Raw genomic sequence first — 57671 nt, forward strand, 5'->3', positions numbered from 1 at the left:
TAGCTGATATTTGCCCACCTTATCCAGACACGCTAAATCCTTAGTAATTCGCTGGCTGAGCCAAGGGCCTCGCCAAAAGCCTCCCGAAGGACAGTCGATCAAAAACAGTTGCCCTTGGGTATTCACCAGCAAGTTACGCCATTTTAGATCGTTGTGAGTGAAACGATGGTGATGAAGAATGCGGGTAGCCTGAGCTAATTGGCGACTGATGTGAGCGACCCAAGCTCGATTGTGTAGGCGTACATCCTGTTGTTTGGCCAGTTGGGCTAAATCTTGGGTGTCTGGGATTTCTTGGGTGATCAGAGCGCCGCGTACAAAACTACCTAAATGGCGCTCTAGGCCATAGGCTACGACGGGTGCGGTCGGAACGCCCCAACGAATAAAATGGTGTAGGTTCTGCCACTCGCCTTTAATCCGCGGCTTACCAAAGAAACGCCTCAGCCCCTTGCCCGCGTCCCAATAGCGTTTGACGTAATAACGGACTCCTTGCCGCTCGACCCGAATAACCTCAGACATACGGTCTTTGCTTAGACAGTCTCCTTGCAGTGCAAACACCCGTTCTAAGGAGCCAAAGTCAGATTCTAGCTTTGAATAAGCCGGTTTTAGCTTCCAACCCGCCATTTATAGGGCATCTCCATAACGCTGTTTACGCGCATACAGGCGTTTGGATTCGCGGCTTAGCCAAATCAATAATTGAGCCTGCTCAGACAAAATAGTGCGCAGGGGTTGTTGAAAGTATCCCCGTAAAAAACGCAGGTAATCACGTTGAGTCAAACCGATGTCCAGCGCGGAAAAATGCAGTGCGGCTAAATCTTTATTACGCCAGCGTTTGGGCGTTTGGGGGCGGGTTTGGGCGCGGTGTAGATCAATAAGGGACAGGCGTAGGTTGTGCGCGGTGATACTCTGATCGGTGTGCATGAGAAAGTGGCAGATGTAGCAGTCGCGGTGGTTGACTCCAGAGCGGTGCATCCTTCCCGTCATTCGAGCGACTTCGGCGATTAAGGCCCATTTTAGGGCTGAATTGGGTGGGTTTTGCGGCCAACTCAGGCAAAAGTCTTCCAAGCTGATGGTAGGGGCTAACTCCTCCGTAATCAAAAAGGAGTGCTGAGTGGCAGGATTAAGACCGCGCTCACCAAAGGCCACTGCTGTCATGCTGGGAACACCGGCGGTTTTTAGCCGTTTTAAAGCACGCCATTCATTACGGGCTCCGAGCACGGGCAAGCGCAGGGAGAGCAGATTTTTTAGGATTTCTCGCCAACCGATACCACGATGGATTTTGACGAAATAACCTCGTCCACGCACCTCGGTACGCAGGGTGCGTCGGCCTTCCAGTTCGCGGAATACCTGCCCCTGTAGTTGTTCCACCTCGGCAAAGGCATCTTGATTGGCCCAGAGTTGATCAAAGGGAGGACGCAGTTCCAAGGTCATGCCTGAACCCCTAGGTTGAGGATTAAGTCCGCGGCGCGCTGCGGCATGGAGTACAGATCAGCAGTATCCGCATAGGCCAATCCTGCCTGTGACCAGCGCACCCGTGCTTCAGGATTGGACAGCATCTCGGTCAAGGCTTGGTTGAGCTGTGGTTGCTCAAAGGGGCTAGGCAGTACCAAGCCACAACCCGCCTCTTGGATATAGCGCGCATAACCGCATACATCGGTGACTAAAACGGGCAGACCGGCAACCAGTGCTTCCAGGAGTACGGTGCCGGTATTTTCGTTATAGGCTGGATGAATCAATAAATCGGCTCCCAGCAAAAAGCGCGGAATATCGCTGCGCCCTTTGAGGATTTGTACCTGCTGCTCCAAGCCGAGGGTTTTGATTTGCAGTAGAAAGGCGCGCGGATCGTCTTGACCGATGGCGATCAAACGGGTGCGCTGGCGTAAGTCCTTAGGCAGTGCGGCTAAGGCCTGCAAGCTACGGTCGAGCCCCTTGGTTTTAAACCCGGAGCCGATTTGTACCAGCAGCAAATCCTCATCGCTCAGGGCAAATTCACGGCGAAACTCGGCGCGAATCTCTGCGGCATTAGCTGGGGCTCGGCGATCCTGAGCGATGCCGGGTGGCAGCAAGTGAAAGCGCTCAGCGGGGGTGTGGTAATGCTTGATAAACAGCGGCTGCTGGATTTCGGAGATCATCAAAATCTGGCATTGGGATTCGGGGGCAAATACCGCGCGCTCGTACTCGGCAAAGTGCTTGTAACGGCCCCAGAATCGGTACAGCGGGGTGCGTAGAGTTTGGGCCTTATCCTCAAAGCAGGCGTCGGCCGCGTAATACAGATCCAGCCCCGGCATTTTGTTAAAGCCCACCACGCGATCTACGGGACGCTGTTTTAAATCCTCCAGCACCCAGGTATTAAAACGCTCATTACGGGTGTGGTTAAACCATGCCTTGATCGGAACCACATGCAGCTCAAAGCCTTCAGGGACTTCACCTTCCCAGCGCAGGGTATACACGCGAATCTGATGGCCTCGGCGTTGGCACTCCAAGGCGATGCGCATGAAGTCCCGTTGCAGTCCCCCAAAGGGAAAGTATTTGTAGAGGATAAAGGCCAGTTGCATCAGAGGGATTCCTTAGAGCCAAGTAAGGGAAGCAGGGCCTGTTCAACTTGCTCCGGCGTTAGGCTGTCCATGCAGGTGGCATGGCGATTACCTGAGCCTGCTTGGGGGCCGCTGGCGCACAGATGTACCTGATGTTTACCGTAAGCGCCCACCTTGCTGGGTAAAGTAGGGCCGTACAGGGAAACACAGGGCGTATCCAAAGCTGCGGCAAGGTGTCCTAGTCCGGTATCTACAGCAACGCAGGCTTGAGCTTGCGCCAGCGTTTGAGCCACGCCCAGCAGATTGAGGCGGGGTAATACCTGAACGGCGGCTAAGTCAGCGGCAATACGCTCGGCCCGTTCGCGCTCCAAATCATTGCCCCAAGGCAGGCAAACGGATTGGCCTTGAGCATTCAGGCGTTCTGCAAGGCTGCGCCAGTAGGCTTCGGGCCAGTGTTTGCTGGGCCAAGTCGTGCCGTGCAAAAAGACGATGTAGGGCGCTGAAAGGCTGGTGCCGGCAAAGCGGCTTTTATCCAAGCCATAATCCCCTAAACCTTCCGGTAGCTCGTAGCCCAGTGCCTGAGCAAATAACTGGCGCACGCGCTCCACCGCATGTTGCGGGCGGGCAACGGCATAGGTACGGTCATAAAAGTAGCTGGCCAGCGGCTCGCGGGCGGATTTTTTGTCAAAGCCGGCAATCGGGGCCGAGACATAGCGGGTCAGCCAAGCGCTTTTCAGCAATCCTTGGGCGTCAATCACTAAGTCATAGGAGGCTGCTCGCAGGCGGGCCTTAAAACCTTTCCATTCCTCAGAGCGCAAGGTTTTCAGCGGTTGTTTGCGCCAGCGCCGAATAGCTACCGGAATCACCTGATCCACCGCTGGGTGCCAACTCGGAATTTCAGCAAAGCCTTCCTCCACCACCCAGTTGAAACGGATACCGGGAATGGCGCGTTGTGCGTCAGTCAGAGCGGGAAAGCTGTGGATCAGGTCGCCCATGGAGGAGGTTTTAATCAAAAGCACACGCACTTAATGCACCTCAGTTCCTTGGGTCAATAGGGCGTTCAGCGCCTGTTCTACCTGCTCAGGAGGCAGTTGGCGTAGGCAATCGTAGTGTCCAAAACGGCAGGTGCGCTCAAAGCAGGGGCTACAGTCGAGGCCCAAGCGCACAATGGCAACTTGCTCTGCTAAGGGTGGGGTAAAGCCGGGAGAGGTAGAGCCATACACTGCCACCAAGGGACGACCTAAAGCGGCGGCTACGTGCATTAAGCCTGAGTCATTAGTCACCACCGCTTGGGCACAGGACAGCAGGTCGATGGCCTCGGCTAATCCGGTGGTTCCCGCCAAATTGTGTAGGGATTGGCCTTGCTGTTCGGTGAGCGCGGCTTTAATGGCTTCACCTACCGGATGATCTTTTTGCGAACCGAAGATCCATACCTGCCAGCCCATTTCGATACGGGTGGCGGCAATCTGTGCGTAATATTCAGCGGGCCAGCGCTTGGCTTCACCAAATTCTGCACCGGGGCACAAGGCTAATACGGGGCGTTGAGTATCCAATGCAAAACGCTCTAAAGCCTGCTGCCGCAAGTTAGAGTCAATCTGTAACTGAGGACGCGGATAAGGCTGAGGTAAAGGCGTATTCGGCGCATAAGCCAAAGCCATAAAGCGCTCAATCATCAGGGGATAGCGGGCCTTGTCTAAAACCCGTACATCATTTAGCAATCCATAGCGCCATTCGCCGCGCCAGCCGGTACGTTTAGGGATATTGGCCCAAAAAGGAACCAGAGCTGATTTGAGGGAGTTGGGCAGCACTATGGCCTGTTGATATTGCCCGCACAGGCTGTGACCAATGCGGCGACGGCTGGCTAAATCCAACACGCCATGACCAAGGGGAAAGCTAAGCGCCTGCCGTACTTCGGGCATGCGCTCTAAAATCGGGCGGCTCCAGTCGGGGGCCAGAACATCAATGGCGCAGTCGGGATGCTGTTCACGCAGGCGCATAAACAAAGTTTGCGCCATCACCATGTCGCCTACCCAACTGGGGCCGATAATCAATATATTCATAGAAAAACAGCTTCACGCCATCAGCCTCAAACGGCAAGCACGGAGTGGTAATCAAAACTCCTGCTTGCCGAAGGGCGTTAAGCTTATTTAACGAGGGTGCGCCATTCGGTGTGGCTGGCGATTTTGCCGCTAACCAGATCGAAGTAGGCTTTTTGCAGACGCTCAGTCACCGGCCCACGGCGACCGGCACCGATTTGACGACCGTCTACTTCACGGATTGGGGTGACTTCAGCGGCGGTGCCAGTGAAGAAAGCTTCATCAGCGATATAGACTTCATCGCGGGTGATGCGCTTCTCAATGATCTTAATGCCGAGCTCATCCGCCAGCGTCAGTACGGTATTACGGGTAATACCGTTCAGGCAGGAGGTGACTTCGGGGGTGTAGATCACATTGCCTTTGATGATGAAGATGTTTTCGCCCGAACCTTCGGCCACATAGCCTTCGGGGTCAAGCATCAAAGCCTCATCCGCACCGCCGGAAATGGCTTCTTGCAGCGCCAGCATGGAGTTGATGTAGGCGCCGTTGGACTTAGCGCGGGTCATGCTGATGTTGACGTGGTGACGGGTGAAGGAGCTGGTACGCACCTTGATGCCCATCTCCAGCGCTTCATCGCCCATGTACGCGCCCCAGTGCCAAGCGGCCACAATCACGTGGACTTTCAGGCCGCTGGCACGCAGGCCCATGCCTTCACTTCCGTAAAACACCATCGGACGGATGTAGGCGCTTTCCAGATTGTTTTCACGCACCGCAGCGCGGGTGGCTTCGTTAATTTCCTCTTTGGTGTACGGCATCTTCATATTCATGATATGTGCCGAATCAAACAGACGATCGGTGTGGGCGTGCAGGCGGAAAATAGCGGTACCTGCCGGGGTTTGGTAGGCGCGCACTCCTTCAAATACGCCCATGCCGTAGTGCAGGGTGTGGGTCAGAACATGGGTGGTCGCATCGCGCCACTGAACCAGTTCACCGTCGTACCAGATGACACCATCACGGTCGGCCATCGACATCTTGCCAGCTCCTCAGATTTTCTTCGCCAGTTTAGGTATGTGTGCAAGGGCAGGCTGCTTTAGGACAGCCCCAACGAGTGCCAGATACGCAGAACGCTTTGGCGCTCGTGATGAAATTGATCTCCTGCTACCACACCGGGTTGCCGTTGTAAGGACAGCCGGTGCGCCGCTGCGCGATAGGCCTTATAGGCGTTCTGGAGCGCCTGAACGCTTGCCACAGGCAAGAGCTTTGTGTGCTCCAAACCATCGAGAATGCGGATATTATCCGTGTAGCGCAGCAGCTCGGGATACTGATGCGACCACGCTAGTGTGGCGTATTGCACCATAAATTCGATATCCACGATACCACCCGCATCATGCTTGAGGTGGAAGCGATGATCGGGCTGAAAGGCTTCAGGGGTGGTTCCGCCGTGGGTAGCACTGGTTCCCAATGCCGTGCGCATTTTGGCCCGCATCTCGCTGACCTCATGGGCCAATTGGCTAAGATCTCGCGCTCGTCCTAACACCTGATTGCGAATGAGCTGGAAGGCGGTTGAGAGTTCGCGGCAACCGGCCACTGGGCGGGCGCGTACTAAGGCTTGGTGTTCCCACGTCCACGCCTCTTGGCTTTGGTACTGGGCATAGTGGGATAGGGTGCTGACTAACAACCCCGCTGCCCCAGAAGGCCGTAGGCGCATATCCACCTCATACAGCGGGCCGGAAGCCGTTTGGGTCGTCAGTAAGTGGATGATGCGCTGTCCCAAACGGATAAAAAACTGCGCGCCGTCGATGGGTTTCAGGCCGTCGGTTTCCTGATTCGGATCGCCGTTGTGGATAAACACCAAATCCAAATCCGAACCGTGACCGAGTTCAATGCCCCCTAATTTGCCGTAGCCTACGATGATAAAATCAGGATTGCAGAGGGTTCCGTCGCGGCGTTTGGGCTGTCCATGTCGGGCGGTGGTGTGCTTCCACGCCAGCGCTAGGACTTGCTCCAAAATGGCCTCGGCCAGCCACGTCAGGTAGTCGCTAACCTTCATCAAGGGCAGAGTTCCCGCCACCTCTGAAGCGGCTACCCGGAGGCTATGGGCCAGCTTGAAATGGCGCAGGGCTTCCATTTGTTGCTCCAAATCCTCTTCGGGAATACGCATCAGGCGCTCATTGAGCTCGGCGGCTAACTCAGGAGCCGCCGGTGGTGCGTACAGGCGCTCAGCATTCAGCAATTCATCCAGCAGCAGCGGAAAACGGGTGACTTGCTCGGCAATCCAAGCACTGGCTCCGCACAGGCTCAGCAGGCGCTCTAAGGCTCCGGGATTCTCAGTCAGCAGTACCAGATAGGCCGAGCGGCGGGCGATGGCTTCCACCAGCGGTAGCACACGGCTGAGTACCAAATCGGGATCGGGTTGTAGCGCGATGCGGCAGACCAGACGCGGGATAAAAGCGTCTAATCGCTCGCGCCCCAAGTTTTGCATACTGCGCCTTTGGCTGCCTTGATGTAGCGCCTTGAGGCGTTGGGCGGCGGCTTCAGGCTGACTGAACCCCAAGAGGTGAAGTTGCTGCTGAGCATCCTTCTCTAACCACTCTTCCCCCCAAGTCAAACATTGACTGGCTGGACGAGGAGCGGGCTCTGTTAACGCCTGCGTTTCGGTGTCTTCCTTAGGGCAGGCAATCACTTGCTGAAAATGGGCGTTAATCCGATCTCGCCAATGCTTCAGTTGCTGCATTAGGCTGGGCCAGTCGGCAAAACCCAGCATCAAAGCCACTCGGGCTTGATCGGTCGGATTGTCCGGTAACACTTGGGTTTGTTGGTCGGCGATGGCTTGTAGTGCGTGTTCCAGATAACGCAGAAAGTAATAGCCTTCGCGTAGCTCGGTGACGGTTTCACTGGGCAGATAGCCTCGGGTTTCCAAGGTCGCCAATACACCAAGCAGCGGACGTTGTTGCAAGCTACTGTCGCGTCCGCCGTGGATCAGTTGGAACATTTGGGCAATAAATTCCACTTCCCGAATGCCACCGGCTCCCAGCTTAATGTTCTCGGCCATGCCCTTGCGCTTCACTTCTTGAGCGATGAGCTGCTTCATGGCGCGTAAGGATTCAATGGCCGAAAAATCCAAGTAACGCCGGTACACAAAAGGCCGCAATAACTCCATCAACTGCTGCCCCGCCTGCTGATCGCCCGCTACAACACGGGCTTTGATCATGGCGTAACGTTCCCAGTCACGGCCTTGTTCTTGGTAGTACTGCTCCAGCGCAGCAAAGCTAAATACCAAAGCCCCTGAGCTGCCGTAAGGCCGCAAACGCATATCCACCCGAAATACAAAACCGTCCACTGTGATGGCATCCAGCGCTTTAATTAGCTTTTGGCCTAAACGGACGAAAAAGGTTTGGTTATCCAGCTCTTTAGCGCCATCGGTAGCGCCGGTTTCGGGATAGGCAAAAATCAGGTCAATATCGGAAGATAGGTTCAGTTCATAGGCTCCCAGCTTGCCCATGCCCAGTACTACCAAATGTTGCGCTTGCCCCTGAATGTTGCGCGGTATCCCATATTGGGCACAGAAGCGGGTATATAACCACTGATAGGTCAGATCAATGCAGTTATCGGCTAAATCCGATAGATCGCGACAGGTTTCGGTTAAATCTGCTTGGTAAGTTAGATCGCGCCAAATGATGCGCACTTGGTGCATCTGGCGAAATTGCCGTAATGCTTGGGCCAATTGGGTTTCATCGTTACAGCCTTCTAAGGTCGTAGCTAAGGATTGGCGCAGACTGCCGGTGGATAGGGGTTGATGCAACAGGTTGGCGGCGATCAGTTTTGGCAGCAAGTGCGGCTGGCGCAGCAGTTGTTCGAACATAAAATCGCTGGCAGCTACCAGCCGTTCTAGGTTGCTGCGTTGATCCTTGATCCAAGTACGGATGCAAAGATTCGTACTGTCGTATTCCTGAGCTAGGCTTTCTGTATGGGCTATGAGCGCCTCGGTGCGTTGGGCAAGGTGGGTTAAAGACTTTGGTAGAACAACCTGTGTAGATCGCATGCGCTCTTCCTCTAGCAAAGTCTCTGAGGCTTTGGGCTCAGAGGTGGAACAAAAATCCCTGCAATAGCTAAGGCTTTGTAGTGTGACTACTAAATTTTTATTAAAGGGGGCTGAATCCTTTTGAGTTTTGTAGTAAAACTACAAGCGCCGGCCCACCAGCCAATAAAAATGCCAAGAACATACACGCCGACCCAAAAAGTCGGTAGTGAAAAACAGGTAACCGATTGTGGAAGCCTTTTCTGCACTGGAGCAAAGCATGCAAGACCTTGATCCTGTCGAAACTCAAGAGTGGCTGGATGCCCTTGAATCTGTCCTCGACCGTGAAGGTGAAGATCGCGCTCATTATCTGCTGACCCGCATGGGCGAGTTAGCCAGCCGTACAGGAACACAACTTCCTTACGCTATTACCACGCCCTACCGCAATACCATTCCTGTTACCCACGAAGCACGCATGCCTGGCGATTTGTTCATGGAACGCCGCATTCGCTCCTTGGTACGTTGGAATGCGCTGGCGATGGTGATGCGGGCCAACAAAAAAGACCCTGATTTGGGTGGCCACATTTCCTCCTTTGCCTCCAGTGCCACCCTGTATGACGTCGGTTTTAACTACTTCTTCAAAGCCCCGACCGAAGAACACGGCGGCGACCTGATTTACTTCCAAGGCCACACCGCCCCCGGCGTGTATGCTCGTGCGTTCTTGGAAGGCCGTATCAGTGAAGACCAACTGAACAACTTCCGCCAAGAAGTGGATGGTGAAGGCCTGTCCTCCTACCCACACCCTTGGCTGATGCCGGACTTCTGGCAGTTCCCCACCGTATCTATGGGTCTGGGCCCGATCCAAGCGATCTACCAAGCCCGCTTCATGAAGTATCTGGAGCATCGTGGCTTTATCCCTGCCGGTAAGCAAAAAGTCTGGTGCTTCCTAGGCGACGGTGAGACCGACGAGCCCGAAGCCTTAGGTGCCATCGCACTGGCCGGTCGTGAGAAGCTGGACAACCTGATCTTCGTGATCAACTGTAACCTGCAACGTCTGGACGGCCCGGTACGCGGCAACGGCAAGATCATCCAAGAACTGGAAGGCGTGTTCCGTGGCGCTGACTGGAACGTGATCAAAGTGGTTTGGGGCCGCATGTGGGACCCACTGTTTGCCCAAGACAAAGAAGGCGCACTGCAACGCCGTATGGACCAAGTCGTCGACGGCGAGTACCAAAACTACAAGGCCAACAACGGCAAGTTTGTGCGCGAGCACTTCTTCGGGGCCGATCCGCGTCTGCTGAAGATGGTGGAAAACCTCTCCGATGAGGAGGTATGGAAGCTCAACCGTGGCGGCCACGACCCATTCAAGGTCTATGCAGCCTACCACGAAGCTGTCAACCACAGCGGACAACCCACCGTGGTTCTGGCCAAAACCATTAAGGGTTACGGCACCGGCTCCGGTGAAGCGAAGAACATCACCCACAACGTCAAGAAAGTGGATGCGGAAAGCCTGAAAGTCTTCCGTGACCGTTTTGACATTCCGGTGAAAGACGAAGATCTGGAAAAGCTGCCCTTCTATCGTCCGGACGCTGACAGTCCAGAGATGAAGTACCTGCGTAAGAGCCGTGAAGCTCTGGGTGGCTTTGTTCCTCAGCGCCGCGCGCGCAGCATCAGCATTCCGACTCCGCCGCTGGAAACCCTGAAGTCCATCCTCGACGGTACCGGCGATCGCGAAATCTCCAGCACCATGGCCTTCGTGCGTATCCTGTCGCAATTGGTTAAAGACAAGGATCTGGGCAGCCGTATCGTCCCCATCATCCCGGACGAAGCCCGTACCTTCGGTATGGAAGGCATGTTCCGTCAGCTGGGTATCTACTCCTCCGTAGGTCAGCTGTACGAGCCTGTGGATAAAGACCAAGTGATGTTCTACCGCGAGGATAAGAAAGGCCAAATCCTCGAAGAAGGCATCAACGAAGCCGGCGCGATGTCGAGCTGGATTGCCGCGGGTACTGCCTACAGTATCCACAACCAGCCCATGCTGCCCTTCTACGTCTTCTACTCCATGTTCGGCTTCCAGCGCATCGGCGATCTGGCGTGGGCCGCAGGCGACAGCCGTGCCCGTGGCTTCTTGATCGGCGGTACTTCAGGCCGTACCACCCTGAACGGTGAAGGCTTACAGCACGAAGACGGTCACAGCCACATTCTGGCCTCCACCGTTCCGAACTGCCGCACTTATGATCCCACCTTCGCGTACGAGCTGGCGGTGATCATCCGTGAGGGCATCCGTCAAATGACCGAAGAGCAGAAGGACATCTTCTACTACATCACGGTCATGAACGAAGCCTATGCCCACCCGGCCATGCCTGAAGGCGTGGAAGAGGGCATCATCAAAGGCATGTACCTGCTGGAAGAAGACAAGCGCGACGCCGCGCATCACGTTCAGCTGATGGGCTCTGGCACCATCCTGCGTGAAGTCATCGAAGGCGCGAAAATCCTGCGTGAAGACTACGGTATCGCCTCTGATGTCTGGAGCGTCACCAGCTTCAACGAACTGCGCCGCGAAGGTCTGGCCGTTGAGCGTTGGAACCGCCTGCATCCGTCCGAGAAGCCCAAGCAGACTTACGTTGAGCAGTGCTTAGGTGGACGTAAAGGCCCTGTGGTTGCCTCTACTGACTACATGAAGCTGTTTGCGGATCAGATTCGTCAGTGGGTTCCGAGCCACGAGTACAAGGTACTGGGCACCGACGGCTTTGGCCGCAGCGACAGCCGCAAAAAACTGCGTCACTTCTTCGAGGTCGATCGTTACTGGGTGGTTTTGGCCGCTCTGGAAGCGCTGGTCGATCGGGGCGAATTAGAAGCACGCGTTCTGGGTGAAGCCATTGCACGCTTTGGCATCAACCCTGAAAAACTCAACCCACTGGACTGCTAAGGAGACGCACCATGAGTGAAGTGATTCGCGTACCCGATATTGGCACCGGTGCTGGTACCGTTATTGAACTGTTCGTTAAGGTAGGCGACCGTGTGGAAGCCGACCAAAGCCTGCTGACCCTAGAATCCGACAAGGCCAGCATGGAAATCCCTGCGCCCTTTGCCGGCGTGGTGAAAAGCATCAAGGTCAACCTGAACGACAAGATTAAAGAAGGCGACGAAATTCTGGAGCTGGAAGCCGAGGGCGCCAGCGCCGCGGCTCCTGCTGCACCGGCCCCTGTGGCCGAGCCCGCCAAAGCCGCTGAGCCCGCCCCTGTGGCAGCTCCGGCCGCCGCCACCGTGGAAAGCCTGCAGGAAGTTCGTGTTCCGGACATCGGCTCTGCGGGCAAAGCCAAGGTCATCGAGGTTTTGGTCAAAGCGGGTGACAGTGTCAGCCCTGAGCAATCCTTGATTGTTCTGGAGTCCGACAAAGCCAGTATGGAAATTCCCTCACCCGTCGCGGGTGTGGTGGAAAGCGTCAGCGTTCAATTGAATGCTGAAGTAGCCACCGGTGATCTGATTCTGAATCTGAAGGTGACTTCAGCGGCTTCTGCTCCAGCAGCTGCACCTAAAGCCGCTGCACCGGCAGCAGCTCCGGCTCCTGTCGCTGAAAAAGCTCCGGCCGCTGCTGCTCCAGCGCCTGTAACGGCGGCTCCGGCTAAGGATGCCAGCAAAGTACACGCCGGCCCCGCTGTGCGCCTGCTGGCTCGTGAGTTTGGCGTAGATCTGGCCGTGGTTCCGGCCACTGGCCCCAAAGGTCGTATCCTGAAGGAAGACGTACAGCTGTACGTCAAAACCATCCTGCAACAAGGCAAATCGGCCGGTGGTGCAGCGGTTACTGGCGGTGCTGGCATTCCGCCAATTCCTGCGGTGGACTTCAGCAAGTTCGGTGCGATTGAAGAAGTGCCGATGACGCGCCTGATGCAGGTAGGTGCAGCCAACCTGCACCGCAGCTGGCTGAACGTGCCCCACGTGACTCAATTTGAGTCCGCCGACATCACCGAGATGGAAGCCTTCCGTATTGCACAGAAAGCCGTCGCAGAAAAAGCTGGTGTCAAACTGACCCTGCTGCCGATTCTGCTGAAAATCTGTGCCCACATGCTGAAGGAAATGCCCGACTTCAACAGCTCCTTGGCCCCCAGTGGCGCGGCGCTGATTCGTAAGAAGTATGTGCACATCGGTTTTGCCGTGGATACACCCGATGGCCTGCTGGTTCCCGTCATCCGTGACGTCGACCAAAAGAGCCTGCTGCAACTGGCCGCCGAGGCCGCTGAGCTGGCCGCTAAAGCGCGCAGCAAAAAGCTGTCTCCCGATGCCATGCAAGGTGCTTGCTTCACCATTTCCAGCCTCGGTCACATTGGCGGCACCGGCTTTACGCCGATCGTCAACGCGCCGGAAGTGGCAATCCTCGGTGTTTCCAAAGCCACCATGCAACCGGTTTGGGACGGTAAGGCCTTCCAGCCTCGCCTGATGCTGCCGTTGTCGCTGTCCTACGACCACCGCGTCATCAATGGAGCTTCAGCGGCTCAATTTACCCGCCGTCTGGGTGAGCTGCTGGCCGATATCCGTACTCTGCTGCTGTAATTTCTAATAGCTTCTCGCTCCTACGAACGAGCCCCTTTATAAATAATTAAAGAGGGCTCGTTTTTTATTGGAATGTTTGATAAAAGCTAAAGGATAGCTTTGGTTCGGGTGCGGTAAGTTTTTTGAGTGTCTCGGATAATTAACAATAAAAATAAGTGTGTTTGAACCTGTTTGTGGTTGCTTAGGCTTGTCGAATAAGTCTGGGTTTTACTCCAACATCAAACGCCATTCGAGCGGTTATAATGTGAATATCCAATGGTCGATACCCCGCTATAGAGCATTAAAAACCCAGAACCTTTGTGATGGGTCACCGTTAATTCCAAGGACTGCTCCGCTTGGGTTTTTAAGTTTCGTGCGTGAACACACCTTGGCTTGGAGATCCTGTTTTTTAGCATCCACAAGGGAGCCCCGCGAGCTTGAGCGAAATATCACAGCATTGAGCCTAGCTGAGGGTATAGCCTATGCTCAGCATATAGACTTAACTGAGCCAATTCGGCAGCTATTATACAAAGATATAGCGCATCAAATGATGCAAAAAGGCTACTATCCGGTCAGTGATCACCGGCGAGTGTCCCAAAGGTTATGGAAGCTTCTGGACGTGGGCAAATGGAAGGATTGGACTCCTCTTTATTGCAGGGTCATTTGGTGATTTCTGGAGGAATGTCGGAGCCAATGGTACGAGACCCAATGCAACAGATTGGTCGAGCACGCGCCCAACAACGCCTCATAGCCCAGTTGGCCAGTCGGCCCTATGGCCAATCTTCTTTACAGGAAGCCGCTTGTCTTATTGTTCGAGCTGCTGTAGACACCTGCGGTGTCAGCCGGGCCAGTCTATGGTTGATCCAGAATGGCCTATTTCTGCCTTTGGCGCGCTCCTCCCGTACCGAGGAGATGTCGAGCCCTCCCTTAGATGCACACCAATGCCCACAATACTGGGAGGCGCTTAACCTAGAGCGTGTCCTTGATGTGCGTGACGCTTGGAATGATCCTAGAACCTGTGAGCGGCTGGAGGATTTTCAAAGCCGTCAGGTGATGTCTGTATTGGAGGTTGGAATCCGCAATGCAGGAGCCTTGGTCGGTGTCTTACGTTTAGAGCAGATGGATCATCAGCGCGCATGGCATTTGGATGAAACCGCCTTCGCCAAAGAGTTAGCAGACCATTTTGCCCAATTGATGGCTAATCAGCGCTGTTTGGATGCCAACCATTCGCGGCATTTATTTCAGCGGGCGATTGATCAGACATCCAGTGCCTGCTTGTTGATAGACAGAAGCGGGCGTATTGAATACGCCAATCCCAGCTTTACCACCATTACCCAATTTACCGCAGAAGAGGTTCAAGGCCGCCACCTAGCTGACCTACCTGCTTTGGAAAACCTAGGGCGCATTTTGCGTGATGCGATGGGCTCTTTAGCCTGTAACAGCAGTTGGCAGGGCGAGTTTTGCAGCCGGCGTAAAGACCAAACGCCTTATTGGGGTCATTTGTCCGTTTCCAAGATTTTTGATGAGCAGCAGCATCTCACCCATTACATCATCATTTATGAAGATATTACGGAAGCTCGTTTAGCGCGCCAACAGATTGAGCGCTTGGCCTATACCGACAGCCTAACGGGATTACCCAACCGAATCTGCTTTATTCAGCAGTTAGAAGCACGCTTAACCCATAAGCACGATGAGCATTTGGCGTTGCTGTTGGTAGATGTGGATAACTTCAAACGTATTAACGACAGCTTTGGCCATAACATAGGCGACAAGCTGTTGGTACGTCTTGCTCAACGTTTGCATAGCGCTTTGGGGTTACACGGTTTTGTGGCGCGTTTTGCCAGTAATGAATTTGCAATACTGATGTATGAGACCGATTTTGAAAGCGGTTTGGCTTTAGCCCAGCAATTGGTCTGTAGCTTGGATGATCCTATTTGCATCGACGATCAGCAAATCAATATCAGCGGTTCGGTGGGGTTAGCCTGTGCTCCAATCCACGGCCATGACCCTCAAGCTTTGCTAAAACATGCTGGATTGGCTTTGCGTAAAGCTAAGACCAACGGCAAGAATCAAGTCCAAGCTTTTAGTGAAACCCTAAATGCTGAAGCTGAATTTCGGTTGTTTTTAGAAAATAATCTGCGTTTAGCTTTAAGTCAGAACGAGTTGGCCGTGTACTACCAGCCGAAAGTGTGTCTACGCACAGGACGTTTGGTGGGGATGGAAGCCTTACTGCGTTGGAATCATCCCGAGCGTGGCATGATTCGCCCCGATCAATTTATCCCGGTAGCCGAAGAAACCGGGCTGATTGTCCCCATCGGTAATTGGGCCGCCCGCCAAGCCTGCCGTATGGGTGCGCATTTATATCATCTGGGAATGGGTGAGCTGCACATGGCAATCAACCTATCTCCGCGTCAATTTGCTGACCCTGATCTGGTGGATAAGCTGCGTGCCATATTGCAGGAGGAACAGCTTCCGCCCCATTTGTTGGAGTTGGAGCTGACCGAAAGCTTGTTACTGGATGCCACCGACATGACCCATCGAAAGCTGAATGAATTCAAGGCTATGGGCATCACCCTAGCGATGGATGATTTTGGCACGGGCTATTCCTCCTTAAGTTACCTGAAAAAATTCCCGATTGATGTGATCAAAATTGATCGCAGCTTTGTTAAAGATATTCCCGATAATCAAGACGATATGGAAATCACCTCCGCTGTGGTTGCGATGGCCCACAACCTGCGGCTTAAAGTGGTAGCCGAGGGCGTGGAGACAGGACAACAATTGCAGTTTTTAAGACGACAGCGCTGTGATATTGGGCAGGGTTATTTGTTTGACCGCCCCATTCCGGGGCCAGAGCTGGTGGCTCAGTTGCAACGCTATCAGCAATAGTAAGCGACTGAAATAGCAGGCCTTTTCCAGTGTGCTGGGAATACTTAGGAGGAGTTTTTGATGCGTTCCATCTTAGAAACAATGCCTCTCCCTACGCCCGATCAATGCTTACCGGGACGCACGACTCCCATGCCCGTACCAAAACAGCACTTTGTGACCCAAAATCCTTTGGTTCCCCCTTTTCCAGAACCTTTACAGCAGGCGGTGTTTGGAATGGGGTGTTTTTGGGGTGTAGAGCGCTGCTTTTGGCAGTTACCAGGCGTTTGGACAACAGCAGCAGGCTATGCAGGCGGACACACGCCCAATCCCACGTATGAGGAAGTTTGTTCGGGACTAACCGGCCATGCTGAAGTGGTGCGGGTAGTGTTCGACCCTAGACAGATTGAATACCTTGATTTGCTTAAGGTGTTCTGGGCTCGGCATGATCCCACACAGGGGATGCGTCAGGGGAATGATGTGGGGACTCAATACCGCTCGGTGATTTATTGCATGAATGCAGAGCAACGAGCCTTAGCCGAGGAAAGCCGGACGCATTTCCAACCCTTATTAGTGCGGGCAGGTTTTGCGAACATCACCACAGAGATTGCGGACGCTCCGCCGTTTTACTACGCCGAAGCCTATCACCAGCAGTATTTGGCCAAAAATCCAGAAGGATACTGTGGTTTGCGAGGTACAGGAGTTTGCCTGCCTGTATAGAACACTAAGGCTGTCTTAGGACAGCCTTAGCTTAAAGCGATTAGCGACCGTAGACCGGCAGACGGGTGCAGATGGCTTGAACCTTCTCGCGTACCGCATCCACTACCGATTCGTCACCCATGTTTTGCAGAATATCGCAGATCCAGCCCGCCAGTTCGCGGCATTCCACTTCAGTAAAGCCCCGGGTAGTGACCGCAGGGGTTCCGATCCGCAGGCCAGAGGTTACAAAAGGTGAACGTGGATCATTGGGAACGGTATTTTTGTTGACTGTGATGAAAGCACGACCTAAAGCCGCGTCTGCGTCTTTGCCGGTGATATCTTGCTTGATCAGGGATAACAAAAACAGATGGTTCTCTGTACCGCCAGATACCACGTCAAAGCCGCGATCAATAAACACCTGAGCCATGGCTTTGGCGTTTTTCACCACTTGCTGCTGGTAGGTTTTGAACTCAGGAGTCAGGGCTTCTTTAAAACACACGGCTTTGGCCGCGATGACGTGCATCAAGGGGCCGCCTTGACCGCCGGGGAATACTGCCGAGTTGAGTTTTTTCTCAATTTCCTCGTTGGCTTTGGCCAGAATTAGGCCACCGCGTGGGCCACGCAGGGTTTTGTGGGTGGTGGTGGTCACTACATCGGCGAAAGGCACGGGGTTGGGGTATACGCCCGCCGCTACCAGACCGGCCACGTGAGCCATATCCACAAACAGGTAAGCGCCTACTTTATCGGCGATGGCACGAAAACGGGGAAAGTCCAAAACCTGAGAGTAAGCTGAGAAACCAGCAATGATCATCTTAGGCTGATGCTCAACGGCCAGACGTTCTACTTCGTCGTAATCAATCAGGCCAGTTTCAGTATTCAGACCGTACTGCACGGCTTTGTAGATTTTGCCGGAGAAGTTCACCGAAGCGCCGTGGGTCAGGTGGCCACCGTGGGCTAAGCTCATGCCCAGTACGGTATCGCCCGGTTGTACCAGCGCTTGGAATACCGCACTGTTGGCTTGGGAACCGGCATGGGGCTGCACGTTGGCATAGTCTGCGCCGAACAATTCTTTAGCACGGGCGATGGCCAGTTGCTCGACGATGTCCACGTATTCGCAGCCACCGTAGTAACGCTTGCTTGGGTAGCCTTCGGCGTATTTGTTGGTCAGTACACTGCCCTGTGCTTCCATTACGGCGGGGCTGGTGTAGTTTTCAGAGGCGATCAGCTCAATGTGATCTTCTTGACGCTGGGCCTCCTGTTGCATGGCAGCAAATAGATCGGCGTCGTAGCGGGCAAGGGTCAAGTCACGGCTGAACATGGGCAAGTCACCTGAAAACGGTCGGTAGAAGCGGATAATTCTACCCTATCCAGTCTAATCCGGCATATGAGCACTGCTCATACGGCGCTAAAGTCTTTTTCAGGGAGGCATTTTAGACTGACCAAAGCCAGCTCTTAGAGCACTGGCTTTGGTGGGAGGAATTGCCCTGAGCTTTTGATGAACTACTCAAGGAGTTGAGTAATACACCTCAGGGCTAGAAATTCTTGTTATTCCAGCGGAGTCCAGTATTTGGATCAATCGCTGTCACTCGCTTGGGCCTGAATTTTCGGGCGTACTACGCCATCATGTGAGCCCGAGGAGGGGAAGCGATAGGAACCATAGCGCACAATCAGGTTAGCGATGGCCAGCAATAGAATCGCGCCGCACACCATAACAATGCCCATGCTGGGCTTGTGGTTGTGCTGGATATCGCCAATCAGCATCCGAGTTAGGGCGGTAATGGAGACGTAAATCAGGAAGCGAACCGGCATACGGTTGGTTTTGAAGTAGATGCCCACCATAGCACCCAACTCCAAATAGATGAAAAACAGCAGGATGTCGTCAATGGTGGAGTGCCCTCGTTCGATCATCAGATCGAAGGACTCGACGGCGGCCCAAATAATGCAACCACCAATCACAAAGAGGGACAGGTAGTGGAAGGTTTCCACAAACAGGTTGCCAAAGGCATCCGCGTGTTTGTGAAGACGTACCCGCAGCCGTTCTGCTACGTGGTTTTGGGGCGTGGCATGCTCTTCAGAAGCGGGGCGTGCCAGATAATAGGTCGTTTTATTCAGGGCTTGCCCGATTTTTTCGGCTATGTAGAGCAGCCAAAATCGTAAACGTTCAGCCCAACGAGCCATAAAGTTGTACATGGTGCTTTGAATCTCCGTAGTGGGGGGCAGCGAGTGCTTTAGGCTTAGTGGATGTCCTAAAGCGGGGCCGATTTAATGATGTTCGGGGTCTGTATCAAATAGGTGGCTAGAACAGCATTAAAGTCGATTTAGCTTTAAGCAAATCTAGTGCCGCTCGCGCTGTTTAGCATGAGGAGAAGCCCCTTAAAGCAGGGGCTTCGAAGCCTCAATTAGGCCAGCTTTTTGTAGCGCACGCGGTGGGGTTGTGCCGCGGCTTCACCCAGACGCTTCTTACGGTCGGCTTCGTAGTCGGTGTAGTTGCCTTCAAAGAAGTACACCTGACCGTCGTCCTCGTAGGACAGAATGTGGGTGGCAATCCGATCCAAGAACCAGCGATCGTGGGAAATCACGATGGCCGATCCGGGGAAGTCCAACAGTGCCTCTTCCAGCGCGCGCAGGGTTTCCACGTCCAAGTCGTTGGACGGTTCATCGAGCAGCAGCACGTTGCCGCCTTGTTTCAGGGTTAGGGCCAAATGCAGACGGCCACGCTCACCACCGGACAGGTCTTTAACGAACTTCTGCTGATCCGCACCCTTAAAGTTAAAGCGGCCCACATAGCCCCGCGAAGGCACTTCGTAGTTACCAACCTTGATCAGATCCAAACCGTCGGATACTTGCTCCCAGACGGTTTTGTTGCCGTCAAGGCTGTCGCGGCTTTGATCCACGCTGGCGATTTGTACGGTATCACCCAGTTCAATGCTGCCGGCATCCGGTTGCTCTTTGCCGAGGATCATGCGGAACAGGGTGGATTTACCCGCGCCGTTCCCGCCGATCACCCCGACAATCGCGCCCTTGGGCAGGCTGAAGGACAGGTTGTCGATCAGTTGGCGGTCGCCGTAGCCTTTGCAGACGCCGTTGAACTCGATGACCTTGTCGCCCAAACGCGGGCCAGCGGGAATGTAAATTTCGTTGGTTTCGCTGCGCTTTTGGAATTCCTGCGATTGCATTTCCTCAAAGCGTTGCAGGCGAGCCTTGGACTTGGCTTGGCGGCCTTTCGCCCCTTGGCGTACCCATTCCAATTCGGCCTTCATGGCTTTGGCGTGGGCGGCTTCTTGTTTGGCTTCTTGGGCTAAACGGTCGGCTTTGGAGGCCAGCCATTGGGAGTAGTTGCCCTCGAAGGGGATGCCTTGTCCACGGTCGAGCTCCAGAATCCAGCCCGCGACGTTGTCGAGGAAGTAACGATCGTGGGTAATGGCTACCACGGTGCCGGGGAAGTCGTGGAGGAAGCGTTCCAGCCACGCCACGGAGTCGGCATCCAAGTGGTTGGTGGGTTCGTCGAGCAGCAGCATGTCGGGCGCGGACAGCAGCAGGCGGCACAGAGCCACGCGGCGTTTTTCACCACCCGACAGGTGCTCGATTTTGGCATCCCACTGGGGCAGACGCAGCGCATCAGCCGCGACTTCCAGTTGGCGCTCCAGATTGTGGCCATCGGCGGCTTGCAAAATGGCTTCTAAGCGCGCTTGCTCGGCGGCCAGTGCATCGAAGTCAGCATCCGGCTCGGCATAGGCGGCGTACACAGCATCCAGCTTGGCTTGAGCCTCTTTGATTTCGCCGACCGCTTCTTCGACGATGTCGCGCACGGTTTTGCTGGGATCAAGCTGCGGCTCTTGGGGCAAGTAGCCGACCTTGATGCCGGGCATGGGGCGGGCTTCACCGTCGAACTCGGTGTCCACACCCGCCATGATGCGCAGCAGGGTAGATTTACCCGCACCGTTCAAACCCAGCACGCCAATTTTTGCGCCGGGGAAGAAGGACAGGGAGATGTTTTTCAAAATTTCACGCTTCGGCGGCACAACTTTGCTCAGCCGATGCATGGTATAGACGTATTGAGCCATGGAAACCGATGTCCGTGACGAGGAAAGGGGAAGCACTCCTAGGAGTACGGGAACGCGGCAAAACTACCCGAATGCGCGAAGCAGGGCAAACAAAAGGGACTCTGTGGGCTTTGGATTGTCCGCGAGGAGTTTGTGCAGGAGGCCCAGCATTTCTAAACGCGCTGGCTTGCCCCGGATTTAGCCGAATGACTGCCTTCTGGCACAATAAAACCCTCTGATTCCCCTAGGTTGCCGAAGGATCGCCATGCTGACTCTTTTTCATGCCGCAGATTTAGAAGACCTCAGCGAATTAGCTTTAGAGGTGCTCAAAAAGCCTCGTGCTAATCCCTTAGCGCCAGAGGCTTTTGTGGTGCCCAGCCAAGGCATGGGGCGCTGGCTGACCTTACAGTTAGCACGGCGACAAGGCATTGCCATGCAGTTGAACATGGAGCTGCCATCCTCCTTTATTTGGTCGTTAGCCCGCACCGTATTGGGTAGTTTGCCGGAGCAGTCCGCCTTCAACCCGATTAACCTCAGTTGGCGGCTGTATGCCTGGTTAAAGGATGAGCACAATCTGAGGCAAGTCCCTCGACTGGAAAACTATCTGAGTCAGTGTGATGAACAGCGCCGATTGGGGTTAGCCGCCAAAATTGCCGACGTATTCGACCAGTACCTGTTGTACCGCGATGATTGGTTAGCCGCTTGGGAGCAGGGAAAGTTACTGAGTTTAGGGCCGGATGAGGATTGGCAAGCCTTTTTATGGCGCGAGCTGACCCGAGACGGCCACCCTCATCGAGCACGGGTATTGGAGACGGTGCTCAAGCGCTTGTTTGATCCTGAGCCTATTGCTGGGATCCCAGAACGTTTGATTTTGTTCGGCATCAGCAGTCTGCCGGTACATCATTTGCGGGTGCTGGAAGGCTTGGCACAACACACGCAGATTTTTTGCTTTGCCATCAATCCCACCCGCGAATCCTGGGGCGATATTCGGGATTTACGCGAACAAGCCCGATTCGACCATCAAGCGCCGCTGTCCCCCGATGAGTGGTATCTGGACTTGGGCAATCCGCTGCTGGCCAGTTTGGGCAAGCAAGGGCGGGATTTTTTCGATGGTTTGTTCAGCTTGATTGCCGATAGCCAAGGGCAAGAAACGGGCGTTTACCCTGAGGATGATGAGCTGGACGACAGCAGTCTGCTCAAAGCCTTGCAAAACGACATTATCCGCCTGCGCACCCGACCTGAGGATGAGCGCATTGCCTTCCAAGCTCAGGATCGTTCTTTAGAGGTACACATTGCCCACTCGGCCTTGCGTGAAGTGGAAATTCTGCACGATCAACTGCTGGCCCGTTTTGCCGCTGATCCCGAGCTAACCCCCGATCAAGTAGTGGTACTCACCCCGGATATTGAGGTGTATGCGCCCTTTATTGACGCGGTGTTTGCGCCGCGTGCCGAGGTGCCGCGCATCCCTTACAGCTTGGCGGATCGAGGCCTGCGCACCGAAATCCCCCTGATTGAGCATTTTTTGCAGCTTCTAAGTTTGCCCGATAGCCGCTTTAGTGCCGAAGAGTTACTCACTTGGCTGCATCAACCGGCTTTAGCGCGGCGGGTAGGCATTGAGGAAAAAGATCTGCCACTGGTGCGTTTTTGGTTGCAGCAGGCTGGCGTGCGTTGGGGACGCGATGCTCGACAACGCGCTCAGTTAAAACTGCCGGAAACCCCCGATTTTACTTGGCAACAGGGGTTGGATCGGCTGCTGCTGGGCTTTGCTGCCCCGCCTCAGTTGGCACAGGACGCACCGCCCTTGCTCTACGATCATTGGCCCTTAGATGCGGTAGAGGGCTCGCGGGGGGAGCTCCTGGGGCGTTTAGCGGATTTGGTACATCAACTGGGGCAGTTGGCGGAGCAACTGGCTCATCCCCGTCCGCTGACAGCATGGGCTGACACCTTGCTGGAGCTTTTAGAGTTACTCTTTGATGAGCAGGAGGCGGGTGATACCCTGATGCTACTGACCCGCGCCTGTGCTGATCTGCGCGAGCAAGCCCGAATCAGCCAGATGGATTTACCCATTCCCTTGGAGCTGGTGCGGCAACGTCTGACCAGCGCCTTAGAAAGCACGGCCAGCACCACCGGCTTTTTAACCGGCATGGTGACCTTCTGCACTATGGTGCCCATGCGCAGCCTGCCCTTTAAAGTCATTTGTTTGTTGGGGCTCAACGATGGGGCCTTTCCGCGTCGAACTCCAGCAGCGGGCTTTGATCTGATTGCCCGCCACCCTCGGCGTGGGGATCGCACCCGGCGCTTGGACGACCGTTATTTGCTGCTAGAAGCCCTAATGTCGGCGCGTCAGGGGTTGTACCTAAGCTATGTGGGCTTAAGTCCGCGTGACAACAAAGCCTTGCCGCCTTCGGTGTTGATCAGTGAATTGTTAGAAGTAGTAGACCAAACGGCTTATTTGGACTCAGTCGAATCCAGTGAGCCTAAAGTCAGCCAAGTGATTGTCCATCAGCACCCCTTACAACCCTTTGCTCCTTGCAGTTTTCAGCAAGGAGCTCACAGCGGCTTTGCGCGGCCTTGGTTTAAGGCGGCTCAACAACTGGCTGAGTCTGCTCAATCGGCCATGCCCTTTGTCGCTACTGAGTTGTCCTTAAACGACACGGAGCTCAGTTTAGATCCTGAACGCTTTATTCAGTGTCTACAGCATCCGGCCCGTTTCTTTTTGCAACAACGCTTGGGCATTCAGCGCCCCGATTTACAACAAGCCATTGAGCCTAACGAACCCTTTGAGCTGGATCGCGGGGCAAGCAAGCAAGTGCAGCATCTGGCCCTAAGCGCTTGTGAATATCAGTGGAGTGTTGAGGATGAGCTGCATTTGGCCCGCTCAGCCGGTTGGCTGCCTACCGGTGCCTTGGGTACGGCACATTGGGGGAGTGTACGGGCTCCGGTACAAGCCTTTGCGCCGCGTCTGTTGCAAGAGCGCCCCCAAGAAGCACCTTGGGCCATGTGGATTGATGAGTCTTTAGATCAGAAGTTGCGCCTTTGTGGTTGGCTTAACGGAGTCACTTCCAAGGGACTATTTGCTTGGAAACTCACTGAGGCCAGCAATTGGGATAAAACTGCATTTTGGCTGCGGCATTTATTACTCAACTTAAATCCCAACGAAAGTAAGAATACCAGCCGCTTGCTAACTCCCGAACAAGATTGGGTATTACCGCCATTGCACCCTGATCAGGCGCGGGCTTTGCTCAACCCTTGGTTAGAAGCCTGCCTTCAAGCGCACCAACAGCCATTGCCCTTATTTGCTCGTAGCAGCTACGCCTTTGCAGGTGCTTTGCAACAGAGAAGCAGCAAAAAAGATCCCCTAGAAGTAGCCCGAGATCGTGCCTATCAAGCATGGCAGGGCAACGATTACCAAGGTGGTGAGGGGCAAGAGTTTTGGAATGCCTTAGCTTTTCGGGATCGAGAGGCTTTAGATACAGCCTTTGAATCCCTCGCACAACGCTTACTGATACCCTTGCTAGAACATCTAGCAGACACTGAATAACGGAGCTTCTATGCTAAGTACGCAACAACTATTGGATGATTTTGCCGCCTATACCCTAGGCGATAAGGCTATGGATGATACACACCAAGCCTTCCTCCAGCTTTGCCTAACCACAGTTCAAGCGGACGGCCCTGAGTTTGTGAAGCACTTTCAAGCCCTGTTTGAACACACCCACCAGCATTTTGCTGAAGAAGAAGCACGGATGCTAACCTCAGTCTATCCCGCTTATGCAGAGCATCGAGCGGATCACCAGCGTATTTTGGGCGATATGAACCGCTTTTGTCAGCGTTTATCTCTAGGACGCACGGCAATGGCCAAGGCGTGGCTGAAGGAGAGTTTGCCCGCGTGGTTTGATGTGCATGCTAAGACTATGGACAGTGCCTTAGCTGCACACCTGAAAAACCACTGAGCGAGTATCACGGCAGGCTAGGACGTCCCGCCCGCCAAGCCGCCAGCAGTGCAGGATCTTTCTGATAGACATCCGCCCGGTATTGGATTTGCCCCTTGCTATCCACATCCGCAGTCCAGTAACCAATCAAAATCGGGACGGGTTGATCCAGCCGGTACTGACTGGTTTTACCCGTACCCAGTATTTGTTTGACCGGATCGCGTTCGGGGTCGGTTAGCAATACATCCACCAACTTGAGCGCCTGCTCTACCCGCACACAGCCAGAGCTTAACGCACGGGTATCGCGAGAAAATAGGTGACGGCTGGGCGTATCGTGTAGGTAAACCGCAAAGGGATTGGGAAAGCGAATGGCTACCTGCCCTAAAGGATTGTTCGGGCCCGCCTGTTGGCGTAGCCGAATACCTTTAGGATTATTCCAGTCCACACTGCTGGGGCTGATCGGCTGGCCTTCCAAGTTCAACACCTGAATCCCGTGCTGCTGAAGGTAACTGGGATTGCGCCGAATTCGAGGCAGCTTATCCTCTTTCAAAATGGTAGGAGGAACCGTCCAAGTCGGGTTAAGGGTTAAACGATTGACCGTAGAGCGTAGCAAAGGCGTGGCGCGATCCGGTTGACCTACTTGGGTGCGGGTAGACCAAACCGGCTGCTGATTGCGGTAGTAGATGAGACGGGCTCCAGTGACATCCACCAGCAGCATATCTGGCTCGGTGTCATAGGCCACCCAGCGTAGGCGCTCTAAGTTAATCCGCAGTTGATCCAAACGAGCACTGTGGTCGATGTTCAAGGTCGTGCGGGTTTGCTCGCCCAGTAGACCATCGGCTGACAGACCGTTGCGTTTTTGAAAAGCTGCAACTGCCTTGGCCACTGTATCGGAGTAGAGTCGGCTGTTGTCTTCCACGCCATTGCTGGGTTTTTTCAGATAACCGGCTTTGTAGAGGCGCTGTACCAATACCGGAACGCGCTCATCGTCCATACCCGGGCGCAGGGTCGGGCCAGCGGGCACAGGTTGTCCCAGTGGCTTACCGGCTTTTTGCCGCAACTGGGCATAGAGTCGGCGCAGATTGGTGTAAAGATCCAAGCTAGGCCGTGCTTGGCTAAAGGCCTGCGCCGGATTATTCCAACCCTGATCGGCCAGATTCAATAGGGTGCTAAGACGGTCTTTGCCTACACCCTCAGCATACCAAATGGGCTCTAAGCGGGACTGATCCAGCAAACCTTGCGACAGATGTCGCAACGCCATGAGATAAATTTGGCTAATCTGCACGTCCGCGCAGGCTGCTGCGATCTCGGAGGCATGGGATTCGCTGGCTGATGGTTGCAGCAGATCAAGGTGATACAACTCAGGATCTAGCCCATCATCTGCCAAATGCTCTAACTCAGCTTTTAAGCGACTTTGATGCTGTGCTTCCTGCCATGCTAAAGCGTAAGCGTGGCGTTGGTAAAAACCATGCAGTACTTGCCAGAATGGTGTATCTGGATCTAACAACTGGGTTTGAGGGCATAGGGTGGCCGGGCGCTCCAATACCTGAAGCACTGGAGGTGCCGGTGTTGAAGGCGCTTCAGTCAGCGTCTCTCCGACCTCTGTATTGGCCAAGGCTCTGGCGAGGCTGGATGCACCCCATAGCAATAGACAGAGTACCGATTTTTTGAACAACACGTTTCTCCACATAAGCGGTTTTTGGCTGTTAGACTCCAGCGCGCAAACAGCAGGGCGGCTCCTTTGGAAGTCTATCGGATGTTCCATGTGCCGCTGGAGGTTAGATTACACGAGGCCTTTTTAGCCCATGCCCACATTACTACGGAGACTTAGCCTTGCGGCAGGTCTTTTTGCGTTTTCTTCACTCGTTTTTGCAGCATCTGGTTCTGAAGCATTAGTGGATACCTTGGCACGTGCGGCCCCTAGTTTAGACCGCTATGTGTTAAATAATGCGGTACAAGCGATGCAGTGTGCGGTTCGACATGGAGCCACGCCCGCCCAGCGCCTTGCTGTTATTGACTACAGCCTTCCCTCTTCCGAGCCTCGCCTTTGGATTTTTGACCTGAATAAGAGAAAGCTGGTGTTAGAGGATTTTGTCGCCCACGGTCAAAATTCGGGCGAAAATCTGGCGACGCGGTTCTCGAATCATGAAGGCAGTCATCAATCCAGTATCGGCCTGTTTGTAACTCAAGAAAGTTACTACGGGACGCACGGATATTCCCTGCGCATGGATGGCCTTGAACCGGGTGTCAATGATCGCGCCCGAGATCGTGCCATTGTTATTCACGCTGCGGATTATGTCGATCCTACTTGGATCAGCCGCCAAGGCCGCATTGGTCGCAGTCAAGGCTGCCCAGCAGTACGTCCTGAGGTGGCTAAAATGGTGGTCGATAATTTGAAGGGAGGCCAATTTATGTTTTCTTGGTATCCTGATCAAAATTGGTTACAAAACTCCGCCTTCTTAAATTGTCCTCCTAGTGGCAGCAGAAAAGGCCTGTTAGTCAGCCGCCGCGACAGCAACTAGGTGCTTTTGGGGTACGGCTTAGTGTTACCGTACCCCCTTCCTTGCCATCCCTTAGGCTCATCCAGAATGCTGATGGGGAACTTCTATTTTTAGGTTATTTCTAATTTAAGTAAGTAATCCGAGTTCACACTGAACCTCTGGTGGTCTTTGCTCAGACTTTAGGTAGCACAGGCTTTATCGGCCAGACGGATTTGTACAAGGAAACCTCTATGAAATACCTATCTATTGTTCTGTTGGGTTTGAGTCTATCGCTGAGCCATCAGGCGATAGGGGGTGAAAAAACGGAAACCGCTATTGGGGGCGCATTGGGCGGAGCCTTAGGCAGTGTGGTTGGCCAACAAATAGGTGGATCAACCGGTGCAACCATAGGCGCGGGTGTAGGTGGTGCAGCGGGTGGCGCTGTGGGGGCGCGTGATGGCCGCCGGACGGAGTCTGCCATTGGTGGTGCTCTGGGGGCTGCGGGTGGTAACGTAATCGGCCGACAAGTCAGCGGTAGTACCGGTGGCGTTGTAGGTGCTGCCATCGGTGGTGCAGCGGGCGGTGCCTTAGGTAATGCCTACGCCGATGACGATCGGGATAAACGCAGTAAGTCCCGCCATGTTCGTCGCTATGATGAAGATCATCGTCGTGGTAAAGGGCATTCTAAGCACTGGCATAAGCACCATCGCTAGTCCAAAGTATTAGCCCAGCATTCCATTCTAAAAGCGCGCCCCTATATCGGACGCGCTTTTAGATTTTTGACTTAGGAGTTTTTCATGCAGCATTCAATGCGGATTTTAGGATTGCTGATTGGCCTCACCTCCGCTGGCTTGTGCCAAGCCATGAGTTCCACAGCGATGACGGATATGATTTCCGGTGGCCTGACCAATGCCACCGATGCCACTTCCGATGCCACCTCATCAAGGGACGATGACAAAGTGGTGTTAGCCGCTCGTGACGATGCCGCTCGTTATGTGGCCACTCATGGGGAACAGCGCGGTGCTTATCTTGAAGCCGCGCTCACTCTGATCCGCCAACAACAACCCGACTTACAGGCTACGGATATGCAGTTGGCGGAGGCGATTCTAAGCCGCTAGCTTCACTTGGCTTCAGGAGTTTGTTTAACCACCTTAGCTAAAACGATTTTGGGGCCGCGCATCTTTTTGATGATGATGCGCAATGCACCGACCTCTAGGGTTTCGTTCTCGGTGGGAACGCGCTTGAGGGTTTCGTAGATCAGTCCGGCTAGGGTTTCTGCTTCAATATCTTCTAGGGTTATCCCTAACAGACGCTCGACCTTAAATATCGGTGTATCACCTTGAACCAAGAGTTTTCCCGGCTGGTAGGCTAAGATTCCCCGTTCGGCCTTGCGGTGTTCATCCTGAATATCACCGACCAGAGTTTCCAACACATCTTCCATAGTCAGATAGCCGATGACTTTATGGTCAGCCTCTTCCACGAGAGCAAAGTGCGAGCTTCCACTACGGAAGCGATCCAGCAGACTGGATAAGGACATATGGCGGGAAACGCGCTCAATAGGATGCAGCAGATCATCTAGCTTAAAGCTTGAGGGCAGCATTTCCAGCAAGGATAGGTGTAAGAGCAAGTCCTTGATGTGCAGTACCCCGATAAAGCTGTTGCTGGCTTCATCGTATATAGGATAGCGGCTGTATTTGTGGCGGCGAAACTCAGCTAATACCTCATCTAACGAGGCATTGCGCTCTAGGTAAACCAAGTTTTCGCGCGAGTTGGCCCAGTCAGCTACCTCCAAATCCCCAAGCTCCATAGCTGAAGCTAACACCCTCATGCCCTGATCGTCCGGGTCGCTGGCGCGGTTGGAGTGCAAAATCAGTTTTAACTCGTCACGGGAGTACAGATGCTCATGGTGGGCACCTGCTTCGCCTTGTCCAGCGATGCGTAAAATACCATTGGCACTGGCATTGAGCAGGTAAATGGCCGGATACATCAGCCAATAAAACAAATATAGGGGAACCGCCGTCCATAGAGACAGCAATTCAGGTTGGCGGATGGCCCAAGATTTTGGTGCTAACTCACCGATCACAATATGCAAATAGGAAATAATGAAGAAGGCGGTGAAGAAGGCAATGCCGTGAATCAATACCTCAGAGGTAACTCCAAGCTCGCGCAGCATGGGTTCTAATAGGGTGGCAAAAGCCGGTTCGCCCACCCAACCCAATCCTAACGAAGCTAGGGTAATACCGAGCTGGCAGGCGGATAAATAAGCATCCAACTGAGCATGCACGGTGCGTAAAATCTGGCCACGCCAGCCGTTTTCAGCCGCGATGGCCTCGACCTTAGTGGCGCGCAGTTTGACCATCGCAAACTCAGCCGCCACAAAGAAACCATTTAGCAGCACTAGCAGAAAGGCAAACAGCACTAGGCCAATATCGGCCCAATAGGAAACAGCCGCAAGATCAGAGACAGCAGTATCGGGGGACATGGAAACTCTTTCAGAGAACAAGATTTAATCAGAATGAGGGCAGGCTTAGATGAATGCAAGAGGTAGCTGCCCTCTGTGGCCGACGGAATCTGTTATGCCCTGATCGGTGTTGGGCTGGGGGTGCGGATCAGCATGTGCTCGGCAGGAAGATGACAGATAAAGGTGCTACCTTGGCCGGGTATGCTTTGAATTTCCAGCCAACCCTTATGCCGTAGCAGTACATGCTTGACGATGGCTAGCCCTAAGCCTGTGCCACCTGTGATGCTGGCACGGCTGGAGTCCACCCGGTAAAAACGCTCGGTCAGACGCGGCAAATGCTTATTGTCGATCCCGATGCCGTTATCTTGTACCGACAAATGGGCTCCTTGCGTATCGTGCCACCAACGGATGTAAATTTTGCCCTCGGAAGGGGTGTACTTTACGGCATTGAATACCAGATTAGAAAAGGCGCTGCGTAGTTCCGACTCACTGCCTTTAAACAGCAAATCAGGTTCGGCTTCTAAGATGAACTCATGGCCTTTGTCACTGGACAAGGATTGAGCATCGGTTTTGATGGATTGCAGTAGATTAGTAACCACTACGGGTTGGTTGCTGGCTGGATACTGGGTGGTTTCTAATTTGGTCAGGAGCAGCAAGTCTTCCAATAGATGGCGCATGCGCTCGGTTTGTTGCTCCATCCGTTGTAAGGGTTTGACCCAGCGCGGATTGACCTCATCGGCATGTTCCAGCAGGGTTTCCAGATAGCCGACAATCACAGTGAGTGGGGTGCGTAATTCGTGGGATACATTGGCCACGAAGTCTTTACGCATCTGTTCCAATGAATGTAAACGGGTAATATCGCGCACCAGCATCAGGTATTCGCCATCACCGTAGCGGGTAATGGTAAATTGCAGGTAGATGCGGTCGTTGATGGGCGAAGGCAATTCCAAGGGATCTTGGTACTGACCTCGATCGAAGTATTCTTTGTAGGCTGGATGGCGCACCAAGTTAGTGACTGTTTGGCCAAAATCTTGCGGGGCACGCAGGCCTAATAGGTGTTCAGCGGCTTTGTTGCACCATTCTAAATTGCCTTGGTGCATCACGATCACAGCATCCTGCAAGGCGGCGGTGGAGTCCTGAACACGGTCAATAATGGCTTGCAGATTGGCGCGTACCCGTTGCTCATGGCGTTGCCACTGGTAGAGCTTGTCGAACACTTCGGCCCACAGGCCAAAGCCTTCAGGGGGATGCTCCCCGGTATGGGTGCGTTTTAGCCAATTGTTTAAATGCAGCAGTTGTGACAACGTAATGACCAAATAGATGGCCAATCCTACCGTAAACGACCAACCATAATGTCCACTGATCAATCCCAGCAGCAGACAACATAGGGTCAGAATCAGCAGGCGACGTGCTAATCCCAGACGCCAATCTTGATTCACGGGTCATTACTCCTTGACTGAGGTGCTTCACTTCAGTTTTTAGTGGAAAAGCGGTATCCCGTACCGCGCACAGTCTGTACTAAATTCTCATAAGCCTCACCTAGGGCTTTGCGCAAACGACGGATGTGTACATCCACGGTGCGCTCTTCAACGTACACATTCCCGCCCCAGACTTGGTCTAGGAGTTGACTGCGGGTGTAGGCACGTTCTTGGTGGGTCATAAAAAATTGCAGTAAGCGGTATTCGGTGGGGCCCATTTCAGCAGGACGGCCATCAATGGTCACGCGGTGGCTGATGGGGTCGAGGATTAAGCCACCCACTTCTATCGGGCTTTCGTTGTCGATGGCTCCAGCGCGGCGCAGCACGGCTTTAAGGCGTGCCACCAGCTCCCGAGGGGAAAAGGGTTTGGTGATGTAATCATCGGCCCCAACGTCCAATCCCTGCACCTTGTTGTCTTCTTCAGCCTTGGCGGTCAGCATCACGATAGGGATATCCATCGTCATTTCATCGCGCTTCAGGCGGCGGGCTAACTCGATGCCGGAAGTACCCGGCAGCATCCAGTCCATAAGAATCAGATCCGGTTTACGATCAATCACCAAAGCGTGGGCCTGTTGTGCGCCCTCAGCCTCCAGACATTCGTATCCGGCCATCTCCAGCGCTACGGCGATCATTTCGCGGATCGGTGCCTCGTCATCGACGATTAGGATACTTTTGCCATTCATGGAAAAATTGCCTCAATACGTTTCTATTACGAGAATTAGATAACGAAATTATTGCAGCTATGTGACAGGTCGCCAGAAGCTCAACAAAGCACCTTAGCGATGGCTCAACCTAGAGCGCTATAATGCGGCTTTTTGAGCCCTTAGCATGAAACCTCGCTTAACGGCGGCTGCCGATCCCGAACGCTTAGAGACTTGGGCCCGCTACTACAATGGCCTGTGTCAGGGATGCCAAGCTATTTGCTGCACTTTGCCAGCAGAAATTCGTCTGAATGATTTAATTCGCTTGGGGGTGGTGGATGAGTTTGAGCGCGATGAACCGCTAAAAAACATTGCTCGGCGCTTGATGAAAGAGGGCGTGATTGAGCACTTTAATCAAAAATCCGGGCGCTTTACCCTGACGCGCCTGTCCAATGACGACTGTCTGTACTTAGATCGTAAAAGCCGTCTGTGCACCGTGTACGACAAACGCCCCGATACTTGCCGCAATCACCCCCAGATTGGGCCTCGTCCGGGATATTGCGCCTATCGTCCTAAAAGTTGATGGAATTAGGGCAACCTAAACCCTCCTTGTTTTTGATGTAAGTCGCGTAAATGCTGCGCAATGTGCGCCAAATTGGCCTCAATAGCTTCTAATTGCTTTAAGGATGAGCCATTCAGCAACTGCCGTACCTGTTGATCCAACTGTGTGCCCAAGTGTTTTAGGGTCTGTTGGCGTTGCTGTGTGGCTTGTTCTAAAGCAGTCCATTCGTCTGCTTGGGGAATACCGTAGCCAGAGCTTTCCAGCAGTTCTGCGGGGCGGCTGAGGTAACCACTGTTGGCCAACATAGCACGCAGGGTTTCGTCGGCTTGGTTCAATAGCTCTGCGTTTGAACTGCGGCTTAAATAGCGGTTTTTGACTTCATCGCGAGCCGCTAACAAACGTTGATAATAAGCGCCCTGTTCCAGCAGCAATAAGGCGGCACTGCTGGGCAGATCGGCTTGGGCGATCCAAGCACCGCGCTGGGCCGGTGTGAGCGCAAACCATGCCTCTAAGGTTTTTTCAGGTATTCCCAAGCGCTGCTGTAAAATTCCCAACATGCGCTCATAGCGCTCCCGGTAGGAGTCAAACCGATAGCCCAGTCGTAATGCTTCTTTAGGGTCGTCCAGTTTGCTGTAATCGGCTAACCCTCGTGTGTTCATCAGCTCTAACAAGCCATTGGGGAAGATATTGTCCAGCGTTTGCAGCTTAGGATGTTGGGTGCCGCTGCGCAGCAAGTTGAGGGTTTCCACCGCGCAGTTATTGGACAAAAAATAATAGGTGCCGTCGTAGCTCCAATGCAGCTCAATACTGCGCTGTACTAAATGCTGGATGTGGGTGCGCGAGAGTTTGAGCGGCACTGAAGCCAAACTGCGCAGCTCCATGCGGGTGTATTCTTCGATCACCTGATCTAAGGGCAGGATAAACAGGCGCGAAGGATATTCCCCCACCAAACCATCCCAGCTAGACAGCTGCACATCGTTGACAAAGGCTCGAAAGGACAACACCAGATGGTGACTCAGATCCAAACGACAGGCTGGCCCCAGTGGGCGATTGGGCGCACAGATCACTAAACGCAACATGCTGTGCCCCCAACGGCTGGCCCATTCCTGATTGGCTTCCGCAATCAGATAGTCCACCTCGTACACCCGTTGCGGATTTAAACGCAGCAAGGGTTTACGGCCAAAATCCTGACCGGCATTGATGAGGGGATAATCCTCAGAACAGGCTGGGTTTTTCGGTTGCCATGCAAAATGCTGCTGAAAGTAGCGATATAGGGATGGGCGGCGGCAGGCGTATTCGGGATCAAGCAAAAAATACTCAAGGTTGACCGCCACAAACTCGCGAGGATTGCTGAGTTCATAAATATCAGGGTTGCGGACTTGGTAGCCGTTTTCGGTGCTGCGTTGGCCACGTTGTCCGGGTTGCTGGTTCCAGCCCGCTAAATCTAATAACTGAGGGTCGTCGCTGAGGCTGTATTGGCGCTCGCTTTGAGTGCGGCAGGCTTCCGATATTCCTACCCGCCCTAAACGTTTGAGTTGCTGCTGGCAGTGGCTGTAGTGGCTTTTTTGCGGTTCGCTCCACAAGGCAGCACGATCGTAGAAGTGAGTTAGCTCATGGATCAGGGTCGCTACCAATTCTTGGTGCAGAGTACCGTGCTTGCGTCCTGTAGGGGTATGCAGGGCTGATCCATCAGCCAGTGTGGCTAGAAAGCCTCGGTTGAGTTCCAAATGATGAGTACGAGCTCGCCCGTACACCTGAGCAGGCAGATCATCTTGCCAGCTTACTGCTACCTTTTGATTCAAGCGCTGAATAAAGGTCGGAGGGAGTAGCCTATACACCTGAGCCAATAGCTGCTCGCTGGCTTGGCGCTGTACTGGAGTTAGTGAGCTGGCATCTGCCAGATATAAAGCTAATTCGGCCTGTATTGGGGGACTGACTAACCACAGTACCAGCCACCAAGCCCTCACAAAGATAAGATAGCTTCAGCTAAGGCGAGATCGGAAGTGGCACGGGCTTGGGGAAATTGCTCGCGCAGGGCCACAAGTGCTGCTTCTAAGCGCGCTCCTCGAACCGCGCCTTCCGTCGCCACAAAGCTGGCAGCATCATCGCGGGCTTCCATCACGACCTTCATGTCCCGCACGGAGGTGGTAGTGTCGGAAGTAAAGTCGAGGGTGCGGTCGGTGTAGCGGGTCATCATGTTGCTGCTGGCCTGTACACTGCGGGCATGCAGATGGGGGGCGGCGCATAAGCTAAGGAGCAACAAAGCCTGAATGAGGAAGAAGCGCATGTGAAACAACCCAAAATTCGACGTAAGGAAAGACAAGCATAGCGGTAACCGGTTCCCACTCGGTATCTGGCCTGTAACAGCTTATGGCTTTTACAGGCGCATCATAGAGTATGCTGCGTTAAGAATTTTAATCGCTGTTTTTGATTTCGGTAATACCGTGGGCTAGTGGGCGGCCTTGGTCATCCAGATTGACAAACACAATCTCCTCCACGGTAATGATTTCGTGCTGGGTGCTTTTATTGCGCATGCTGCATTTAACGGTGATAGAGCTCTTGCCCAGTCGAACTACCGCGCAGCCAATTTCAATGATGTCGCCCATTTTGGCCGGTGCATTGAAATTTATGCTGGACATGGCTTTGGTCACTAAATTGCGCGAGCCGAGTTGACAGAAGGCGTAGATAGCGGCTTCTTCATCAATCCAAGCCAGTGCTTTGCCTCCAAACAAATTGCCAGCCCCGTTTAAGTCTTCACCCTTTACCATTTTACGGCTTCTGTACTTCATACCAAGGCACTCCTGTGGTTTATCCGTATTTAAAGCATAAAGGGATTGAACGTATCCACTGAAGGGCATTTTAGTCAAAAAAATGTCCGCAGTTGTTCGTGGCTACTTAATAACGGTAGCCATAAACAATGAAGAAAGCGCGGGCTTGTTCGTACTTTGTCGTTAGGCTTTTTGTGCCCGCTCAATCAAAGCCAAGACTCCCAGCTCATTGCGTACGCCCTGAAGCTGCAAGGGAAATCCGGCTTCGGTAGCCAATCGAGTGGCTTCGTCCAGCAAGCGTGAGCCTACGCCCCTCCGCCGAGTCAAGGCACGGACACACAGGTGAGACAGAGTCCAATGGGTGGCTTCGGGTTTTAACACGGCGGCTCCCAAAAGGCGGCTATTAAAGCGCGCCCCAAGGAGATGGGTTGCCTGTGAGGCTTGTTCAATCAAGGTAGTGATAGATTGCTCAGAGGTCAGCAGTCCTTCGGGGGCATCCGCATAAATTTTGAGCAAATCCTGACGATCTTGCTCTGTCAAGTTTGGGCCAAGCAGTTCAACCACAACCGGCATGGGAGACCCCCATCGAAGGATAAAAAACCAGTGTACCCCGCGTTTAGCGGTGACGGTAGCCGCCTAGCAAGGGCCACGACTATAATTAGCTACTTTTTTAGCCACTGGTGGAGCAGTTGATGGCTGACCGTAAGGCACTTGTCGAGCGCAACACGCTGGAAACCCGAATCAAGGCCCAAATCAATCTGGATGGCACCGGACAAGCTCGCTTTGCCATTGGCGTACCCTTTTTGGAGCACATGCTGGATCAAATCGCCCGTCACGGCTTGATTGATCTGGACATTGAATGCCACGGCGATCTGCACATTGACGACCACCACACGGTGGAGGATGTGGGCATTACCCTCGGCCAAGCCTTTGCCAAGGCGCTGGGGGATAAGAAAGGCATCCGTCGCTATGGCCATGCCTATGTGCCGCTGGATGAATCCCTATCCCGTGTGGTAGTGGATTTCTCCGGTCGTCCCGGTTTAGTGATGGATATTCCCTACACCCGCGCCCGTGTTGGCACCTTCGATGTGGATTTGTTTCAGGAGTTCTTTCAGGGCTTTGTGAATCACGCCCAAGTGACCCTGCATATCGACAATCTGCGTGGCACCAACACCCACCACCAGATCGAAACCGTGTTCAAAGCCTTTGGTCGCGCGTTACGCATGGCCGCCGAGTTGGATGAGCGCATGGCCGGACAAACCCCCTCCACCAAAGGATGCCTGTAATGCAAACCGTCGCCGTTATTGACTATGGCATGGGCAACCTACACTCGGTTGCTAAAGCGCTGGAGCATGTGGGCGCAGGCCGTGTGCTGGTCACCAGCGATGCCCAAATCATCCGTGAAGCCGACCGCGTGGTATTTCCCGGTGTGGGCGCGATCCGCGACTGCATGGCAGAAATTCGTCGTTTGGGCTTTGATGCGCTGGTGCGCGAAGTCAGCGTCGATCGCCCCTTCCTCGGCATCTGCGTTGGCATGCAAGCCCTGATGGATCGCAGCGAAGAAAACGGCGGCGTGGACTGCATCGGTTTACTCCCCGGCCAAGTGCGCTTCTTCGGCAAGGGCTTGGTTGAGGATGGCGAGCACCTGAAAGTGCCGCACATGGGCTGGAACGAAGTCGAGCAAAGCCTCGATCATCCGCTCTGGCACAGTATCCCCAACAAGGGCCGCTTCTACTTTGTCCACAGCTACCATGTGCAAACGGACAATACCCGCCAAATCGTCGGGCGCGGCCACTATGGCGTGGACTTCGCTGCTGCTTTAGCGGATGGCTCGCGCTTTGCCGTGCAATTTCACCCCGAAAAGAGCCACACCCACGGCCTGCAACTGTTGCAGAACTTCGCCGCTTGGGATGGCCGCTGGTAAGGCGCTTTAGGCTGGACGCAAGAGGCTAGACGAGGATTGAGCCGCTTTTCCTTCAGCCTTTAGCCTTCCGCCTCCAGCGACTGTTTATCGCCCCGATTTTTAAGGACTGTTTCCCATGCTGATTATCCCAGCCATTGATTTAAAAGACGGTGCTTGCGTACGCCTGCGCCAAGGCCTGATGGACGATGCCACCGTATTTTCCAATGATCCGGTAGCCATGGCCGCCAAATGGGTGGAAGCCGGTTGCCGCCGCCTGCATCTGGTGGATTTGAACGGTGCCTTTGAAGGCAAACCGGTCAACGGCGAAGTGGTGACTGCCATTGCCAAGCGCTACCCCCATCTGCCGATTCAAATTGGTGGCGGTATTCGCTCGCTGGAAACCATTGAGCACTACGTCCGTGCGGGCGTGAGCTATGTGATTATTGGCACCAAGGCGGTAAAAGAGCCGGAGTTTGTCGGCGAAGCCTGCCGCGCCTTCCCCGGTAAAGTCATCGTTGGTTTGGATGCCAAAGACGGTTTCGTCGCCACCGACGGCTGGGCCGAAGTCAGCCAAGTACAGGTAATTGATCTGGCCAAGCGTTTTCAGGCGGACGGCGTGTCGGCCATCGTCTATACCGATATTTCCAAAGACGGCATGATGCAAGGCTGCAATGTGGAAGCCACAGCGGCCTTGGCGGCAGCTACCTCGATTCCGGTAATTGCTTCGGGCGGTATCCATAACTTGGGCGATATTCAGAAGCTGCTGGATGCTAAGGCTCCGGGGATTATCGGCGCGATCACAGGCCGTGCGATTTATGAAGGCACGCTGGATGTGGCCGAAGCTCAGAGCCTGTGTGATGGGTTTAAGGGCTAACCTCTCAACTGGCTAGCATATGTTTCAGTCGGCTTAGGAGTATGGGTTGCTGGGAATGTTAATGTTGACGCATCGCTCGAAGTAGAGTTTTCGAACGGAAACACCACTCCCTCTGTAGTTGCAGAACAGGAGAAGAAATCTATGAAGAGCAATAGCAGTTTTGCAAAAAGCGTAAAAGGTAGGGTCGCGGCGTCACTGGGGTGCCTGGTAGGTAGACTTTACTTCGAGCGAGATGCGGGCAGATACAGGAAAGTAACTCACCTAGGAGAGCGCCACGGGGGTTCGATTCCCCCATCCCCACCATTTTAGCTCTAACGCTGTTTGATGAACGTGACAGCGTACTGAAGGGTAAAGCCATGCATGATGAGTACGATTTCATCAAGGGAGAACGAGGCAAGTTCTACCACCCCAACATCAAACTCAATCTGCCCGTTTACCTTGATGATGAAGTACAAACCCAATTGACAGAGTTAGCCAAAGCGAAGGGCGTTGAGCTGTCGTTCCTTGTGAATGCTTTGCTTAAAAAAGACATCGAGCTGATCCAGATGGCGCGCTAATCGCCGCACTCTGTATGACTGATGGACAAAACTCTATTCCCAGCCTTTTCCATTACGGCTTAACGCTGACCGCTTACAGCTCTTTTTCGGAGAAAAAGCATGGCCCTTGCCAAACGCATCATCCCCTGCCTTGACGTGGACAATGGCCGCGTGGTCAAGGGCGTTAAGTTTGAGAACATCCGCGATGCCGGTGATCCGGTGGAAATCGCGCGGCGCTACGACGAGCAAGGCGCGGACGAAATCACCTTCCTTGACATCACCGCCAGCTCGCAGGGCCGCGACACCACCCTGCATACGGTAGAGCGCATGGCCAGTCAGGTGTTTATTCCCCTGACCGTGGGCGGTGGTGTGCGTACCGTGCAGGACATCCGCAACCTGCTGAATGCGGGCGCGGACAAGGTCTCCATCAACACCGCTGCGGTCTTTACCCCGGAGTTTGTCGGCGAAGCGGCGGCGCGCTTTGGTTCTCAGTGCATCGTGGTGGCTATTGATGCCAAGCAAGTCTCTGGCCCCGGTGAAACACCGCGTTGGGAGATTTTCACCCACGGTGGCCGTAAGCCTACGGGCCTTGATGCGGTGGAGTGGGCGCGCAAAATGGAAGGCTTGGGCGCGGGGGAAATCCTGCTCACCAGTATGGATCAGGACGGTATGAAGCGCGGTTTTGATCTGGGCGTGACTCGTGCAGTCAGCGAGGCGGTGGGGATTCCAGTAATTGCTTCCGGTGGCGTGGGCAACCTCGATCACTTGGCGGCGGGCATTCTGCAAGGCAAGGCTGATGCAGTCTTGGCGGCGAGTATTTTCCACTTTGGTGAATACACAGTGCCGGAAGCCAAAGCCCATATGGCCGCCCAAGGCATTGTAGTGCGCTGGTAACTCAGTCGTAACAGGCGAAGATGGGGCAACTTTCGCCCCACAGCTTGGGCAGAATATGGGCTGTCTGCGCGGTATCGCCGGTACTCCAAAAGCGCACTGAGGCTGGAATGCTGCCATCGGCTAGGGCTTCGCGTTCAGATAATACTTGCTGTAAACGGCTGGCCACCGCTGCGCCAGTGTCAATCAGGCTGACCGAGGGTGGCAAAATCTGTTGCAACAGGGGTTTGATAAAGGGGTAGTGGGTGCAGCCGAGAATCAGGGTATCGCAGCCTATAGCCAGCAGAGGAGCGGTCAAACGCTCCAGTAGTTGACGGGTTTTCGGGCCATCAAGCTGACCTTCTTCGATTAACTCCACCAAACCGGGACAAGGCTGGGTGAGGATGCGTGTAGAGCCAGAGTAGCGCTCCAGCAAGGCGGCAAAACGGGCGCTGTTCAGTGTCCCCGTGGTGGCCAGCACCCCGACCACGCCCGTTTGTGTGTGGGCGACCGCCGGTTTTAGCGCAGGCTCCATGCCCACCACCGGCAATTGCGGATAATGGGCGCGCAGATCATTCACTGCCGCCGCCGTTGCCGTGTTGCAAGCCACCACCAGCGCTTTAGCACCCTGCTTTAGCAAAAACTCAGTGATGCGCTGGCAGCGTTGGCGGATGTAGTCAGCGGATTTTTCGCCATAGGGTACGTGGGCGCTGTCAGCCAGATAGAGCAGAGACTCCTGCGGCAAGCGCTGGTGAATCTCCCGCAATACCGAAAGCCCGCCCACTCCAGAGTCGAACACGCCCACCGGCGCATTATTAGCCATGCGCTACGCCACACACCGGACACTGCGGATCACGCGGGAAGCGCAGCTCACGGAAGCGGCTGCTCAATCCATCAATCAGTAACAAGCGGCCCACTAAGGGTTCGCCAAATCCGGCCAGCAGTTTAAGAGCCTCCAAGGCTTGTAAGCTGCCCACCATCCCCACCAAAGGGCCAACTACACCGGCTTCGCTACAGGTTAAGTCGGCTTCAGAGCCTTCACCGTAGAGGCAGTGATAGCAGGGACTGTCGTCGCGGCGCGGGTCAAATACCGACAGTTGGCCTTCCAAACGAATGGCGGCACCACTGACCAGCGGGCATTTCAGTTGGACGCAGGCTTGATTCACCGCTGCACGGGTGCCGAAGTTGTCGCTGCAATCCAGCACCAAGTCCACCGCTGCGATGGCTTGGCTGAGGCTGTCTTCGTCCAGAGCACGGCGATGTGGAACAAGTGTGACCAACGGGTTAATGGCCGTCAGGCGGGCGATGGCTGAGTCTACCTTGGGTTGGCCAAGTTGCTGGCTATCGTGCAGCACTTGGCGTTGCAGGTTGGTGAGATCGACTTGATCGAAATCAGCCAAATGCAGCTCACCCACGCCCGCTGCTGCCAAATAAAGGGCCACTGGCGATCCCAAACCACCCAAGCCGACAATCAGCACCTTAGCGGCCTTGAGGCGCAGTTGGCCTTGAATGTCGATCTGAGGGAGCAGAATCTGGCGGCTGTAGCGCAGTAATTCTTGATCGTCGAGCATGGGCTTCTCCGGCAACTTATAGGTACTGACCGAGGCTGATGCGCTCGTGTCCGCCTAAATCTCGGCGGCTTTCCACCGCCTTAAAGCCTCGCTCTAGCAGCAGTTGGCGTACCGCAGCAGCTTGGTTGTGGCCATGCTCCAACAGCAGCCAGCCTTGGGGCTCCAGATAGTCCGGGCTTTGGGTGATGATCTGGCGCAAATCATCCAGACCATCAGTGCCTGATACCAAAGCGCTGACCGGCTCAAAACGTACATCACCCTGAGCCAGATGCGGGTCATCAGCTTCAATGTAGGGCGGATTGCTCAGAATGCAGGCAAAACGCTGACCACTCAGGGCCGAAAACCAGTGGCTGTGGATAAAACGCGCATTGTCCCGTTTTAGGTTGTGGCGGTTGCGCTCGGCCAGTGCCACAGCCCCCTCCATACAATCCACGCCCATGAGTTGCCAAGCGGGTCGCTCAGTTGCTAAAGCCAAAGCAATGGCTCCGGTGCCCGTGCCCAAATCCAAGGCTTTTAGCGGCGCAGTGGGCAGCAGGCTGAGTGCAGTCTCCACCAACAACTCGGTATCGGGGCGCGGAATCAGGGTGCAGGGTGCAACCTCTAACTCTAGACTCCAAAAACCCTGTCGGCCAATGATGTAGGCAACCGGCTCTCCCGCTTGGCGGCGGCAAATGCGTTCGGCAAAGAGCGCAGCCACCTCAGCGGGAACCTCTTTTTCCGGCCAGGTGCGTAAGTAGCTAGCAGGCTTGCCCAAAAGGTCGGCCAGCAGCCATTCCCCATCCACCCGGGCACTGGGCGAATCTGGGAGTCGAACACTGTTGAGTAAGGCTTGAATGCTGGACATTCAGTCGCCCAACGCGGCCAGTTGGTCGGCTTGGTATTCGTTGAGCAAGGGCTCAATCACCGCCTCTACACCACCCGCCATCACATCATCCAGCGCGTACAGAGTCAGGTTGATGCGGTGATCGGTGACGCGGCCTTGGGGGAAGTTGTAGGTACGAATGCGCTCGGAGCGATCCCCCGAACCGACCAGCAAACGGCGGGTGTCAGAAATTTCTTTATGCGCCGCCGCGTCCTGCATGTCTTGTAAGCGGGCCGCCAGCCACGCCATCGCCTTCGCACGATTTTTGTGCTGTGAGCGCTCCTCCTGACACTCCACCACAATGCCGGTAGGCAAGTGGGTAATACGAATGGCAGAGTCGGTTTTGTTGACGTGCTGACCACCCGCACCCGAAGAGCGGTAGGTATCCACCCGCAAATCAGCGGGATTAATGGAGATCGCTGCTTGTTCGTCCGGCTCTGGCAGCACAGCTACGGTGCAGGCCGAGGTGTGAATACGGCCTTGGGATTCGGTTTCCGGTACACGCTGTACCCGATGAGCGCCGGACTCAAACTTGAGTTTGGCGTAAACGTTGTCGCCTTCGACCCGCGAAATAACTTCTTTGTAGCCGCCGTGCTCGCCCTCGTTTTCCGAGAGCACTTCCACTCGCCAGCCTTGGCGTTCAGCGTAGCGCGAATACATGCGGAACAGGTCGCCGGCAAAAATCGCAGCCTCATCACCGCCGGTTCCAGCCCGTACCTCTAGGAATACGTTGCGCCCATCGTTGGGGTCTTTCGGCAGTAATAGGCGTTGGAGTTGGCTTTCTAACTCCAGCAGCTCCTCTTTGGCGCTGGCGATTTCTTCGGCAGCCATTTCTCGCAAATCAGGATCGCTGTCTTTGAGCAGGCTTTGGGCTTCGGCTAAGTTGTCTTGGACTTGGCGCAATTGGGTATAGGCCTGAATGACCGGCTCAATATCCGCGTACTCCTTGGAGTAGGTGCGAAAACGGGTTTGGTCACTGATGATTTCTGCATCGCCTAACAGTGCGGTGAGCTCTTCAAAGCGGTCTTGCAGTAAATCCAGTCGGTTCAGTAAAGAGGCTTTCATGGTGACTTCAGCTCGCCCTCATTCAGGGCAAAAAGCTCTTGGGCCATCATCAAAGCTTCGATGCGGCCTTCGGCAGAGAATTTTTTTAACTGCACGCTGGGAGCATGCAGCAGTTTGTTGGTTAGGCCGCGCGCAAGGCTGGCCAGTACCTGTTCTGGGCTGTTGCCTGCGGCCAGCAGACGCTGGGCCTTTTGCAATTCTTCGTCGCGTAACTGTTCGGCTTGGCGGCGGTAAGCTTTGAGTACGTCTACAGCGGCTAGCTCGCGCAGACGCAGCATAAATTCTTCTGCCCCGGCATTGACCAGTTTTTCGGCGGCTTGGGCGGCTCCTTGGCGACTTTTCAGGTTTTCGGCCACCACTTCATGCAGGTCGTCCACGGTGTAGAGGTAGACATCGGCCAGTTCCCCTACCTGTGGTTCAATGTCGCGTGGCACGGCGATATCGACCATAAACATGGGCTTATGTTTGCGTTGTTTTAACGCCTGCTCGACCGCACCCTTACCCAAAATGGGCAATTGGCTGGCGGTGGAGCTGATCACAATGTCGCTACCGGCTAATTCCTGAGGAATATCGGATAACAGCACGGCGCGGCTGCCTTCAAACTGCTCGGCTAAGGCCACGGCGCGCTCCAAGGTGCGGTTAGCCACCACTAGGCGTTGAATGCCCTGTTCATGCAGGTGACGAGCGACTAGGGTGATGGTTTCTCCCGCGCCGATCAGTAAGGCTTGGCTGCGTTTTAGGTCGCTGAAAATTTGCTTGGCAAGGGTGACTGCGGCGAAGGCCACCGATACTGGGTTTTCACCGATGGCAGTGTCAGTACGCACGGCTTTGGCGGTACTAAAGGTGGCTTGAAACAAGCGGCCTAAGCGTGGGCCGATGGTGCCGGTTTCTTGGGCGGTGGCGTAGGCGGTTTTCATTTGCCCTAGGATTTGCGGCTCACCCAAGACCAAGGAGTCCAAGCCGCAGGCGACGCGCATCATGTGCTGTACCGCTTCTTGGTCTTGGTGGATGTAGGCGCAGGCCTGTAAATCCTTAAGCTGCAACTGATGGAATTGGGCCAGCCACGCCAAAATAGCGTCCGCGTCAATGACTTCCTGCTCAAGGTACAGCTCGCTGCGGTTGCAGGTAGACAGAATCGCCGCCTCGCGGGTAGGGGCTGTACCACAGAGTTGGCGCAGAGCCTCGGCGATTTGTTCGGGGGTAAAGGCTACCCGCTCGCGAACATCGACGGAAGCTGTCTTGTGGTTAATACCAAGCGCAATGAAAGCCATGCCAGACCTGAGAGAAAAACGACGGCTGATTGTCCTACTTCATTCGAACAAGAACAACCGCCTGTATTGAGTGTCTGATTGAACTATGGGTTGACAGCACTATTCTCATGGGCTTGCCTGATAGCTTGTGTCATCATGCTCAAACTGCCTCTCTAAGCCGTGCGTTGCCTTGTCATGAAAAAACTTCTTGCCTTGACCTTTGCCCTGCTCATGGGTGCTTGTCGCCCCCTGACACCGCCTGCCTCTCATATTCAGGAGCAGAGTACGTCGGCAGAGCCTGTGAAACAGGCTGCCCCTGCGGCCCCACAGGCACCCTTTACCCGCGATACCCTGTATTCGTTGTTGGTGGCGGAACTGGCCGGTCAGCGCAATCGCTTTGATATTGCATTGGCCAATTATGCACAGCAAGCTCAGACGACCCAAGATCCAGGTGTTGCAGAGCGTGCCTTTCGGATTGCCGAATACTTAGGTGCAGATCAGGCGGCCTTAGACACCAGCTTAATCTGGGCCCGTAGCGCGCGCGACAATTTAGACGCCCAGCGCGCTGCGGCGGTTCAATTAGCGCGGGCGGGGCGTTACGAGGAATCCTTGGTGTTTATGGAAGAGGTGCTCAAGCGCCAAGGGGACTCGCACTTTGACTTTTTAGCCCTCTCAGCGGTGCGTACCGATGCGGCCACGCGGGCAGGCTTACTGCAAAGCTTTGAACGCTTGCTGCGTAAATACCCAGACAATCCGCAGTTGGTGTTTGGTAAAGCCATCTTGCTGCATCAAGACGGTCGTTTAGAGCAGGCCTTGGATCTTCTTGAGCGGCAGAATAAAACTCAGGCTCCGGTTCCTTCGATACTGCTTGAGGCGCGCTTGTTTCAGGAGCTGGGGCGCAACGATAAAGCCCTATCACTGCTGAATACCAGCCTAAAGCAGCAGGATGATCGCCGTTTGCGCTTGGCCTATGCGCGTCTGCTGATTGAGCAAGGAAATTTACAGGCCGCCATTGCAGAATTTAGCACTCTGTTGCAGCAAAACCCGGACGATGATGATTTACGCTTTTCGCTGGCTCTTGTGTGTTTGGAGGCTCAGGCTTGGCAAGAGGCTATTGTGTACTTGGATGAGCTGATTCTGCGCGGTAGTCATGTCAGTGCCGCGTATTTCAACTTAGGCCGCGCCCGTCAAGCCCTCAATGAGCCTACTGAAGCCCTAAAAGCCTATGCACAGGTGCCAGTGGGCAGTAACGAATATCTGGCCGCTAAAGCCTTGCAGACGCGCTTGTTATTGGCTTCAGGAGGGGAGAAAGAGGCAACTCAGATGCTTAGCCAAGCCCGTGAGGAGCAGCCCGATTACGCCATCCAACTCTACTTGTTGGAAATTGAGGCCTATACCGATCAAAAACGTATTACTCCCGCTTGGCAGTTGGTACAGCAAGGACTCAAGGACTTTCCCGAAGACCTCAACCTAATCTACACCCGAGCTATGTTGGCTGAGCGGCGGGACGACTTGGGGCAGTTAGAGCGTGATCTACGTTTTATCATTGAACGTGAGCCTGAAAACGCTATGGCCCTTAATGCCTTAGGTTATACCTTGGCCGATCGCACTAACCGCTTAGACGAAGCTTCGACACTGATTGAGCAGGCTTATCAAATCAACCCAGAAGATCCGGCTATTTTGGACAGCATGGGTTGGGTGCGCTACCGCAAAGGCAACCCCAAAGAGGCTGAGCGCTGGCTGCGGCGCGCCTATGAGCAGTATCAGGATGGCGAAATCGCGGCCCACTTGGGAGAGGTGCTCTGGATTCAGGGTAAACGACCAGAGGCCCGTGCCATATGGTCACAAGCCGCTAGCCAAGATCCAGACAACAGAATACTTAAAGAAACCCTGAAGCGCTTGACGGGCTCGGAGAAACCCTAAGTGATGCCCCTACGTCATTGGCTGCTGATCAGCGTCTTGCTGTGGTTGACCGGCTGTAGCCTGTTTGTACCCAAAGAACAGCTTGAGGGTGCCGGTAACCCCGAGTTATGGCAGCAACACCGCGAGCAGGTAAGCCGTATTGATAGCTGGCAAATAAATGGCAAAGTGGGCATTAAAGCGCCACAAGACTCGGGCAGCGGTACGGTATTTTGGGTGCAGCGCCTTGATTACTTCGATCTGCGTTTATCCGGCCCCTTAGGGCGTGGTGCGGCCCGTTTGACCGGTCGTCCGGGTGCCGTATTGCTGGAGATTGCAGGCGAAGGCCGTTTTGATGGGAACACTCCAGAGTCTGTGTTAGAGGCCCGCTTAGGCTGGCGATTGCCTGTATCCCACCTGCTGTGGTGGATTCGAGGGCTGCCCGTTCCTAACCTACCGAGCCAGTTGAAGCTCAATGCTGATAGCCAATTAGCCAGCTTGGAACAAGAGGGTTGGTCAGTGGTTTTTTCTGAGTATAAAACGCACCAAGGCTATGTGTTGCCTGAGCGCGTCAAGTTAGAAGGCCAGAATTTAAGCGTTACCTTTGTGATCAAGGAGTGGCAACCACGCCAGCTGTATCCATGACCCATCTAAGATTGCCTGCTCCCGCCAAATTAAACCTGATGCTACACATTCTTGGCCGTCGGCCTGATGGATACCATGAGCTGCAAACCCTATTTCAGTTTCTGGATTACAGCGATGAGCTAATTTTTAGCCCCCGCAGCGATGGGCAAATCCAATTGCTGACCGATTTGCCCGGTGTGCCTTCCGATAGTAATTTGATTGTTCGGGCGGCGCGTTTGCTGCAACAGGCCACGGGTTGTACTCAGGGCGCGGATATTCAATTGGTTAAACGCCTACCCATGGGCGGTGGTATTGGCGGCGGTAGTTCTGATGCGGCCACGACCTTGCTGGGCTTAAACCATTTGTGGGGATTAAATCGCTCTTTGGCCGAGTTAGCCGAGCTGGGGTTGAAATTAGGGGCGGATGTTCCTGTTTTTGTGCAGGGTCAAGCCGCTTTTGCTGAGGGGATAGGGGAGCGATTAACTCCGGTTGAGCTGCCAGAGCCTTGGTTTTTAGTCGCAATTCCGCCGGTTTCTGTGAGTACTGCAGAAATTTTCTCTGCTCCAGAGTTGACACGCAACACTCCGGCCAGTACAGTGCGCACCGTTCTCAAGTGTGGTGGTCGAAACGACTGTCAGCCTGTAGTGGAAAAGCGATACCCAGAAATAAGTAACGCTTTGATCTTGCTGAATAAATTTACTTCAGCTAAGCTGACGGGAACAGGTTGTTGTATATTCGGAGCCTTCTCCGAAGAAGCCGAAGCAAAAGCTGTATCGGCGCAACTTCCAGAAGACTTGCCAAGCTTTGTGGCACAGGGTTGTAACGAGTCTCCGTTGCATACTGCGCTCAAGGCACAGATTGAGATCAGCAGTTATCTTGGATAACTGAATCGATACAGGGGCGTCGCCAAGCGGTAAGGCAGCAGGTTTTGATCCTGCCATGCGTTGGTTCGAATCCAGCCGCCCCTGCCATATTCCCGAAGCTGTTCAAAAATCGGTGGTATGCCGGGTTTTGAGCAGCTTTATAGTTTACGACCCCAATCTCAGCCGGCAGGTACTGCGCATGTCCAAGATGATGGTCTTTACGGGGAATGCTAACCCCGATTTGGCCCGGCGTGTCGTGCGGCAATTGCACATTCCCCTCGGTGATGTCTCTGTCGGTAAATTTTCCGACGGTGAAATCAGCGTAGAAATCAATGAAAACGTTCGGGGTAAGGACGTTTTTCTGATTCAGCCCACCTGTGCGCCCACAAACGACAATCTCATGGAATTGGTGGTGATGGCTGATGCCTTCCGCCGTTCTTCCGCCTCGCGTATCACAGCGGTAGTGCCCTACTTTGGCTACGCCCGTCAAGATCGCCGTCCACGTTCCGCCCGTGTGCCTATTAGCGCCAAAGTGGTGGCGGATATGCTGGATGTGGTCGGAGTGAATCGCGTGCTGACCGTTGACCTGCACGCCGACCAAATTCAGGGTTTCTTCCATATTCCGGTGGATAACATCTACGGCTCCTCGGTACTGGTGGATGACATTCAAGACCAGCGTTTTGAAAACCTGATGATTGTCTCCCCAGATATTGGTGGTGTAGTGCGAGCGCGGGCGGTAGCTAAATCCCTAGGTGTGGATCTGGCTATTATCGACAAGCGCCGTCCTAAGGCTAACCAGTCGGAAGTGATGCACATCATCGGTGATATCGAAGGCCGTACCTGCATTCTAGTGGATGATATGGTGGATACCGCCGGTACCCTGTGCCATGCGGCTAAAGCGCTGAAAGATCACGGAGCGGCTAAGGTGTATGCCTACTGCACGCATCCTATCTTGTCCGGTCGCGCCGTAGAGAACTTGGAAAAGTCAGTGCTGGATGAGTTGGTAGTGACCAATACCATTCCGCTGAGCCCCGCTTCTCTGGCCTGTGGACGCATTCGCCAGCTGGATATTGCTCCAGTAGTGGCTGAAGCGGTGCGTCGTATCAGTAATGAGGAATCCATCAGCGCCATGTTTCGCTAAGGGCGGGCGCTGTCCGGGGCTGTATTTAGCCCCTTTTGAAGCTCGGATGTTGGTCGCGAACAGACCGAGCGTTGTTTTATCTGGGAGAATAACCATGACCGAATTTACTCTGAATGCTGAAGTGCGTTCTGACCTGGGGAAAGGTGCGAGCCGCCGCCTGCGTCGTAACGCTAACCTAGTTCCTGCCATCATTTACGGTGGTGACAAAGAGCCTCAGTCCATCAGCCTGCAATTTAGAGACGTGACTAAACTGGTTGAATCCGATGCCGCGTTTAGCAGCGTGATCGAGCTAAATGTTGCTGGTAGCGTTGAGAAAGTGACCATCAAAGCTATGCAACGTCACCCGGCTAAAAACTTTGTAATGCACATCGACTTTTTGCGTAGCAACTAAGTTCGATTAGCACTAGGAGCCCCTGCATGACGGCCCTGCAGCTCATTGTCGGTTTGGGAAATCCCGGCCCGGAATACGAGCAAACTCGGCACAATGCAGGGGCTTTGTTCGTCGAAGAGCTGGCCCGTCAACAGGGGGTTAGCCTCAATAAAGAAGCTAAGTTTTTTGGTTTTACGGGGCGTTTTAATCATCAGGGACGCGATGTGCGTCTGTTAATCCCCACCACCTTTATGAACCGCAGTGGTCAAGCGGTGGCCGCCTTGGCAGGCTTTTACCGTATTCCTTTAGAGGCCATCTTAGTGGCCCATGATGAACTGGATATGCCGCCCGGCGTAGCCAAGCTCAAAACTGGGGGTGGGCACGGTGGCCATAACGGTCTGCGTGACATCATCGCCCACATGGGTAACCAAAATGGGTTCCATCGCCTACGTTTAGGCATCGGCCATCCAGGGCACGCCAGTCAGGTATCCAACTATGTGCTGGGCAAAGCACCTCAGGCTGAGCGAGCGCTCTTAGAGCGCAGTATTGAAGCCGCTTTAGAGGTCATGCCCGAATTGTTAGCGGGTGATTGGACGCGCGCCATGCATCGGTTACATACCCAGAAAGCCTAAGCCTCAGGTATTAGGGGCGACTTTCCCTCCGATTCTCTCTAAAATTTGGCCTTTTCCGCACAGGATGACAGCTCATGGGATTCAATTGCGGCATTGTTGGCTTGCCCAACGTCGGTAAATCCACCCTGTTTAACGCCCTCACCAAATCCGGTATTGCGGCAGAAAACTTCCCTTTTTGCACCATTGAGCCTAACAGCGGCATCGTCCCTATGCCCGATGACCGTTTGGAAGCTCTGGCCGCGATTGTGAATCCTGAGCGTGTACTCCCGACTACTATGGAGTTTGTGGACATCGCTGGATTGGTGGCTGGAGCTTCCAAGGGTGAAGGCTTGGGCAACAAATTTTTGGCCAACATCCGCGAAACCGATGCCATTGCTCATGTGGTGCGCTGTTTTGAAGACGATAACGTGATCCACGTTTCCAACAGCGTTGATCCTAAGCGGGATATCGAAATCATCGACCTCGAACTGATTTTTGCTGACCTCGATAGCTGCGAGAAGCAACTGCAAAAAGTCACCCGCAACGCCAAAGGCGGCGATAAGGAAGCCTTGGCGCAGAAAGCTATTCTTGAGCGGCTTATCCCCCACTTCACAGAAGGTAAGCCCGCGCGTAGCCTGATGAAGAACATGAGTGCTGAAGAAAAAGCTGTGATCCGTGGCTTTCATCTGCTGACCAGTAAGCCGGTGATGTACATCGCTAACGTGGCGGAAGAGGGCTTCGAGAATAATCCGCACTTGGATGTGGTGAAGGCCATTGCCGCAGAGGAAGGCGCGATCGTAGTGCCTGTGTGCAACAAGATCGAAGCCGAAATCGCCGAGCTGGACGATGACGAGGAAAAACAAATGTTCCTCGAATCTATGGGTATGGAAGAGCCGGGTTTAAATCGGGTGATTCGTGCCGGTTATCAGCTTCTGGGTCTGCAAACCTACTTTACCGCTGGGGTGAAAGAGGTGCGCGCTTGGACGGTGAAAATCGGAGCCACTGCACCTCAAGCAGCGGCGGTGATCCATACCGACTTTGAAAAAGGCTTTATCCGCGCTGAAGTAGTCGCCTACGACGATTTTATTCAATACAAAGGCGAGTCAGGGGCTAAAGAAGCGGGTAAATGGCGTTTGGAAGGTAAGGAGTACATCGTGAAGGATGGGGATGTGATGCATTTCCGCTTCAACGTCTGAAGGCATGAAGGAATCAGGGGGAAGCCTCTGCTTCCCCTTGATTGGGCTATAGCCGAGTTTAGAACAGCACGCGGGTACGAATAGTGCCTTTCACCTCTTGCAGCTTATGCAGCGCCAAGTCGGAATAGGCGGCATCCACGTCAATCACCACGTAACCCACTTTCTCGTTGGTTTGCAGGAATTGGCCGGAGATATTGATGCCATTTTCCGCGAACACACGGTTAATTTCACTCAAGACACCGGGGATATTCTGGTGAATGTGCAGTAAGCGGTGTTTGCCCGGATGCGAAGGCAGAGCTACCTCAGGGAAGTTGACCGAAGACACCGAAGTACCGTTATCGCTGTATTTGACCAGCTTCTCAGCGACTTCTAAACCGATGTTGGCTTGGGCCTCAATGGTTGAACCACCGACATGCGGGGTCAGAATCACATTATCAAAGCCACGCAGCGGGCTGATGAATTCATCATCGTTGGAGCGCGGTTCAACGGGGAATACGTCAATGGCTGCACCCAGCAAATGCTTGTCGGCCAGAGCGGCGGCTAGGGCTTCGATCACCACCACCGTACCGCGTGAAGCATTGAGCAAAATGCCGCCTTTCTTCATGGTGCGCAGTTCTTTTTCGCCAATCATCCACTTGGTGGACGGCAGCTCAGGCACATGCAGGGTCACGATATCACTTTGGGCTAGCAGTGCATCTAAGCTGGGGGCTTGCACCGCGTTACCCAGCGGCAGCTTGGTTACTACGTCGAAGAACACCACGTGCATACCCAAGCCTTCCGCCAATACCGAAAGCTGAGTGCCGATAGAGCCATAACCCACGATACCCAGGGTTTTACCCCGAATTTCGAAGGAGTTGGTAGCGCTTTTCAGCCAGCCACCGCGATGGCAAACGGCGTTGCGCTCAGGGATGCCGCGCAGCAATAGAATGGCCTCAGCCAGTACCAGCTCAGCCACGGAGCGAGTGTTAGAGTAAGGTGCATTGAAGACCGCGATACCCCGCTCACGGGCAGCGTCCAAGTCCACTTGGTTGGTACCAATGCAGAAGCAACCGACGGCGATCAGCTTTTTCGCGGCATCAAATACTTCTGCTGTTAGCTGAGTACGTGAGCGAATGCCGACAAAGTGCGCGTCGGCGATTTTTTCCTTCAGCTCGGCGTCGGGCAGGGAGCTAGTGATGTATTCGATGTTGGTATAGCCAGCCGCCTTGAGGGTATCAACAGCGCTTTGGTGTACACCTTCAAGGAGGAGAAACTTAATCTTGCTCTTATCGAGAGAGGTTTTGCTCATCTGCGAGGAACCTTTTGCAAAGTCTAAAAAGACGGTGGTGTCCGACGGAGGCTGGCCAGTGGCATGGTACGGCAGGCGGGGCACCTTGTTTGAGTCCGTATGCTAGCATAGGCGACCCTAGATTCACTCCTCTGTAGCCTGAAGGCTGTTCAGGGTGAACATGAATTTCATGAGAGTTCCCAGCATGATTGACCCCAGCCTGATCGAATCCCTCAAATCATTGGTTGAGCCCGGTAAGGTACTAACCGATGCCAGCTCCCTCGAAGCCTACGGTAAAGACTGGACTAAGCAATTTCCGCCGGCTCCTTCTGCCATTGTATTCCCTAAAACCATCGAAGAAGTACAGGCCATTGTGCGCTGGGCTAATGCCCATCAAGTAGCGCTAGTGCCTTCGGGTGGCCGTACCGGGTTGTCAGCCGCGGCGGTGGCTGCAAACGGTGAAGTAGTAGTGTCCTTCGACTATATGAACCGGATTTTGGACTTTAACGAGTTTGACCGCACGGTGCTTTGTCAAGCCGGTGTGGTAACGGAGCAACTGCAAAATTTTGCTGAAGAAAAAGGGCTGTATTACCCGGTGGATTTTGCCTCTGCTGGTTCCAGCCAAATTGGTGGCAATATCGGCACTAATGCCGGTGGGATTAAAGTAATCCGCTACGGTATGACCCGTAACTGGGTCGCCGGCTTGAAAGTAGTCACCGGTGCAGGCGAGATACTGGAGCTAAATAAGGATCTGGTGAAAAACGCCACCGGCTACGATCTACGCCAATTGTTTATCGGTGCCGAAGGCACTTTAGGCTTTGTAGTCGAAGCCAGCATGCGCTTAGAGCGCACGCCGAAAAACCTAACCGCTATGGTATTGGGTACGCCCGATTTAGAAGCCATCATGCCGGTGCTGCACGCCTTCCAAGGCCGCATTGATCTGACCGCTTTTGAGTTCTTCTCCGACAAAGCACTGGCCAAGGTTCTGGCTCGTGGTGACGTGCCCCCTGCCTTTGAAACTGACTGCCCTTACTACGCCTTGCTGGAGTTTGAAGCCAGCAGTGAAGCCGTCACCGAGGCTGCCTTAGAGCTGTTTGAGTATTGCATGGAGCAAGGCTGGGTGTTGGATGGAGTGATGAGCCAAAGCGAGCAGCAGCTCCAGAATCTGTGGAAGTTGCGCGAATACATCTCAGAAACCATCTCCCATTGGACACCCTATAAAAACGATATTTCGGTCACTATTGCCAAGGTTCCAGCCTTCTTGAAGGAAATTGATGCCATCGTTGGCGAACAGTACCCAGATTTTGAGATCGTTTGGTTCGGCCACATTGGTGATGGCAACCTGCATCTGAACATCCTGAAACCGGATGCCATGCCCAAAGAAGAGTTCTTTGCCAAGTGCGCTACGGTGAATAAGTGGGTGTTTGAAACTGTGCAGAAATACAACGGCTCCATCTCCGCCGAGCACGGCGTGGGCATGACGAAGCGCGACTATCTAGGCTACAGTCGCTCCGCTGAAGAAATTGCGGTGATGAAAGCGATTAAAGCCGTTTTTGATCCTAAGGGGATTATGAACCCCGGCAAAATCTTCGCCTAACAAGGATATAAAAGAAGGGGTTTTAGCCTATCGGCTGAACTCCATAACTCGGCCAGACTGGCTACCCCGGATGGCTTTCGTGTGTCTAGCGACTCCCTTGGAGTCTTTTCAGGAGCCCGTATGAGCTACAAGCATCAATACACGGATGGCACCCCGATCCACTTTCCCCTCGGCAAAGTGGTTTGTATCGGGCGTAATTACGCGGAACATGCCAAAGAACTGAATAATCCTGTGCCTACTGAGCCACTGTTGTTCATCAAGCCCGGTAGTTGTGTCGTGCCTTTGGAAGGCGGCTTTAGCATCCCTAAAGATCGTGGCACGGTGCATTATGAGGCTGAGATTGCGGTGTTGATCGGCAAACCTTTGTCCCCGCATCCTAACGAAGAAGAAGTGCTGGACGCTATTTCAGGCTTTGCTCCTGCTCTGGATCTGACCCTGCGTGACGTACAGACCAAACTTAAAGAAAAAGGCTACCCTTGGGAGCTGGCCAAAAGCTTTGATGGAGCGGGCGTATTAGCGCCCTTTGTACCCAGTAGTGCTATTAGCGATCTGGAGAACATCGGCATTCGTTTGAGCATCAACGGTGAGGTGCGCCAAGAGGGGAACAGCCAAGACATGATTACCGGTATTTTGCCGCTGATTCAGTACATTGCGGGTCATTTTAGCTTAGTACCTGGCGATGTGATTTTGACGGGAACCCCTGCCGGTGTCGGCCCCTTAAATCCGAATGATCGCTTGGTGTTAGAGCTGACAGAGGTATCGAGCTTTAGCGCTCAGGTGCTGTAAGTTTTGGTGTAACTAAAGCCCATAGAGGGTAGCTACTCTCTGTGAGATTGGTGCTCAGCTTTATGCTCTTTCTCCCCGCTCTTCGCCTCTTCGATAAACTCAGAGTTCAGAGCGGGGCCTTCGTGTAATGGTGGTGGGTATTTTTTATCTTGTATCTCTTTTGATATACAATTTAAAAACACTTCATTTTTGGAGGCAGTATGGCCACCAATACCTCTATGTTGCACATCCGTGTTGATGAGGATACTAAAGCCCAAGCCAGTGCTGCTTTTGACGCTATGGGCATGAGCATGTCGGAAGCGGTACGTATTTTTTTGCGGCGCGTGGCTAGGGATCAAGCATTTCCTTTAGAGCTAAAGGTTCCTAACGCAAAAACTCAGGCGGCGATGGCTGAAGCAGAGCAGATAGCTCAAGCGCGCAAAGCCCGTTTTAAGTCGGCTGACGATCTGTTTGATGACCTCGAAAAAAATAGCCAGTAATAAAGGGGCTGCATTGCCGCGTACCTCAGATTACTCCAAAACCTTTTTGAAGGATTGGGAGCGTCTTTCACGCTCAGGTCGCTTTGATCTAAACAGGCTTAAAGAGGCTATGGTGCTACTTGTCGCCAACGATGGGTCATTGAGTGCTGAGTGGTTAGATCATCCTCTAAAAGGGAATTGGGATAGCTATCGTGAATGCCACATCGGAGGTGATTTTTTGCTGATCTACCGAATCGTTAAAGACTCTAAGGTAGAGCAGATCATTTTCGTGAGAGCTGGAACCCACGCCGATTTATTTGATGAGTAAACCCCAAGGCTGAATTCAGCGAACATCTTATCAGTCTTGCGCGAAAAATCCCGTACTTTAGTACGGGGATGGATAGCGCGGGAGGCGTAGCCTCCCTAAAGGGGGTCTTAATTCAGTGAGCATTGACCTATGAAACAGACCAAGACCCTCAAAGTTCGGGTTCGAGATAAGCATGCTCCGCTCCTTCAGCAGATGGCTCGGAGTGTGAACTTTGTCTGGAACTACCTGAACGAACTCAGCGCCCGATCCATTCGGGAGCGGGGTCGGTTTTTGTCTGCCTTTGACCTGCATCCTTACACCAAAGGCGCGAACAAAGAATTGGGGCTGCACTCTCAAACCTTACAAGAGATTGCCCGCGAATACGTCACGCGCCGCAAGCAGTTTAAAAAGTTGCGCCTGAACTGGCGCAAATCGGGCGGGGTTCGGCGTTCGCTGGGCTGGATACCCATCAATACCGGCGCGGCACGCTGGAAGAACGGGCAGGTCTACCACAATAGCTATTACTTCAAAGTGTGGGACTCCTATGGCTTGAGCCAATATCAGTTCCGTTCCGGCAGCTTTAACGAAGATGCCCGAGGCCGCTGGTATTTTAATGTAGTGGTTGAAGTGGATACTGCTGTTCCAACAGGTCAGGATAAGATCGGCATCGACTTAGGCTTAAAAGACACGGCCACCTGCTCCGATGGCACGAAACTGGAAGCGGGGCGTTTCTACCGTGATTTAGAGCCCAAACTGGCCATTGCCCAACGCGCCAGAAATAAAAAGCGCGTGCAGGCAATCCACGCCAAAATCGCCAACCGACGTAAAGATGCACTACACAAATTCACGCGGCAACTGGTGAACCGTGCCGGTGCAATCTACGTTGGTAATGTGAAATCTTCCTCACTCACTCAAACCAAGATGGCCAAATCCGTACTGGATGCGGGATGGGGCCTGCTCAAAACCATGCTGGAATACAAGTGCGCGGGCGCAGGCATTGTTTTTAAAGCAGTGAACGAGGCGTACACCACCCAAACCTGCTCGAATTGCGGCGCATTGCCCGATTCAAGGCCGAAAGGTATCGCAGGACTTGGAATAAGAGAATGGACATGCAGCGCCTGTGGTGTCAGGCACGACCGCGATATCAACGCGGCTAAGAATATTCTCGCGGTCGGGCATGGCCGTCCAGCAGTGGGAATCCCCGTCCTTTAGGGCGGGGAGGATGTCAAGTGCTGCTATAGCTTGAGGCCTAAGTTAGAAAAGAGTGCCGAATATAGAAAGCAAAGCCTAAGCTTTGCTTTTGGGGGGATTATGGAGACGTTAAAAATCCCAGCGGGTGGTCAGCATCATATTGCGCTTTTCACCATAGGCTTTGTTCGCATAGAAATTGATGTTGGTGTAGTAGTACTTATCAAATAAGTTATTGATATTTAACGTAGTGGATAGCTTATCGGTGAATTGATACTTGGCCATCAAATTGGCTAACCAATAGGCCTCTTGGCTGTATTGCTCGGTAGCCCAGTCCTTGGCGGGGTTGCTGATCTCACTCCAGGTACTGCCGTGATATTCCGCACCTCCGCCAACCATCAACTTGTTCCAAGCACCGGGTAAACGATAGGTGGTAAAGACTTTGAACAGGTGTTCGGGTTCGTCGGTAGAGAGTTTCTTATTGTCCCGATCGCGCTTAATGATCTTGTAGGTATAGCCGGTTTGAATGTTCCAGCCCGGTGCCAACTCACCGGTCATTTCTAGCTCAATCCCTTTGGTTTTGGCTTTCATGGCTTCATAAATGGACTCGTTGGTTTCGTAGTTATAGTCCACGTACTCCGCTCGATCATCTTCGCGGATTTCAAAATAGGCCAAACTGGCATTCAGGCGACCGTTGAACCATTCCCCTTTAATACCCGCCTCGTAGCTGTCGCCTTCATTGGGTTCCAGCAGGCTGCCGTTTTTGTCTTTATAGGTGCTGGGCATAAAGATGCTGGTGTAGCTGGCGTATAGGGAGTAGGTGTCGTTCAGATCGTAGATGACACCGACATAGGGAGTCACCTCGCCGGTGCTGCGGGAGTGGTAGTCACGGCTGAGGTGGTAGTTGGTAATTCGGCTGCCCAAAATCAAGGACAGGTCATCCGTGGGTTTAAAGCGTGCGGTGGCGTATACCGCTTTTTGCAGGGTCAGCTCGTCGTTACGGCTTTGCACACTGCCCCAATCCGGCTTGTTGGATTCCCCGTTCCATTGATAGTAGTTGCCAATGCCTTCACTGCTGTAGTTGAAGCTTTTGCCTTTCCAATGGTTGCGATAGAGGCTGGCTCCTAGCACTAATTCATGTTCTCGGCCAAGAAATTGGAAGGGGCCACTGGCATAAATTTCCCCGGAGTGACTTTTGGTTTTACCGCGATAACGTCCTGCAATCAGGTAGCTGCTGTTGTCGTTATCCACATCGGGTGAGCCAAAGGCCGAGCCTAATTGGGCATCGTAGCCGTTGACTTGAAAGGTGTAGTAGGCTCGTCCCGTCCAGCCGTTATCGAATTGGTGATCTAGCTGAGTGAAAAAGGAGTGGCTGTATTGCTCCCAACTGGCCCA

Annotated in this window: 51 protein-coding genes, 1 tRNA gene and 1 pseudogene (2 of these 53 cut by a window edge); 28 read left to right on the top strand and 25 right to left on the bottom strand. The window is 53.9% G+C overall.

Going from position 1 to position 57671, the window contains the following annotated elements; genetic code table 11:
- The 7 genes from LX59_RS08210 to glnE all read right to left on the bottom strand — a co-directional run.
- Positions 1-621 carry the 5' portion of a lipopolysaccharide kinase InaA family protein gene (locus tag LX59_RS08210; RefSeq protein WP_144571367.1) on the bottom strand. 114 nt of this gene lie to the left of the window's left edge, so only the first 621 of its 735 coding nucleotides appear in the window; its start codon is at positions 619-621; its stop codon lies beyond the left edge, outside the window.
- Positions 622-1428, bottom strand: coding sequence for a lipopolysaccharide core heptose(I) kinase RfaP (rfaP, locus tag LX59_RS08215; protein WP_144571368.1), 807 nt, complete (start codon positions 1426-1428; stop codon positions 622-624).
- Positions 1425-2552, bottom strand: a complete 1128-nt coding sequence (locus LX59_RS08220; RefSeq protein ID WP_144571369.1) for a glycosyltransferase family 4 protein — start codon at positions 2550-2552, stop codon at positions 1425-1427. Before LX59_RS08220 ends, rfaP begins: the two co-directional genes overlap by 4 nt.
- Positions 2552-3556, bottom strand: a complete 1005-nt coding sequence (waaC, locus tag LX59_RS08225) for a lipopolysaccharide heptosyltransferase I (protein WP_144571370.1) — start codon at positions 3554-3556, stop codon at positions 2552-2554. The genes LX59_RS08220 and waaC overlap by 1 nt, the downstream gene beginning before the upstream one ends.
- Complete coding sequence (gene waaF, locus LX59_RS08230; RefSeq protein WP_144571371.1) at positions 3557-4591, bottom strand: lipopolysaccharide heptosyltransferase II; 1035 nt, start codon at positions 4589-4591, stop codon at positions 3557-3559.
- 83 nt (positions 4592-4674) lie between these two features.
- Positions 4675-5598: a branched-chain-amino-acid transaminase gene (gene ilvE, locus LX59_RS08235; RefSeq protein WP_144571372.1), complete on the bottom strand. Its 924-nt coding sequence runs from the start codon at positions 5596-5598 to the stop codon at positions 4675-4677.
- A 59-nt stretch (positions 5599-5657) separates the two neighbouring features.
- A complete protein-coding gene (glnE, locus tag LX59_RS08240) occupies positions 5658-8609 on the bottom strand; it encodes a bifunctional [glutamate--ammonia ligase]-adenylyl-L-tyrosine phosphorylase/[glutamate--ammonia-ligase] adenylyltransferase (protein ID WP_144571373.1) in 2952 nt (983 codons plus the stop codon).
- A gap of 256 nt (positions 8610-8865) precedes the next feature.
- On the opposite strand from glnE, the gene aceE reads away from it, so the two are divergent.
- From aceE to msrA, 4 genes are all read left to right on the top strand, one after another.
- Positions 8866-11514: a pyruvate dehydrogenase (acetyl-transferring), homodimeric type gene (gene aceE, locus LX59_RS08245; RefSeq protein WP_144571374.1), complete on the top strand. Its 2649-nt coding sequence runs from the start codon at positions 8866-8868 to the stop codon at positions 11512-11514.
- Positions 11515-11525: 11 nt separating this feature from the next.
- Positions 11526-13136, top strand: coding sequence for a dihydrolipoyllysine-residue acetyltransferase (gene aceF, locus LX59_RS08250; protein WP_144571375.1), 1611 nt, complete (start codon positions 11526-11528; stop codon positions 13134-13136).
- Between the two features lie 660 nt (positions 13137-13796).
- Positions 13797-16001 (top strand): putative bifunctional diguanylate cyclase/phosphodiesterase, encoded by a 2205-nt coding sequence (locus LX59_RS08255; protein WP_425457486.1) that lies wholly within the window; start codon positions 13797-13799, stop codon positions 15999-16001.
- A gap of 60 nt (positions 16002-16061) precedes the next feature.
- Positions 16062-16697, top strand: coding sequence for a peptide-methionine (S)-S-oxide reductase MsrA (gene msrA, locus LX59_RS08260; RefSeq protein ID WP_144571377.1), 636 nt, complete (start codon positions 16062-16064; stop codon positions 16695-16697).
- Between the two features lie 40 nt (positions 16698-16737).
- On the opposite strand, the gene glyA is transcribed toward msrA, so the two are convergent.
- The 3 genes from glyA to ettA all read right to left on the bottom strand — a co-directional run bounded on the left by glyA (position 16738) and on the right by ettA (position 20740).
- Positions 16738-17994: a serine hydroxymethyltransferase gene (glyA, locus tag LX59_RS08265; protein WP_144571378.1), complete on the bottom strand. Its 1257-nt coding sequence runs from the start codon at positions 17992-17994 to the stop codon at positions 16738-16740.
- A 254-nt stretch (positions 17995-18248) separates the two neighbouring features.
- Positions 18249-18767 carry a phosphate-starvation-inducible protein PsiE gene (locus LX59_RS08270; RefSeq protein ID WP_246118722.1) on the bottom strand — a complete coding sequence of 173 codons (519 nt, stop codon included), beginning with the start codon at positions 18765-18767 and terminating at the stop codon, positions 18249-18251.
- Between the two features lie 308 nt (positions 18768-19075).
- Entirely contained in the window at positions 19076-20740 is a 1665-nt protein-coding gene (gene ettA, locus LX59_RS08275) for an energy-dependent translational throttle protein EttA (protein ID WP_144571379.1), read from the bottom strand.
- 244 nt (positions 20741-20984) lie between these two features.
- On the opposite strand from ettA, the gene recC reads away from it, so the two are divergent.
- Together recC and LX59_RS08285 are read left to right on the top strand one after the other, a co-directional pair.
- Positions 20985-24260, top strand: a complete 3276-nt coding sequence (gene recC / locus LX59_RS08280; protein WP_144571380.1) for an exodeoxyribonuclease V subunit gamma — start codon at positions 20985-20987, stop codon at positions 24258-24260.
- A 10-nt stretch (positions 24261-24270) separates the two neighbouring features.
- On the top strand, positions 24271-24669 hold the full coding sequence (locus LX59_RS08285; protein WP_144571381.1) for a bacteriohemerythrin: 399 nt from the start codon (positions 24271-24273) through the stop codon (positions 24667-24669).
- Between the two features lie 7 nt (positions 24670-24676).
- Here the strand turns inward: LX59_RS08285 and LX59_RS08290 are convergent, their stop codons facing one another.
- Positions 24677-26326 (bottom strand): L,D-transpeptidase family protein, encoded by a 1650-nt coding sequence (locus LX59_RS08290; protein ID WP_170234353.1) that lies wholly within the window; start codon positions 26324-26326, stop codon positions 24677-24679.
- Between the two features lie 127 nt (positions 26327-26453).
- On the opposite strand from LX59_RS08290, the gene LX59_RS08295 reads away from it, so the two are divergent.
- From LX59_RS08295 to LX59_RS08305, 3 genes are all read left to right on the top strand, one after another.
- Complete coding sequence (locus LX59_RS08295) at positions 26454-27170, top strand: murein L,D-transpeptidase catalytic domain family protein (RefSeq protein ID WP_144571383.1); 717 nt, start codon at positions 26454-26456, stop codon at positions 27168-27170.
- Positions 27171-27379: 209 nt separating this feature from the next.
- Positions 27380-27841, top strand: coding sequence for a glycine zipper domain-containing protein (locus LX59_RS08300; protein WP_144571384.1), 462 nt, complete (start codon positions 27380-27382; stop codon positions 27839-27841).
- 84 nt (positions 27842-27925) lie between these two features.
- A complete protein-coding gene (locus LX59_RS08305; protein WP_425457484.1) occupies positions 27926-28246 on the top strand; it encodes a DUF2388 domain-containing protein in 321 nt (106 codons plus the stop codon).
- Between the two features lie 2 nt (positions 28247-28248).
- Here LX59_RS08305 and LX59_RS08310 read toward each other — a convergent pair whose 3' ends face one another.
- The 3 genes from LX59_RS08310 to phoB all read right to left on the bottom strand — a co-directional run bounded on the left by LX59_RS08310 (position 28249) and on the right by phoB (position 31750).
- A complete protein-coding gene (locus LX59_RS08310; protein ID WP_144571385.1) occupies positions 28249-29610 on the bottom strand; it encodes a hemolysin family protein in 1362 nt (453 codons plus the stop codon).
- Between the two features lie 92 nt (positions 29611-29702).
- Entirely contained in the window at positions 29703-31028 is a 1326-nt protein-coding gene (gene phoR / locus LX59_RS08315) for a phosphate regulon sensor histidine kinase PhoR (RefSeq protein WP_144571386.1), read from the bottom strand.
- Between the two features lie 32 nt (positions 31029-31060).
- On the bottom strand, positions 31061-31750 hold the full coding sequence (gene phoB, locus LX59_RS08320; protein WP_144571387.1) for a phosphate regulon transcriptional regulator PhoB: 690 nt from the start codon (positions 31748-31750) through the stop codon (positions 31061-31063).
- Positions 31751-31895: 145 nt separating this feature from the next.
- Here phoB and LX59_RS08325 point away from each other — a divergent pair, with 145 nt between their 5' ends.
- On the top strand, positions 31896-32291 hold the full coding sequence (locus LX59_RS08325) for a YkgJ family cysteine cluster protein (protein WP_144571388.1): 396 nt from the start codon (positions 31896-31898) through the stop codon (positions 32289-32291).
- 5 nt (positions 32292-32296) lie between these two features.
- On the opposite strand, the gene LX59_RS08330 is transcribed toward LX59_RS08325, so the two are convergent.
- The 4 genes from LX59_RS08330 to LX59_RS08345 form a co-directional block, all read right to left on the bottom strand.
- Positions 32297-34237 (bottom strand): DUF7844 domain-containing protein, encoded by a 1941-nt coding sequence (locus LX59_RS08330; RefSeq protein ID WP_246118714.1) that lies wholly within the window; start codon positions 34235-34237, stop codon positions 32297-32299.
- Positions 34234-34557 (bottom strand): DUF2388 domain-containing protein, encoded by a 324-nt coding sequence (locus LX59_RS08335; RefSeq protein ID WP_144571390.1) that lies wholly within the window; start codon positions 34555-34557, stop codon positions 34234-34236. Before LX59_RS08335 ends, LX59_RS08330 begins: the two co-directional genes overlap by 4 nt.
- A gap of 127 nt (positions 34558-34684) precedes the next feature.
- Entirely contained in the window at positions 34685-35059 is a 375-nt protein-coding gene (locus LX59_RS08340; protein ID WP_144571391.1) for an acyl-CoA thioesterase, read from the bottom strand.
- Positions 35060-35221: 162 nt separating this feature from the next.
- On the bottom strand, positions 35222-35611 hold the full coding sequence (locus tag LX59_RS08345) for an acetyl-CoA sensor PanZ family protein (protein WP_144571392.1): 390 nt from the start codon (positions 35609-35611) through the stop codon (positions 35222-35224).
- 119 nt (positions 35612-35730) lie between these two features.
- On the opposite strand from LX59_RS08345, the gene hisB reads away from it, so the two are divergent.
- The 5 genes from hisB to hisF all read left to right on the top strand — a co-directional run bounded on the left by hisB (position 35731) and on the right by hisF (position 39245).
- Positions 35731-36324 carry an imidazoleglycerol-phosphate dehydratase HisB gene (gene hisB, locus LX59_RS08350; protein ID WP_144571393.1) on the top strand — a complete coding sequence of 198 codons (594 nt, stop codon included), beginning with the start codon at positions 35731-35733 and terminating at the stop codon, positions 36322-36324.
- Complete coding sequence (gene hisH, locus LX59_RS08355; RefSeq protein WP_144571394.1) at positions 36324-36962, top strand: imidazole glycerol phosphate synthase subunit HisH; 639 nt, start codon at positions 36324-36326, stop codon at positions 36960-36962. Before hisB ends, hisH begins: the two co-directional genes overlap by 1 nt.
- A 115-nt stretch (positions 36963-37077) precedes the next feature.
- Entirely contained in the window at positions 37078-37815 is a 738-nt protein-coding gene (gene hisA / locus LX59_RS08360) for a 1-(5-phosphoribosyl)-5-[(5-phosphoribosylamino)methylideneamino]imidazole-4-carboxamide isomerase (RefSeq protein WP_144571395.1), read from the top strand.
- A gap of 356 nt (positions 37816-38171) precedes the next feature.
- Positions 38172-38372 (top strand): hypothetical protein, encoded by a 201-nt coding sequence (locus LX59_RS08365; protein ID WP_144571396.1) that lies wholly within the window; start codon positions 38172-38174, stop codon positions 38370-38372.
- 99 nt (positions 38373-38471) lie between these two features.
- Positions 38472-39245, top strand: a complete 774-nt coding sequence (gene hisF / locus LX59_RS08370; protein WP_144571397.1) for an imidazole glycerol phosphate synthase subunit HisF — start codon at positions 38472-38474, stop codon at positions 39243-39245.
- 1 nt (position 39246) lies between these two features.
- On the opposite strand, the gene murI is transcribed toward hisF, so the two are convergent.
- Genes murI through hemA form a run of 5 tightly spaced genes read right to left on the bottom strand, consistent with a single transcriptional unit; the run spans position 39247 to position 43990 of the window.
- Positions 39247-40044: a glutamate racemase gene (murI, locus tag LX59_RS08375; protein WP_144571398.1), complete on the bottom strand. Its 798-nt coding sequence runs from the start codon at positions 40042-40044 to the stop codon at positions 39247-39249.
- Positions 40037-40792, bottom strand: a complete 756-nt coding sequence (locus tag LX59_RS08380) for a molybdopterin-synthase adenylyltransferase MoeB (protein ID WP_144571399.1) — start codon at positions 40790-40792, stop codon at positions 40037-40039. Before LX59_RS08380 ends, murI begins: the two co-directional genes overlap by 8 nt.
- 16 nt (positions 40793-40808) lie before the next feature.
- Positions 40809-41636, bottom strand: coding sequence for a peptide chain release factor N(5)-glutamine methyltransferase (gene prmC, locus LX59_RS08385; protein WP_144571400.1), 828 nt, complete (start codon positions 41634-41636; stop codon positions 40809-40811).
- The gene (gene prfA, locus LX59_RS08390; RefSeq protein ID WP_144571401.1) at positions 41637-42719 is read right to left on the bottom strand and encodes a peptide chain release factor 1; all 1083 of its coding nucleotides are present in this window, start codon (positions 42717-42719) and stop codon (positions 41637-41639) included.
- A complete protein-coding gene (gene hemA, locus LX59_RS08395; protein WP_144571402.1) occupies positions 42716-43990 on the bottom strand; it encodes a glutamyl-tRNA reductase in 1275 nt (424 codons plus the stop codon). The genes prfA and hemA overlap by 4 nt, the downstream gene beginning before the upstream one ends.
- Positions 43991-44164: 174 nt before the next feature.
- Between hemA and LX59_RS08400 the strand changes: the two genes are divergently transcribed.
- From LX59_RS08400 to ychF, 8 genes and pseudogenes are all read left to right on the top strand, one after another.
- On the top strand, positions 44165-45892 hold the full coding sequence (locus LX59_RS08400) for a tetratricopeptide repeat protein (RefSeq protein ID WP_144571403.1): 1728 nt from the start codon (positions 44165-44167) through the stop codon (positions 45890-45892).
- A 3-nt stretch (positions 45893-45895) separates the two neighbouring features.
- Entirely contained in the window at positions 45896-46513 is a 618-nt protein-coding gene (lolB, locus tag LX59_RS08405; RefSeq protein WP_144571404.1) for a lipoprotein insertase outer membrane protein LolB, read from the top strand.
- Positions 46510-47376: a 4-(cytidine 5'-diphospho)-2-C-methyl-D-erythritol kinase gene (gene ispE / locus LX59_RS08410; protein ID WP_144571405.1), complete on the top strand. Its 867-nt coding sequence runs from the start codon at positions 46510-46512 to the stop codon at positions 47374-47376. Before lolB ends, ispE begins: the two co-directional genes overlap by 4 nt.
- Before the next feature lie 12 nt (positions 47377-47388).
- Positions 47389-47463 (top strand) — tRNA-Gln (locus LX59_RS08415).
- 91 nt (positions 47464-47554) lie between these two features.
- Positions 47555-48496, top strand: a complete 942-nt coding sequence (locus LX59_RS08420) for a ribose-phosphate pyrophosphokinase (protein WP_144571497.1) — start codon at positions 47555-47557, stop codon at positions 48494-48496.
- Positions 48497-48590: 94 nt separating this feature from the next.
- Positions 48591-48878: pseudogene (gene rplY, locus LX59_RS08425) on the top strand (50S ribosomal protein L25); the annotation flags it as partial.
- A gap of 35 nt (positions 48879-48913) precedes the next feature.
- On the top strand, positions 48914-49498 hold the full coding sequence (gene pth / locus LX59_RS08430) for an aminoacyl-tRNA hydrolase (RefSeq protein WP_144571407.1): 585 nt from the start codon (positions 48914-48916) through the stop codon (positions 49496-49498).
- Between the two features lie 74 nt (positions 49499-49572).
- On the top strand, positions 49573-50673 hold the full coding sequence (gene ychF / locus LX59_RS08435) for a redox-regulated ATPase YchF (protein WP_144571408.1): 1101 nt from the start codon (positions 49573-49575) through the stop codon (positions 50671-50673).
- A 58-nt stretch (positions 50674-50731) separates the two neighbouring features.
- Here ychF and serA read toward each other — a convergent pair whose 3' ends face one another.
- On the bottom strand, positions 50732-51961 hold the full coding sequence (gene serA, locus LX59_RS08440; RefSeq protein ID WP_144571409.1) for a phosphoglycerate dehydrogenase: 1230 nt from the start codon (positions 51959-51961) through the stop codon (positions 50732-50734).
- Between the two features lie 184 nt (positions 51962-52145).
- Between serA and LX59_RS08445 the strand changes: the two genes are divergently transcribed.
- From LX59_RS08445 to LX59_RS08465, 5 genes are all read left to right on the top strand, one after another.
- Entirely contained in the window at positions 52146-53537 is a 1392-nt protein-coding gene (locus LX59_RS08445; RefSeq protein WP_211354836.1) for an FAD-binding oxidoreductase, read from the top strand.
- A 120-nt stretch (positions 53538-53657) separates the two neighbouring features.
- Positions 53658-54323 (top strand): fumarylacetoacetate hydrolase family protein, encoded by a 666-nt coding sequence (locus tag LX59_RS08450; RefSeq protein WP_144571411.1) that lies wholly within the window; start codon positions 53658-53660, stop codon positions 54321-54323.
- A gap of 200 nt (positions 54324-54523) precedes the next feature.
- A complete protein-coding gene (locus LX59_RS08455; RefSeq protein ID WP_144571412.1) occupies positions 54524-54802 on the top strand; it encodes a type II toxin-antitoxin system RelB/DinJ family antitoxin in 279 nt (92 codons plus the stop codon).
- Positions 54777-55109, top strand: coding sequence for a type II toxin-antitoxin system YafQ family toxin (locus tag LX59_RS08460; RefSeq protein ID WP_144571413.1), 333 nt, complete (start codon positions 54777-54779; stop codon positions 55107-55109). Before LX59_RS08455 ends, LX59_RS08460 begins: the two co-directional genes overlap by 26 nt.
- A gap of 129 nt (positions 55110-55238) precedes the next feature.
- On the top strand, positions 55239-56300 hold the full coding sequence (locus LX59_RS08465; RefSeq protein ID WP_144571414.1) for an RNA-guided endonuclease InsQ/TnpB family protein: 1062 nt from the start codon (positions 55239-55241) through the stop codon (positions 56298-56300).
- 108 nt (positions 56301-56408) lie between these two features.
- Here the strand turns inward: LX59_RS08465 and LX59_RS08470 are convergent, their stop codons facing one another.
- On the bottom strand, positions 56409-57671 hold the 3' portion of the coding sequence (locus LX59_RS08470; protein WP_144571415.1) for a TonB-dependent siderophore receptor. It continues 1137 nt past the right edge of the window; 1263 of the gene's 2400 nt are visible here — the last part of the coding sequence; its start codon lies beyond the right edge, outside the window; it ends in the stop codon at positions 56409-56411.

This window comes from Azomonas agilis, from assembly GCF_007830255.1.
Classification (GTDB): Bacteria; Pseudomonadota; Gammaproteobacteria; order Pseudomonadales; family Pseudomonadaceae; genus Azomonas; species Azomonas agilis.

What these genes read in the sequence shown, in the direction of transcription:
- rfaP (WP_144571368.1), bottom strand. Translation starts at nt 1,428, where the DNA reads ATGACCTTGGAACTGCGTCCTCCCTTTGATCAACTCTGGGCCAATCAA.
- LX59_RS08220 (WP_144571369.1), bottom strand. Translation starts at nt 2,552, where the DNA reads ATGCAACTGGCCTTTATCCTCTACAAATACTTTCCCTTTGGGGGACTG.
- waaF (WP_144571371.1), bottom strand. Translation starts at nt 4,591, where the DNA reads ATGAATATATTGATTATCGGCCCCAGTTGGGTAGGCGACATGGTGATG.
- ilvE (WP_144571372.1), bottom strand. Translation starts at nt 5,598, where the DNA reads ATGTCGATGGCCGACCGTGATGGTGTCATCTGGTACGACGGTGAACTG.
- glnE (WP_144571373.1), bottom strand. Translation starts at nt 8,609, where the DNA reads ATGCGATCTACACAGGTTGTTCTACCAAAGTCTTTAACCCACCTTGCC.
- aceE (WP_144571374.1), top strand. Translation starts at nt 8,866, where the DNA reads ATGCAAGACCTTGATCCTGTCGAAACTCAAGAGTGGCTGGATGCCCTT.
- aceF (WP_144571375.1), top strand. Translation starts at nt 11,526, where the DNA reads ATGAGTGAAGTGATTCGCGTACCCGATATTGGCACCGGTGCTGGTACC.
- LX59_RS08255 (WP_425457486.1), top strand. Translation starts at nt 13,797, where the DNA reads ATGTCGGAGCCAATGGTACGAGACCCAATGCAACAGATTGGTCGAGCA.
- msrA (WP_144571377.1), top strand. Translation starts at nt 16,062, where the DNA reads ATGCGTTCCATCTTAGAAACAATGCCTCTCCCTACGCCCGATCAATGC.
- glyA (WP_144571378.1), bottom strand. Translation starts at nt 17,994, where the DNA reads ATGTTCAGCCGTGACTTGACCCTTGCCCGCTACGACGCCGATCTATTT.
- ettA (WP_144571379.1), bottom strand. Translation starts at nt 20,740, where the DNA reads ATGGCTCAATACGTCTATACCATGCATCGGCTGAGCAAAGTTGTGCCG.
- recC (WP_144571380.1), top strand. Translation starts at nt 20,985, where the DNA reads ATGCTGACTCTTTTTCATGCCGCAGATTTAGAAGACCTCAGCGAATTA.
- LX59_RS08285 (WP_144571381.1), top strand. Translation starts at nt 24,271, where the DNA reads ATGCTAAGTACGCAACAACTATTGGATGATTTTGCCGCCTATACCCTA.
- LX59_RS08295 (WP_144571383.1), top strand. Translation starts at nt 26,454, where the DNA reads ATGCCCACATTACTACGGAGACTTAGCCTTGCGGCAGGTCTTTTTGCG.
- LX59_RS08300 (WP_144571384.1), top strand. Translation starts at nt 27,380, where the DNA reads ATGAAATACCTATCTATTGTTCTGTTGGGTTTGAGTCTATCGCTGAGC.
- LX59_RS08305 (WP_425457484.1), top strand. Translation starts at nt 27,926, where the DNA reads ATGCAGCATTCAATGCGGATTTTAGGATTGCTGATTGGCCTCACCTCC.
- LX59_RS08310 (WP_144571385.1), bottom strand. Translation starts at nt 29,610, where the DNA reads ATGTCCCCCGATACTGCTGTCTCTGATCTTGCGGCTGTTTCCTATTGG.
- phoB (WP_144571387.1), bottom strand. Translation starts at nt 31,750, where the DNA reads ATGAATGGCAAAAGTATCCTAATCGTCGATGACGAGGCACCGATCCGC.
- LX59_RS08325 (WP_144571388.1), top strand. Translation starts at nt 31,896, where the DNA reads ATGAAACCTCGCTTAACGGCGGCTGCCGATCCCGAACGCTTAGAGACT.
- LX59_RS08335 (WP_144571390.1), bottom strand. Translation starts at nt 34,557, where the DNA reads ATGCGCTTCTTCCTCATTCAGGCTTTGTTGCTCCTTAGCTTATGCGCC.
- LX59_RS08340 (WP_144571391.1), bottom strand. Translation starts at nt 35,059, where the DNA reads ATGAAGTACAGAAGCCGTAAAATGGTAAAGGGTGAAGACTTAAACGGG.
- LX59_RS08345 (WP_144571392.1), bottom strand. Translation starts at nt 35,611, where the DNA reads ATGCCGGTTGTGGTTGAACTGCTTGGCCCAAACTTGACAGAGCAAGAT.
- hisB (WP_144571393.1), top strand. Translation starts at nt 35,731, where the DNA reads ATGGCTGACCGTAAGGCACTTGTCGAGCGCAACACGCTGGAAACCCGA.
- hisH (WP_144571394.1), top strand. Translation starts at nt 36,324, where the DNA reads ATGCAAACCGTCGCCGTTATTGACTATGGCATGGGCAACCTACACTCG.
- hisA (WP_144571395.1), top strand. Translation starts at nt 37,078, where the DNA reads ATGCTGATTATCCCAGCCATTGATTTAAAAGACGGTGCTTGCGTACGC.
- LX59_RS08365 (WP_144571396.1), top strand. Translation starts at nt 38,172, where the DNA reads ATGCATGATGAGTACGATTTCATCAAGGGAGAACGAGGCAAGTTCTAC.
- hisF (WP_144571397.1), top strand. Translation starts at nt 38,472, where the DNA reads ATGGCCCTTGCCAAACGCATCATCCCCTGCCTTGACGTGGACAATGGC.
- murI (WP_144571398.1), bottom strand. Translation starts at nt 40,044, where the DNA reads ATGGCTAATAATGCGCCGGTGGGCGTGTTCGACTCTGGAGTGGGCGGG.
- LX59_RS08380 (WP_144571399.1), bottom strand. Translation starts at nt 40,792, where the DNA reads ATGCTCGACGATCAAGAATTACTGCGCTACAGCCGCCAGATTCTGCTC.
- prmC (WP_144571400.1), bottom strand. Translation starts at nt 41,636, where the DNA reads ATGTCCAGCATTCAAGCCTTACTCAACAGTGTTCGACTCCCAGATTCG.
- prfA (WP_144571401.1), bottom strand. Translation starts at nt 42,719, where the DNA reads ATGAAAGCCTCTTTACTGAACCGACTGGATTTACTGCAAGACCGCTTT.
- hemA (WP_144571402.1), bottom strand. Translation starts at nt 43,990, where the DNA reads ATGGCTTTCATTGCGCTTGGTATTAACCACAAGACAGCTTCCGTCGAT.
- LX59_RS08400 (WP_144571403.1), top strand. Translation starts at nt 44,165, where the DNA reads ATGAAAAAACTTCTTGCCTTGACCTTTGCCCTGCTCATGGGTGCTTGT.
- lolB (WP_144571404.1), top strand. Translation starts at nt 45,896, where the DNA reads ATGCCCCTACGTCATTGGCTGCTGATCAGCGTCTTGCTGTGGTTGACC.
- ispE (WP_144571405.1), top strand. Translation starts at nt 46,510, where the DNA reads ATGACCCATCTAAGATTGCCTGCTCCCGCCAAATTAAACCTGATGCTA.
- LX59_RS08420 (WP_144571497.1), top strand. Translation starts at nt 47,555, where the DNA reads ATGTCCAAGATGATGGTCTTTACGGGGAATGCTAACCCCGATTTGGCC.
- pth (WP_144571407.1), top strand. Translation starts at nt 48,914, where the DNA reads ATGACGGCCCTGCAGCTCATTGTCGGTTTGGGAAATCCCGGCCCGGAA.
- ychF (WP_144571408.1), top strand. Translation starts at nt 49,573, where the DNA reads ATGGGATTCAATTGCGGCATTGTTGGCTTGCCCAACGTCGGTAAATCC.
- serA (WP_144571409.1), bottom strand. Translation starts at nt 51,961, where the DNA reads ATGAGCAAAACCTCTCTCGATAAGAGCAAGATTAAGTTTCTCCTCCTT.
- LX59_RS08445 (WP_211354836.1), top strand. Translation starts at nt 52,146, where the DNA reads ATGATTGACCCCAGCCTGATCGAATCCCTCAAATCATTGGTTGAGCCC.
- LX59_RS08450 (WP_144571411.1), top strand. Translation starts at nt 53,658, where the DNA reads ATGAGCTACAAGCATCAATACACGGATGGCACCCCGATCCACTTTCCC.
- LX59_RS08455 (WP_144571412.1), top strand. Translation starts at nt 54,524, where the DNA reads ATGGCCACCAATACCTCTATGTTGCACATCCGTGTTGATGAGGATACT.
- LX59_RS08460 (WP_144571413.1), top strand. Translation starts at nt 54,777, where the DNA reads ATGACCTCGAAAAAAATAGCCAGTAATAAAGGGGCTGCATTGCCGCGT.
- LX59_RS08465 (WP_144571414.1), top strand. Translation starts at nt 55,239, where the DNA reads ATGAAACAGACCAAGACCCTCAAAGTTCGGGTTCGAGATAAGCATGCT.